This window comes from Vibrio bivalvicida (assembly GCF_001399455.2).
GTDB classification, from domain to species: Bacteria; Pseudomonadota; Gammaproteobacteria; order Enterobacterales; family Vibrionaceae; genus Vibrio; species Vibrio bivalvicida.
This window is the reverse complement of record NZ_LLEI02000015.1, coordinates 1-57,671: the sequence shown is the minus strand read 5'-3', so window position 1 is coordinate 57,671 and position 57,671 is coordinate 1. Positions and strand designations below refer to the sequence as shown.

At 42.7% G+C, this 57,671-nt stretch carries 48 protein-coding genes (1 of these 48 running past the window's edge); 31 read left to right on the top strand and 17 right to left on the bottom strand.

The annotated features are described in order from the left end of the window. Positions 1 to 967 carry the 5' portion of a formate transporter FocA gene (focA, locus tag APB76_RS02605; protein WP_049846218.1) on the bottom strand. The gene continues 482 nt to the left of window position 1, outside the view, so 967 of the gene's 1,449 nt are visible here — the first part of the coding sequence; its start codon is at positions 965 to 967; the stop codon falls past the left edge of the window. Between the two features lie 251 nt (positions 968 to 1,218). Between focA and APB76_RS02600 the strand changes: the two genes are divergently transcribed. After that, entirely contained in the window at positions 1,219 to 2,124 is a 906-nt protein-coding gene (locus APB76_RS02600) for a LysR substrate-binding domain-containing protein (protein ID WP_049846217.1), read from the top strand. 165 nt (positions 2,125 to 2,289) lie between these two features. Beyond that, a complete protein-coding gene (locus APB76_RS02595; RefSeq protein WP_049846216.1) occupies positions 2,290 to 2,775 on the top strand; it encodes a DUF1097 domain-containing protein in 486 nt (161 codons plus the stop codon). 111 nt (positions 2,776 to 2,886) lie between these two features. Here the strand turns inward: APB76_RS02595 and APB76_RS02590 are convergent, their stop codons facing one another. Then, positions 2,887 to 4,518: an ATP-dependent endonuclease gene (locus APB76_RS02590; RefSeq protein ID WP_049846215.1), complete on the bottom strand. Its 1,632-nt coding sequence runs from the start codon at positions 4,516 to 4,518 to the stop codon at positions 2,887 to 2,889. Between the two features lie 231 nt (positions 4,519 to 4,749). Here APB76_RS02590 and APB76_RS02585 point away from each other — a divergent pair, with 231 nt between their 5' ends. The 5 genes from APB76_RS02585 (at position 4,750) to pulA (ending at position 15,667) form a co-directional block, all read left to right on the top strand. Continuing rightward, the gene (locus tag APB76_RS02585; protein ID WP_054962854.1) at positions 4,750 to 6,501 is read left to right on the top strand and encodes a bifunctional metallophosphatase/5'-nucleotidase; all 1,752 of its coding nucleotides are present in this window, start codon (positions 4,750 to 4,752) and stop codon (positions 6,499 to 6,501) included. Between the two features lie 518 nt (positions 6,502 to 7,019). Beyond that, positions 7,020 to 7,979, top strand: a complete 960-nt coding sequence (locus APB76_RS02580; protein ID WP_049846213.1) for a TerC/Alx family metal homeostasis membrane protein — start codon at positions 7,020 to 7,022, stop codon at positions 7,977 to 7,979. A 286-nt stretch (positions 7,980 to 8,265) separates the two neighbouring features. After that, positions 8,266 to 8,457 carry a hypothetical protein gene (locus APB76_RS02575; protein ID WP_054962855.1) on the top strand — a complete coding sequence of 64 codons (192 nt, stop codon included), beginning with the start codon at positions 8,266 to 8,268 and terminating at the stop codon, positions 8,455 to 8,457. 131 nt (positions 8,458 to 8,588) lie between these two features. Further along, positions 8,589 to 9,290 (top strand): DUF1223 domain-containing protein, encoded by a 702-nt coding sequence (locus tag APB76_RS02570; RefSeq protein WP_054962856.1) that lies wholly within the window; start codon positions 8,589 to 8,591, stop codon positions 9,288 to 9,290. Between the two features lie 332 nt (positions 9,291 to 9,622). After that, on the top strand, positions 9,623 to 15,667 hold the full coding sequence (gene pulA, locus APB76_RS02565) for a pullulanase-type alpha-1,6-glucosidase (RefSeq protein WP_054962857.1): 6,045 nt from the start codon (positions 9,623 to 9,625) through the stop codon (positions 15,665 to 15,667). 70 nt (positions 15,668 to 15,737) lie between these two features. Here pulA and APB76_RS02560 read toward each other — a convergent pair whose 3' ends face one another. Then, complete coding sequence (locus APB76_RS02560) at positions 15,738 to 16,295, bottom strand: PhnA domain-containing protein (RefSeq protein WP_054962858.1); 558 nt, start codon at positions 16,293 to 16,295, stop codon at positions 15,738 to 15,740. Positions 16,296 to 16,548: 253 nt separating this feature from the next. On the opposite strand from APB76_RS02560, the gene APB76_RS02555 reads away from it, so the two are divergent. Then, positions 16,549 to 17,631 (top strand): site-2 protease family protein, encoded by a 1,083-nt coding sequence (locus APB76_RS02555; protein ID WP_054962859.1) that lies wholly within the window; start codon positions 16,549 to 16,551, stop codon positions 17,629 to 17,631. Positions 17,632 to 17,673: 42 nt separating this feature from the next. Here APB76_RS02555 and APB76_RS02550 read toward each other — a convergent pair whose 3' ends face one another. Then, positions 17,674 to 18,462 carry a M48 family metallopeptidase gene (locus tag APB76_RS02550; protein WP_054962860.1) on the bottom strand — a complete coding sequence of 263 codons (789 nt, stop codon included), beginning with the start codon at positions 18,460 to 18,462 and terminating at the stop codon, positions 17,674 to 17,676. Positions 18,463 to 18,566: 104 nt separating this feature from the next. Between APB76_RS02550 and APB76_RS02545 the strand changes: the two genes are divergently transcribed. The 4 genes from APB76_RS02545 to APB76_RS02530 all read left to right on the top strand — a co-directional run bounded on the left by APB76_RS02545 (position 18,567) and on the right by APB76_RS02530 (position 21,296). Then, positions 18,567 to 19,013: a hotdog fold thioesterase gene (locus APB76_RS02545; protein ID WP_054962861.1), complete on the top strand. Its 447-nt coding sequence runs from the start codon at positions 18,567 to 18,569 to the stop codon at positions 19,011 to 19,013. 2 nt (positions 19,014 to 19,015) lie between these two features. Continuing rightward, a complete protein-coding gene (locus APB76_RS02540) occupies positions 19,016 to 19,249 on the top strand; it encodes a DUF3389 family protein (RefSeq protein WP_054962862.1) in 234 nt (77 codons plus the stop codon). A 77-nt stretch (positions 19,250 to 19,326) separates the two neighbouring features. Further along, positions 19,327 to 21,045 (top strand): SgrR family transcriptional regulator, encoded by a 1,719-nt coding sequence (locus tag APB76_RS02535; protein ID WP_054962863.1) that lies wholly within the window; start codon positions 19,327 to 19,329, stop codon positions 21,043 to 21,045. Next, on the top strand, positions 21,045 to 21,296 hold the full coding sequence (locus APB76_RS02530; protein WP_054962864.1) for a hypothetical protein: 252 nt from the start codon (positions 21,045 to 21,047) through the stop codon (positions 21,294 to 21,296). The genes APB76_RS02535 and APB76_RS02530 overlap by 1 nt, the downstream gene beginning before the upstream one ends. 447 nt (positions 21,297 to 21,743) lie before the next feature. Here APB76_RS02530 and APB76_RS02525 read toward each other — a convergent pair whose 3' ends face one another. Then, positions 21,744 to 23,930 carry a TonB-dependent hemoglobin/transferrin/lactoferrin family receptor gene (locus APB76_RS02525; protein ID WP_054962865.1) on the bottom strand — a complete coding sequence of 729 codons (2,187 nt, stop codon included), beginning with the start codon at positions 23,928 to 23,930 and terminating at the stop codon, positions 21,744 to 21,746. A 252-nt stretch (positions 23,931 to 24,182) separates the two neighbouring features. Between APB76_RS02525 and APB76_RS02520 the strand changes: the two genes are divergently transcribed. After that, a complete protein-coding gene (locus tag APB76_RS02520) occupies positions 24,183 to 25,079 on the top strand; it encodes a LysR family transcriptional regulator (RefSeq protein WP_054962866.1) in 897 nt (298 codons plus the stop codon). Between the two features lie 64 nt (positions 25,080 to 25,143). Here APB76_RS02520 and APB76_RS23065 read toward each other — a convergent pair whose 3' ends face one another. The 5 genes from APB76_RS23065 to APB76_RS02495 form a co-directional block, all read right to left on the bottom strand. Then, on the bottom strand, positions 25,144 to 25,281 hold the full coding sequence (locus tag APB76_RS23065) for a hypothetical protein (protein ID WP_167350310.1): 138 nt from the start codon (positions 25,279 to 25,281) through the stop codon (positions 25,144 to 25,146). 196 nt (positions 25,282 to 25,477) lie between these two features. Beyond that, entirely contained in the window at positions 25,478 to 26,926 is a 1,449-nt protein-coding gene (gnd, locus tag APB76_RS02510) for a decarboxylating NADP(+)-dependent phosphogluconate dehydrogenase (protein ID WP_054962868.1), read from the bottom strand. 35 nt (positions 26,927 to 26,961) lie between these two features. Continuing rightward, positions 26,962 to 27,678, bottom strand: a complete 717-nt coding sequence (gene pgl, locus APB76_RS02505; RefSeq protein WP_054962869.1) for a 6-phosphogluconolactonase — start codon at positions 27,676 to 27,678, stop codon at positions 26,962 to 26,964. Beyond that, positions 27,675 to 29,177: a glucose-6-phosphate dehydrogenase gene (zwf, locus tag APB76_RS02500; RefSeq protein ID WP_054962870.1), complete on the bottom strand. Its 1,503-nt coding sequence runs from the start codon at positions 29,175 to 29,177 to the stop codon at positions 27,675 to 27,677. The genes pgl and zwf overlap by 4 nt, the downstream gene beginning before the upstream one ends. 364 nt (positions 29,178 to 29,541) lie before the next feature. Next, a complete protein-coding gene (locus APB76_RS02495) occupies positions 29,542 to 32,412 on the bottom strand; it encodes an HD domain-containing phosphohydrolase (protein WP_049846197.1) in 2,871 nt (956 codons plus the stop codon). 233 nt (positions 32,413 to 32,645) lie between these two features. Between APB76_RS02495 and APB76_RS02490 the strand changes: the two genes are divergently transcribed. The 4 genes from APB76_RS02490 (at position 32,646) to APB76_RS02475 (ending at position 35,915) form a co-directional block, all read left to right on the top strand. Beyond that, a complete protein-coding gene (locus APB76_RS02490) occupies positions 32,646 to 33,389 on the top strand; it encodes a phosphatase (protein WP_054962871.1) in 744 nt (247 codons plus the stop codon). 81 nt (positions 33,390 to 33,470) lie between these two features. After that, the gene (locus APB76_RS02485; protein ID WP_054962872.1) at positions 33,471 to 33,854 is read left to right on the top strand and encodes a cytochrome b562; all 384 of its coding nucleotides are present in this window, start codon (positions 33,471 to 33,473) and stop codon (positions 33,852 to 33,854) included. A gap of 122 nt (positions 33,855 to 33,976) precedes the next feature. Next, positions 33,977 to 34,330 (top strand): hypothetical protein, encoded by a 354-nt coding sequence (locus tag APB76_RS02480; protein ID WP_054962873.1) that lies wholly within the window; start codon positions 33,977 to 33,979, stop codon positions 34,328 to 34,330. A gap of 118 nt (positions 34,331 to 34,448) precedes the next feature. Next, positions 34,449 to 35,915, top strand: a complete 1,467-nt coding sequence (locus APB76_RS02475) for a PepSY-associated TM helix domain-containing protein (RefSeq protein ID WP_054962874.1) — start codon at positions 34,449 to 34,451, stop codon at positions 35,913 to 35,915. Between the two features lie 29 nt (positions 35,916 to 35,944). Here APB76_RS02475 and APB76_RS02470 read toward each other — a convergent pair whose 3' ends face one another. Next, positions 35,945 to 36,859 (bottom strand): LysR family transcriptional regulator, encoded by a 915-nt coding sequence (locus APB76_RS02470; protein ID WP_054962875.1) that lies wholly within the window; start codon positions 36,857 to 36,859, stop codon positions 35,945 to 35,947. Positions 36,860 to 37,084: 225 nt separating this feature from the next. Between APB76_RS02470 and APB76_RS02465 the strand changes: the two genes are divergently transcribed. The 4 genes from APB76_RS02465 (at position 37,085) to APB76_RS02450 (ending at position 41,616) form a co-directional block, all read left to right on the top strand. After that, a complete protein-coding gene (locus APB76_RS02465) occupies positions 37,085 to 38,281 on the top strand; it encodes a glycine C-acetyltransferase (protein ID WP_054962876.1) in 1,197 nt (398 codons plus the stop codon). Then, the gene (gene tdh, locus APB76_RS02460) at positions 38,281 to 39,312 is read left to right on the top strand and encodes an L-threonine 3-dehydrogenase (protein ID WP_054962877.1); all 1,032 of its coding nucleotides are present in this window, start codon (positions 38,281 to 38,283) and stop codon (positions 39,310 to 39,312) included. Before APB76_RS02465 ends, tdh begins: the two co-directional genes overlap by 1 nt. 299 nt (positions 39,313 to 39,611) lie before the next feature. Continuing rightward, positions 39,612 to 40,715: a Fic family protein gene (locus APB76_RS02455; RefSeq protein WP_054962878.1), complete on the top strand. Its 1,104-nt coding sequence runs from the start codon at positions 39,612 to 39,614 to the stop codon at positions 40,713 to 40,715. Between the two features lie 178 nt (positions 40,716 to 40,893). Beyond that, positions 40,894 to 41,616: a carbonic anhydrase gene (locus tag APB76_RS02450; protein WP_049846188.1), complete on the top strand. Its 723-nt coding sequence runs from the start codon at positions 40,894 to 40,896 to the stop codon at positions 41,614 to 41,616. Positions 41,617 to 41,649: 33 nt separating this feature from the next. On the opposite strand, the gene APB76_RS02445 is transcribed toward APB76_RS02450, so the two are convergent. Next, positions 41,650 to 42,570, bottom strand: coding sequence for a hypothetical protein (locus tag APB76_RS02445; protein WP_054962879.1), 921 nt, complete (start codon positions 42,568 to 42,570; stop codon positions 41,650 to 41,652). A gap of 121 nt (positions 42,571 to 42,691) precedes the next feature. Further along, entirely contained in the window at positions 42,692 to 43,138 is a 447-nt protein-coding gene (locus APB76_RS02440) for a hypothetical protein (protein ID WP_054962880.1), read from the bottom strand. Positions 43,139 to 43,675: 537 nt separating this feature from the next. Here APB76_RS02440 and APB76_RS02435 point away from each other — a divergent pair. The 6 genes from APB76_RS02435 to APB76_RS02410 all read left to right on the top strand — a co-directional run bounded on the left by APB76_RS02435 (position 43,676) and on the right by APB76_RS02410 (position 49,362). Further along, on the top strand, positions 43,676 to 44,884 hold the full coding sequence (locus APB76_RS02435) for a NupC/NupG family nucleoside CNT transporter (protein ID WP_054962881.1): 1,209 nt from the start codon (positions 43,676 to 43,678) through the stop codon (positions 44,882 to 44,884). Between the two features lie 195 nt (positions 44,885 to 45,079). After that, positions 45,080 to 46,309, top strand: a complete 1,230-nt coding sequence (gene pepT / locus APB76_RS02430) for a peptidase T (RefSeq protein ID WP_054962882.1) — start codon at positions 45,080 to 45,082, stop codon at positions 46,307 to 46,309. 76 nt (positions 46,310 to 46,385) lie between these two features. Beyond that, the gene (locus tag APB76_RS02425; RefSeq protein WP_049846183.1) at positions 46,386 to 46,853 is read left to right on the top strand and encodes a DM13 domain-containing protein; all 468 of its coding nucleotides are present in this window, start codon (positions 46,386 to 46,388) and stop codon (positions 46,851 to 46,853) included. Positions 46,854 to 46,993: 140 nt separating this feature from the next. Beyond that, positions 46,994 to 47,845, top strand: coding sequence for a mechanosensitive ion channel family protein (locus APB76_RS02420; RefSeq protein ID WP_049846182.1), 852 nt, complete (start codon positions 46,994 to 46,996; stop codon positions 47,843 to 47,845). A 29-nt stretch (positions 47,846 to 47,874) separates the two neighbouring features. Then, a complete protein-coding gene (locus APB76_RS02415) occupies positions 47,875 to 48,267 on the top strand; it encodes a GFA family protein (RefSeq protein WP_193395066.1) in 393 nt (130 codons plus the stop codon). Between the two features lie 261 nt (positions 48,268 to 48,528). Continuing rightward, positions 48,529 to 49,362 (top strand): EAL domain-containing protein, encoded by an 834-nt coding sequence (locus APB76_RS02410; RefSeq protein ID WP_074181685.1) that lies wholly within the window; start codon positions 48,529 to 48,531, stop codon positions 49,360 to 49,362. Between the two features lie 37 nt (positions 49,363 to 49,399). On the opposite strand, the gene arsB is transcribed toward APB76_RS02410, so the two are convergent. The 3 genes from arsB to APB76_RS02395 all read right to left on the bottom strand — a co-directional run bounded on the left by arsB (position 49,400) and on the right by APB76_RS02395 (position 53,741). Next, positions 49,400 to 50,470, bottom strand: coding sequence for an ACR3 family arsenite efflux transporter (gene arsB / locus APB76_RS02405; RefSeq protein WP_054962884.1), 1,071 nt, complete (start codon positions 50,468 to 50,470; stop codon positions 49,400 to 49,402). 87 nt (positions 50,471 to 50,557) lie between these two features. Beyond that, positions 50,558 to 50,899, bottom strand: coding sequence for an ArsR/SmtB family transcription factor (locus APB76_RS02400; RefSeq protein ID WP_054962885.1), 342 nt, complete (start codon positions 50,897 to 50,899; stop codon positions 50,558 to 50,560). A gap of 160 nt (positions 50,900 to 51,059) precedes the next feature. After that, a complete protein-coding gene (locus APB76_RS02395) occupies positions 51,060 to 53,741 on the bottom strand; it encodes a bifunctional acetate--CoA ligase family protein/GNAT family N-acetyltransferase (RefSeq protein WP_054962886.1) in 2,682 nt (893 codons plus the stop codon). 218 nt (positions 53,742 to 53,959) lie between these two features. Here APB76_RS02395 and APB76_RS02390 point away from each other — a divergent pair, with 218 nt between their 5' ends. Together APB76_RS02390 and APB76_RS02385 are read left to right on the top strand one after the other, a co-directional pair. Next, positions 53,960 to 54,535, top strand: coding sequence for an SPOR domain-containing protein (locus APB76_RS02390; RefSeq protein WP_054962887.1), 576 nt, complete (start codon positions 53,960 to 53,962; stop codon positions 54,533 to 54,535). A 155-nt stretch (positions 54,536 to 54,690) separates the two neighbouring features. Continuing rightward, entirely contained in the window at positions 54,691 to 55,683 is a 993-nt protein-coding gene (locus tag APB76_RS02385; RefSeq protein WP_054962888.1) for a D-alanine--D-alanine ligase, read from the top strand. Here the strand turns inward: APB76_RS02385 and APB76_RS02380 are convergent. Beyond that, positions 55,680 to 56,636 carry a tyrosine-type recombinase/integrase gene (locus APB76_RS02380; protein WP_054962889.1) on the bottom strand — a complete coding sequence of 319 codons (957 nt, stop codon included), beginning with the start codon at positions 56,634 to 56,636 and terminating at the stop codon, positions 55,680 to 55,682. The genes APB76_RS02385 and APB76_RS02380 overlap by 4 nt on opposite strands. 99 nt (positions 56,637 to 56,735) lie before the next feature. Between APB76_RS02380 and APB76_RS02375 the strand changes: the two genes are divergently transcribed. Both APB76_RS02375 and yciH read left to right on the top strand, forming a co-directional pair. Continuing rightward, the gene (locus APB76_RS02375) at positions 56,736 to 57,113 is read left to right on the top strand and encodes a DUF3319 domain-containing protein (protein ID WP_049846173.1); all 378 of its coding nucleotides are present in this window, start codon (positions 56,736 to 56,738) and stop codon (positions 57,111 to 57,113) included. Between the two features lie 6 nt (positions 57,114 to 57,119). Continuing rightward, positions 57,120 to 57,431 carry a stress response translation initiation inhibitor YciH gene (yciH, locus tag APB76_RS02370; RefSeq protein ID WP_054962890.1) on the top strand — a complete coding sequence of 104 codons (312 nt, stop codon included), beginning with the start codon at positions 57,120 to 57,122 and terminating at the stop codon, positions 57,429 to 57,431. Positions 57,432 to 57,671 lie beyond the last annotated feature (240 nt).

Here is a 57,671-nt window from a genome sequence, read left to right as displayed (position 1 = left end):
GTACTAGAGGTTGCTGGTTCATGATTGCTGATGCAGTAATGTTGCTGTTCATAGTGATTTCCTTAGCCGAATTAATCTGAGTTGTTGTAGTGATTGCGTGTACATTTGCCGCTTTAAGTTGTGGTCTGCGATAAATCCCCCAGTTAGCCAGTCCGACGAGTACAGAACCGCCGACGATGTTTCCTAACGTGACAGGAATAAGGTTGGCGAAGACAAATTGTTGAATGTTGAGGTCAGCATATTGAGTGGATGCGACTCCGATTTGCTGCCAGAAACTTTCTGGTGCGAAGTTGTGAATAACGATACCCAACGGCACCATAAACATGTTTGCGACGCAGTGTTCAAAACCGCTGGAGACAAACATTGCAACTGGCATGATGGTCATCGCTGCTTTTGTCATCGCATTGGCACTGCTGAAAGTGAGCCATATAGCCAAACAAACAAGTAAGTTACACAGAACGCCCAGAGCAAAAGCTTGAACAGGAGTATGGTGCAGTTTATGTTGGGCGATGTTTAATGCATTCAGCCCCCATTGACCGTGGTCCATTTGGTACAGACCTGCAGCCGACACGATGACTAGTAGCAACATGGCTCCAATAAAGTTACCAAGGTAAACTTTGCCCCAAATAGAAAGCATCTTGCTAAAGCTAATTTGTTTGTTCGCCCATGAAATGCTTGATAGGACGGAACTGGTGAATAGTTCACCGCCACAAATCACAATCAAAATTAAGCCCATGCTAAAGGCCAATCCGCCGGCTAAGCGGCTTAATCCCCATCCAGCTTCGGCACTACCCGTTGTAACAGTGATATAAAAGAGAAATGCCAAGCCAATAAACGCGCCAGCCATTATTGCTAGGCTCAAAGTCATGCCACTGCTTTTCTTTGCTTTACTGAGAGCGAATTTTTCTGCCTCAGCCATCATCTCGATGGGAGAAAAATATTGATTATTCGTTTGAGCTGATGCCATAAGCGCTCCCAAGTGCAAATTTCATAGTTAAACCTCCTTAAGATTTCAGCGACTTGATGTTCGCTGCCAAACCAGAATAGGTAAGTCACAACATCAGGTAAAATTGATAATTTTTAAAATCCTCATCAAAAATATTGATAAGGAAATTTTGATGGGTAAAATGAAACGACTTGCTTATTGGAACTACAATTAGCGAGAGATCAGAGTGTTACAGACAACAACTCAATATTGGAAACAAGGATAGGAGCGCTATGCGATATTCATTGAAACAGCTCGCAGTTTTTGATGCTGTTGCTGATACGGGAAGTGTAAGTTTGGCTGCCGATAAGCTTGCGTTAACGCAATCGGCAACCAGTATGTCGCTAGCTCAACTTGAAAAGATGCTTGGCCGTCCTCTTTTTGAACGGCAAGGCAAGCAAATGGCGCTTACTCATTGGGGAATGTGGTTACGACCAAAAGCAAAACGCTTGTTGCAGGATGCTCAGCAGATCGAAATGGGGTTTTACGAGCAACACTTATTGAGTGGGCATTTAAAGCTAGGCGCAAGCCAAACCCCAGCGGAACACTTAGTTCCAGACCTTATCAGTATTATTGATAACTCATTTCCAGAAATGCGCATTTCACTTAAAGTGAAAAGTACTGACAGCGTTTTACAGGGTGTTCTTGACTACAAATACGATATCGGGATTATCGAAGGTCGTTGCGACGACAATCGATTAAACCAAGAGGTATGGTGTCGAGATCATTTGACGGTTGTTGCAGCAGCCCATCATCCGTTTGCTCGTCACGAAACCGTAAGCCTTGCACAGCTTGAACAAGCGCGTTGGGTACTGAGAGAGCATGGTAGCGGCACAAGAATGATATTTGATAGTTCTATTCACCATCTTATTGAAGACTTAGATGTCTGGCGTGAATATGAGCATGTTCCTGTTTTGCGCAGCATGGTCGAAAATGGACAGTATCTTACCTGTTTACCTTATCTAGATGTTGAACGCTCAATAGAAAGCGGCCAACTAGTGGCACTCAATGTGCCTGAGCTTACGATGGAACGAACGCTCTCATTTGTTTGGCGCGCTGATATGGTCGAAAACCCGCTAGTAGAGTGTATTAAAAGAGAGGGGGCTAGAATGATGAAAGGTAAACCATCGGTTCTTTAGTATTTACTAAAACTGTTGAAATATCGATTGCATCACAATAACCATGATCCAACAAAGGTTTGTTACTTTAATAATGTGATCAAGGTATTACTTGAGTGTCGATATTTTACCTATTATGCAATCTTGTACTTTTGATGTGTGATGACACACTCTGGGCGAGACGCAATGACCACTCTATTCGCAATTTCTCTTACGACAGGCATTTTATCTGGTGTTTGGGGATGGATAGCCATCACCTTAGGTTTGCTTTCATGGGCAGGCTTTTTGGGATGCACTAGCTATTTCGCATCACCGAATGATGGTCTAAAGGGATTATCAGTTAGTTTGATAACCAATATGAGTGGTGTTTTTTGGGCAATGGTAATTATCCACGCATCGCAGTTTGCCTCGCTTGAAATCTTAGGTTATGTAATAACCGCAATTGTCGCTTTCTTGATGTGCATACAAGCAAAACAAACTTGGCTTGGGTACATTCCAGGGACTTTTATTGGTTCCTGCGCGACATTTGCGGCAGATGGAAATTGGAAACTAGTGATCCCTTCACTTATCCTTGGCGGAATCTTCGGTTATCTAATGAAAGCCAGTGGCTTGTGGATCCATCAAAAGTCAACTCAATCTCAGGCTAATGCAAGTTTACAGACTCGCTCTTAGCCTTTGATGCTCATCCTAGCAACAATACCGAGGTTGTTGAGGATAACCCCCGATTGATTTGTATCAGCAGTCTTTTTGATACGCGGCATCTAATGATTAGATGCCGCTTTTTTATGTATTGCCGTTAGCCATTGTCACAACGCGTTTTAATGTCCATCGAAGTAAAATAGGTATTCCTTCAATACCTTGGTTCTCACAATGTGAAACAATCGCAAGAGCAAGATCGGGCTTAGCAAACTTCTTAAGAACTCTCGTGACGACTTTTTTGGCTGGAATAGGGTGCTCTAAGGGAATTCGGAGCATATTTTTAAAAAAAGGCTCAAATCCATTGTTGTATAAATAGTGCTCGATGTCTCTATCAGGCAACTCTGTGAGCCTGTGGCGTTGTTGATCGTTATCGAGTTGCGCTTTAACTGCGGCCGCGTACTTCTTACCAGCAGCATCGCCGTCTGTCACCACATGCCAATCAATGCCAAAAGCCTTAGCCACTTTTATTAACGACTTTAAGCCTGATTGAGCAAATTCAATAATCTGTACGCCTTCGGCGGCAAGGTTATATCCACATTGATTAGCTAGTTCATTAAAAAGCCATACTTCGGTTTCGCCTTCAACAAGAAGCCAGCATCTAGCGAATAATGCCCCAGAGCGATGAAAACGGATGTGGAAACCAATACGTCTTAGTTCATCACGTCCTAACCCTTGATCGGGAATATATTTGGTAATCGTTCGGTCTGATAAGCGGACTAGGCGACGAATACTTGCGAGTGGAACCTGACCCAGCAAATCACCACTATTGGTAGTGAGGATTTTTTGCATTGGTAGCAGTTGTAGTAATCCCCATGCTCGAGCAAGGTGTGTCGGATGGAGTCGTCCCTCAGGATCTTCAATGATCAACAATGGCCGAGCACATCTTCTTAGGGTTGTAGGGCCTTTAGCCTGGAGATACGCATTAAGTAGGCCCATAAAAAGTAGTCGCGTTTGTTTGTCTTTGGTTTCTTCTACAACTTGAGAAATACTTTTTGAACCTGGAGAGGCATTGAAGAAAATCCCGTCACGTTGCTTGCGCAGATTCTTACGCGAGTTTGATTTAAATGAAAAGTAATGCTCAACCAAGGCGTTCATTGAGTTTAGGCTACTGCGCATCTCGCCTTTATTGACGTGCCCGGGGATCGCCAGTAATCTTCTGCAAGTGTTGTCGATACGTTTTTCTACCCGTGCATTGACATCTTTGGCATCTGAAACTGGTCTTTCGAACCTGCGCGAATCGCGCAATCGAATTACTGGGTGTAGGGTCATTAATTCTTGGGCCAATTTTTCAGAGTGATGTAGGTGAATGGGGTTACCGTCTAAGTCGAGAAATGTATATTCCGTCTCAATATCATATTGATCACGCGAAGCGCTGAGTCGATAAATAATTCGGTTTGTTCCCTGCGAATCTTGAACCCAAATGGGCTTTATCTTGCGGTAGCGGCCAGAGTTAATTTCATTTTTATCTGTTGATACTAGGCTTAATACGATTTGTAAGTGTTGAGACTGAGGGTGAGCGATGGAGTAATCGACGTGAAAGTCTGTAAGTTCAAAACTATATGGTATGCCTTCAGGCGGTAGGGCAACTGAAAGTGCATCGAGTAGTGAGGACTTGCCCCAAGTATTTTCACCAATAAGCGTCGTTAATTCATCAAATGCAATGGAAAGCCTTTTAATACCGCGAAAACCAGAAATTTCAATTCGCTCTAGCTTCATAGAGTCGCTCCACTATGCTTCTGTTCTTTTAAGCATAATCGAAAACTTCTGTATTGGCAGACGTTTAGCTCACAAAGAATCGGTAAAACTTGCAGTTGGTGACATCTTGAGCGATTAGGATGGATGTCACGAAAATTAGTGTATAGGGAATGTCATACATACAATAACTGTGAATTATAATTTTTCTGTCATACAGATTGCGTTAGGATAGCGTGAAAAGAGAGAGAAAACATGACAGATAAAAACAATAAAACAACTAAGCTAAGGCTAGCGCACATCAACGACACCCATTCCTATTTTGAACCTACTTCGTTACAACTCACCATCGGCGTTGAGGGTGAAGCTCTTTGCCCATATGTCAGTGCTGGTGGTTTTGCTCGTATTATGACACGAGTAAATCAGCTACGTGGGCAAGCAAAAGAAAGTGATAGGGAATTTTTGTTTCTTCATGCGGGCGATTGTTTTCAGGGGACGCTTTATTTTTCGCTATTTAAGGGCGAAGCAAATGCGACCATGCTCAACAATCTAAAAATTGATGCGATGGCGCTGGGTAATCACGAATTGGATATGGGCAATGAACCTGTTGCTGAATTTGCCAATCGAATTGATTTTCCGCTGCTTGCAGGGAACTGGGATTTAAGTGATGAGCTCAGTAATAAGCGATGTCGCTTGTCTGATAACCCAATTGTCCATAGCTTTAATAAAGAGACGCATTCGGCGAGCTGGATTATCAAAAAAGTTGGTGATGACTCGATTGCGATCTTCTCCCTAGCTCTCGATAAGATGGCAGATATTTCTAACCCTGATTGGGATACACCTTTTGTCAATTCAATAGAAACCGCCAAAAACACCGTTAAACAAATTCATAACGCGGGCATCAACAAAATCATCCTCCTAAGTCATATGGGTTATGAAGCCGACCTAGAACTTCCTAAGCATGTGAATGGGATCAGTGTGATTGTTGGGGGGCATAGTCACATATTACAGGGTGACTTTAGTGGCATCGGACTGGGAAAAGAAGACATTTATGGTATTAAAATCAATGATACGCATATTGTCCAAGCAGGTTTTCATGCGCTAACTATGGGGCATTGTGATTTAGAGTTCGAAGCCGACGGGACCTTAGTTTCATTTGAAGGGCGCAATGAACTGCTATTGGGGCGAAGATTATTTATCGACGCAAGTATGAGCGAAACTCACACTGATACCCCTTACCAAAAGGCCCGTGAATTTGTTGATAACCACCCCAATGTCGTGGTGTGTAAGAAAGACACGACGGTTCAAGGGGTGTTAAATGACAAGTACACTTGCCAAGTGCGCGAATTACAAAGAAAGATTATCGCCCGAGCAAAAAGAAAGCTGCGTCATATACGTGTTCCGGATGAACTTGGTGCGAGTGAACTTGCCCCTTTAGTTGCTGAGTCATTCACTTATACGATGAAACAATGTGGATTTAACGTTGACTTCGCTATCCATAATGCAGGTGGCGTGAGAAGTTCGATAAATCCGGGTGATGTGTCTGTTGCGGATGTTGCCGGAAAACTGTTGCCATTTGCGGTGCCGATTGGTGTCTACAAGATCAAAGGCGAGTATTTGCCACTCGTCCTAGAAGGTGCACTAGATAACGCGCTCAACAATGGCGTGGATGGTACTGGGGACGGTTCTTACCCATACACACACAACCTACGGTTTGATTACGAACCTTCAGCCGCAAAAGGCCAACGAGTTAGTCGATTAGAATTGAGAGCCCCAACGGGGGAGTGGATAAGAGTCAAACCTGAACATGTGTATCTAGGTACTTCGTCGGCCTATACCATGAAGGGGAAAGAAGGATACGAAGCTATTTTGAAAATGGAGAGTGAAGGGCTCATAACAACAAAATCAATGGCCGATTGTTTTATTAATTTACTCACAGATAAGCCTCAAACACTCAATCGTAACGTTAGCGATGTTGTTCCACAACGATGGCATAAAGGTTGCTAATTACTCCTAGGGTTCGTGCTACGAATAGATAGTACTCAAAGGAGGGTATTATGTGGAGTAAAGACTGGATAGACATTGCTGTCATTGTAAGCTGGGTCGGTGTATGGTCAGCACTTGTCTACTTTATTCCCGTTGGTGGTGTGTGACATCATAAATATGATTAAAGCACTCATATATAAACAGTGTGATTGCCAAATAACCACCACGGGAACGCAGTAAAAAGGAGCAAATAATTTGCTCCTTTTTAGTTTTAATTGTGGACTCATTTTCATTTCAAGAATAGAATTTGCCTTGTTTGGGGAGTAGTCGCCTCTAGTTTACTTATCGTCATCTCGTTAGACGTAGCTCTATCCGGTAAGTATAAATATTGCTGATAACCAGTATCAAGCCGTATTTCGACGAGACCAACGTAATCAGATGCTACACCAATGCTTATAGGCATTGGGGTAGAGTTTTTGTTTGCGGTAGGGATCGTCACACTTCAATACTTATCCGATCCCTCCGCCTCTGGAGGATTTATGACCCCAATTACTTACTTTAGCTTTGGAATACTGACACTAGTCCTTGTCGCACTCGATGTATGGCAAACCCGTGGTGGGCAAATCACGATAAAGAATGCAGCGGTTTGGAGTGTGCTTTGGTTCGCTTTAGCTTTTTTGTTTGCAGCAACCATTTACCTGTTCTGGGATTTTTATGCTCCGGGCAGTGAATATACTTCTGAGAAAGCAACAGTGTCGTTTATTACTGGTTATTTACTAGAAAAGTCCCTGAGCGTTGATAACTTGTTTGTGTTTGCGATTATCTTTCATCAATATGCGGTGCCAGAGAATCTAAGGCCTCGCGCTCTATTATGGGGGGTTCTCGGTGCGCTTGCCTTACGTGCGGTTATGATCGCAGTTGGCGCACAGTTGCTTGCTCAATACCATTGGGTACTCTACGTATTTGCATTGTTCCTTATCTGGACAGGTGTCCAGCTTGCGCGAGATAAAGGGAACGAAGAGATCAACCCACTCCCTGAACGTTTGATTCGCCGCTTTGTTCCTATAAGTCAACGCTATCATGGTAACGCATTGACAATAGTAGAGCAGGGTAAACGTATTGCAACGCCGATGTTCATTGTGATTGCAGTCATTGCATTTATGGACGTCATGTTTGCACTCGATTCAATCCCAGCAATATTTGCAGTAACAAGAGAGCCTTTCTTAGTGCTAGCAGCTAACGTGTTTGCATTGCTTGGTTTGCGCTCGCTGTACTTTGTTTTACAGGGGATGATGGATAAGTTTATCTATCTTAAACCAGCTTTGTCTTTCATTATGGTATTCATAGGAACCAAGATGGTGCTTGTCGGTTCTGAGTGGGAAATCCCAACCGTCGTTTCTCTACTAGTTCTACTAGCAACGATGACGACCGCTATTATAGCTTCTGTTATAAAGCAGAAAAATGATTCAGCGAGAACATCTGCACTTGTTGATAGATAAACTAATAAATTAAAACGATTAAGCCGCCACCTAAATAACAATTATTGTAAAATATTTGTGACGTAAGGGCGGTTTTTGGAGTACGTAAAAGATATCTATTCATTTTAATTAAGGGTGAGTGGAATAATAAGCACAATGGGTGCATATGATGAATTGTGCATTGTTAACAGGTTGTTTCATTAGGAAAACTTATCTTAAAAATTAAAAATAGTCATTTTTTGAGCAGTGAAATATTGCTTAATATTGCCTCATCGAAACGAATTATACAGTTTATAGAGAGGCAATCATGGCACAAGCAATGCACATCGGTAATATCGAAGCTCCTATCTCTATGGATAAAAAAACCTACTCGGTTTCTTTCAAAGGATTGATTGCACACCTATTAGATATTCTTTTTACTGACAACACTGAACCTCGCGCTCATTATGCGAGTGATTTGTCTGGTCATATGCAAAAAGATATCGGTCTTTATCGTTAAATTCGATTTTAGATTTCATAAAAACGCTAGCAGCTTGCTAGCGTTTTTTTTTTGCTTTTTGGAAATTTAATCGAACGACGCGCGGTCAATCTCTTCAAATAATCAAAAGTATTACTGATAAGGACTTTTAGATGACCGCTTTGATTGCTCTCTCCGTTATATCAACAGTAAGTGCCGGACAAATCTGGGTTAATGATGGCAAACCTGCTCAAGTCGTCGAGCTTTTTACTTCTGAGGGCTGTTCGAGTTGTCCACCTGCAGATAAATACATTTCCAAACTTGAACGTAGAGTCGACTTATGGGATGAAGTCATTCCCGTTGTCTACCATGTTGATTATTGGGACTATTTAGGTTGGAAAGACAAGTTTTCTAAACCTGAGTTCTCTCAACTTCAGCGCCTTTACCATGCTTATGATTTGGTTGACAGTGTCTATACACCTGGATTTGTCGTTGATGGCGAAGAGTGGCGCGGTTTTTTTAATTGGGTGAATAGAGAGTTGCCTGACAACATCCAGCCTGCAGCAAAACGTTTAACTCTGGTTAGGAAAGGGAACTCGTTTGAACTTAAATATGACGATAGTGCCGCCATGCTTGATGCGACCATTGTCTTTATCTCAAACGATCAAACAACAGTAATTCGAGCGGGGGAAAACCGAGGAAAAACGCTAGAACATGATTTTATTGCTCTTGCGCGCTCACAATCACGGTCTGATGAAGGACGTTGGCACTTCACTTATGAAGGGGAAATGAGTGAAGTGGATGCGGTTGCGGCATGGGTTACACCAGTGGGAAGCTTTGAACGGATACAAACGGTTGCGGGGACAATTGAGTAACTAGAGCTTGTTGACCTAATACTGTATAAGATCATGTTTCTCACAATTGAGGCACATTGTTGCTAACCTACAATTTATCCTTAATCTACTGCTACAAAGTGTCGTTTCACTCACCCAATGTGTCATCAAAGTGTAATGATCCGATCTAACTCAGCCTTGTCCGTGTGACTTCAAATCCAAAAATAAATCTACTCCTTTTGATCTACGCCTAGCGGGAAGTATTGATAGGATGAGGTGTTAATTCGATATCCAAATATAACGTCAAACTGAGGGTTAATGACTTTATTTTAACAAGTTTAACCTTAGAACGTGAATTGAAAATGGATATAAGAATGAACATCAAGCTAACAAAACTAAGCATTGCTATGGCATCGCTTGGGCTTCTAGCAGGTTGTAATGACCAACTAGAGGTACAAGTTATGGATGGTTACATTGAAAACGCCGAGGTTTGGCTCGACGTCAATGGTAACTATGAGAAGGATGACCATGAGCCGTCAGCAACAACGGACAAAGCCGGATATGCGGTAATCGATATCAGTGGTTTGTCTAAGCAAGATCGAAATGCTCACCTTATTGCTCACGTCAAACGTGGTGTTTCTATCGATAGCGATATCCCAGAAGTGAAAGCGACGCGAGATTATTTAATGTTCGCTCCTGCTGACCACAGTTACATTACGCCTCTCTCCACCTACGTATCGCTTCAGATGATGGACGGGAAGAGTGAAAAAAGAGCACTACGCAAGCTTCGACGTCAGCTAAAGCAACCTAAGTTGAACTTAGACTCTGATTATATTGAGCGCCAACAAGCACTTGTTGCAAGCACCGCTAAGGCGATGGCTCAAGTATTACCTAGCAACATTGAAGACCACACTTTAGACAAACTTATCGACACAGTAGAGCTCGGTGCAAAAGCCTTAGGCAAAGAAAAAAAACAAGGTAATCGCTTACTAGACGGCGTAACCCTAATGATTGACGCTAGCGGCGTTCCTGCTGTTTCCGCTGATACTGATGGCGATGGTGTTGCTGATGTAGTGGATTTGTTCCCGAACGACATTCAGGAGTCTGCGGATAGCGACCAAGATGGCATTGGTGATCATCGCGATTTAGACGACGATAATGATGGCTTTGCCGATGAAGTCGAAAGGAGTTTAGGTACCGACCCATACAACGCGAGTAGCCAACCAGACGATCTCGACGGCGATAAAATTCCCGACAGTTTAGACCCAGATATTGATGGTGATGGATGGAGCAATATCGATGAAGACCGCTTGGGTAGCAATCCATATTCTGCTCAGAGCAAACCAAGTGATTATGATGGTGATGGCATTGCAGATGTTGAAGACAAAGACATTGACGGCGACGGTGCGCCAAATAGTGCGGATGCGTTCCCTAAAGATAGATTTGAAAGCACCGATACTAACGGTGATGGGTTAGGTGACTTTGCTTCGAGCGATGATGATGGGGATGGTATCCCAGACTCGATCGATCCAAATCCTAAGAACCCAGATAACACATCAACTGAGCCAGCACCAATTTACCAAGAAGCCGTGATTTACTACAAGCGTGATGATGGCAACTACGCTGACTGGGGATTGCACTTATGGAACAACGGAAGTTGTGATTCAGTGAGCGAGGGGGCTTTAAATGGAGTTGATTGGGGTAACCCGTATAGTTGGAAAGAAGTTCACCCAGAATATGGGGCTAAATATGTTATTCCTTTAAAAGATGCACACGGTGCATGTATGAACTTCATCGTTCATAAAGGCAATGACAAAGCGTTAGGTGGTGATGACCTAAAACTTGAGTTCACTAAGGGTAATACGCTCTACACGACTCATGGCAATTCAAACATAAAATACTCGCCAAATGAACAAACTGTTGTCGAACTTTCAGGGGCTGCGGCGCATTGGTTAGATCTCAATACCTTTGCGTGGTTTGATCATTCACAGGCAAAAAGCTATCAACTTTGGTCAAGCGCCTCTGGCGCAGGAAATATTAGTAAACCACAGCAGTTTACGAAACACAGTTTGGACTTGGCCGGTGTCGTAGACAATGCAAAATTCCCTCATTTAAAAGGTCGCGTACAATTTAATCTAGCAGTGACCGCCGATGAAGCGAAAGGGTTACTCAAACAGCAATTAATTGCTGTCGCATTAGATGAACAAGGCCAACCTCTTGTAGCGACTCGCATACAGATCCCAGGTGTTATCGATACGCTTTACACAAATGGTCCAAATGACGCCGATGAAGCAAAACTAGGCAGTTGGATCCAAGGTGACACGGCAAACTTTGCGGTTTGGGCACCAACGGCTCAAGACGTCGAACTTTATCTATATGATAGCGACAAAGCGCTTGTTAAAGAGTCACCATTGAAGATGATTCTTGACCCAAGCACAGGTGTTTGGTCTTATCAAGGAAGCGCGGCATTAGAGAATATCTTCTATCGCTATCGCGTAAAAGCCTACCATCCAAAAACAGATCGTATTGAATGGATGATGAGCACTGACCCTTATTCATTATCTCTCAGCACCGATAGCTTACATTCACAATTGGTCGATTTAAGCTCAGCTCAAACTAAACCCAATGGTTGGGATTCCCACACCATCCCTGAGTTACAAAACCCAGAAGACAACATAATTTACGAACTTCACATTCGAGATTTTAGTGTCAGTGACAAGCACGGTACATCAGAGAGAAATGGTAAGTACACCGCCTTCTTAGAGGACGAGCGTGACAGTGTTAAGCAACTAAAATCGCTTAAAGAGTCGGGCTTAACAACCATTCACTTATTGCCAAGTTATGACCTAGCTTCGGTTCCTGAACAAGAGGCCAAAACGGTCAATCTCACCGATACAGTCGGTAAGCTTTGTTCTGTCAATCCTAAAGCAAAATTATGTGGTGATGGCACCAGTCATAGTACAACGATCTTATCTCTTCTAGAGCAAACCGATCCAAGTACAGGCGAAGCTCAGGCGCTACTTGCCGATATCAGACCACTAGATGGTTTTAACTGGGGCTACGACCCATTCCACTATAGCGCTCCTGAGGGTAGCTATGCGGTGTCAAAAGATGGCACTGATCGTATCCGCGAATATCGTGAAATGGTTAAAAAACTTCACGAGATGGGCTTCCGCGTGGTTCAAGATGTCGTTTACAACCATACTTACTCATCAGGTTTGTACGATAAGTCAGTGCTTGACAAAACCGTTCCAGGTTATTACCACCGATTGAACCCAATTACGGGTGCTGTTGAAAACTCGACGTGTTGTGACAACACCGCCTCAGAAAATCGCATGTTCGAAAAGCTTGTAGCAGACAGTGTCATGATGTGGGCGCAAGACTACAAGATCGATGGTTTCCGCTTTGACCTAATGGGTCACTTAATGAAGTCAAACATGCTGCATATCTACGACAAGGCGAAGCAGGTTGATCCTGATACTTGGTTCTACGGCGAAGGCTGGAACTTTGGTGAGGTCGCGAATGGTCAGCGTGGTGAGAATGCGACCCAATGGCCAATGGCAGGTACAGGGATTGGCACCTATAACGATAGACTTCGCGACGGCGTACGTGGAGGGGGGCCTTTCGATAGCGGTGATGCGCTGCTGAAGACGCCTGGATTTACCAATGCTGGCGACCGATTCGATGATGCACTCAAATCGAAGATGGATCTGATTCGCTACGGTATGACGGGCAACCTACAAAACTACCCACTTGAGACGTACAGTGGCAGTGTTGTGTATGGCAAAGACTATCAATATGGTGGTCAAGGCGCTGCGTACACCTTAGATCCACAAGAATCGATCAACTACGTATCTAAGCATGACAACCAAACCTTGTGGGACTTCAATCAGTACAAGGCGTCTGCCGATATGACATCTGAGCAGCGTGCCAGAATGCAGATCATTGGTATTTCTACGGTCATGTTAGGACAAGGCGTTCCTTTCCTTCATATGGGATCAGAATTGCTGCGTTCGAAGTCGATGGAGCGGGACAGCTACGATAGCGGTGACTGGTACAACAAGGTTGATTTCAGTAAGCAAACCAATAATTGGAATGTCGGCTTACCAAGAGCAGATAAAGATCAAGCTAACTGGAATGCGATTAAATCGGTGATTAGTAACCCAAACACGGTCGCCTCAGCAAAAGATATCGAGTGGTCAGACAGTGCGTTTAAAGCACTATTGCAAGTTCGTTCTTCAACGCCTCTTCTCAAGCTTGTTTCTGAAAAAGAGGTAGTCGATCGCGTGCGATTCCACAATACGGGAAGCAATGCCTTACCGGGGTTAATTGCTATGTCAGTCAATGATGGTATTTCTGTAGGCGCCGATCTAGATAGCAACAATGATGCGTTAATGGTCGTAATCAATGCCAATACTTCTGAGCAAACCCTCAAAGTAGCGGGGGCAAAAGATTTTGTCCTACATGATGCGTTGAGAAATTCAGATGATCCTATCGTTAAACAAGCGACGTTCGCCAACGAGAACTTTACGGTTCCTCCACTGACCGCAGCTGTATTTGTCTTGCCGCAGAGTGGAGGTCAAGGTGAAGGACTCGTTGTTGATAACAAGCCAGTCGATGTCGCGCCTTACGGCACTACTAAGCTTTACGTTCGTGGTTCAATGAACGGTTGGAGTACAGGTAGTGAAATGCAATACAAAGGCGAGGGTGTATACAGCTTCAACGGCTACTTAACACCTGGTGTGTATGAGTTCAAACTTGCTTCTGAAGATTGGAGTACGGTGAATCTAGGCTTTGGCTCATTCACACTTGCTGATGGCTCAGTCACCCTGGAAGATGCTGGAAATGGCAATATCAAAGTAACTGTCACCAAGCAGGGCGTGTATGACTTTACATTAAACGCCAAAGACAAGTCTTCGTTAAAAGTTGCGGTAAAAGATACTGAGCTAGATTACGGCTGTTACAGTGACAACAATAACGCTTGTGATCTACGAACTTATCAAGTGATGGTTGAATCTTTTGTTGATGGTGACTCGAATCATGACTACGGTGTAGGCTATGGTAATTCCCACCATAAAGGCGATCTCCAAGGAATCATCAACAGCCTAGACTATATCGCAGATCTAAACATGAACGCTATTTGGCTAACACCAGTGTTTGATTCATGTGCAGGGCAAGGTGGTGATAACAGACTTGACGCAACGGGTTACTTTGCCTGTGACTTCTTTAACGTTGATCCGAAGTTCGGTTCAAACGAAAAGTTAAAAGAGCTGATAGATTCTGCACATTCGAAAGGGCTTTATGTCTTCCTTGACGGTGTGTTTGGTCATACGCATATTAACGGTGCTAAGCCATCACCGACGGGTAAAGTGCCAAGCTTAAGAAAAGAGCCTGGATACCCAGGTCAATATGTCAACTACCCAAATGCCGATAGTGAAGCCTTCTTTACTGAAGTCGCGACCTACTGGATCAAAGAGTATGGGATAGACGGTTGGAGATTAGACCAAGCTTACCAAGTACCACTTAAGAGCTGGATAAATATCCGCACAGCGGTTGAACGAGCTTCAATGGAGAACGTTATCGCGGGTAAAAAGTGGGGAACACTGGGATACATGGTTGGTGAAGCATGGAGCAGTGCAGACGAAATAACGCGTACCGTTTATGGTAGTGACGCTGAACCCGGTCTATCATCGGCATTCAACTTCCCTTTACGTTACGGGTTAGTTCAAGCGCTTGCAGTGGAAGAGTCTGGTGCTAAGAGCAATGCACGCGCGCTCGACGCAGTTTGGAACTCACGTGTTAAATCGCCATACCATGCAATGCCCAACTTGATGATTGGTAACCACGATCTAGTACGATTCGGTGATTTGATTCAACGTGGTGGATTAGGTGACTATTTCCCCCGCCATAAAGCTGCATACAGTTTCTTGGCTGCGTACTCAGGCCCAATTACTTTCTACTACGGTGAAGAAATTGGTGATGAGGTAGAGCACTTTGCTGCTAAGGTCACGTCTGATTGTGCTAGCGTGGGTCAATGTGATGATCATGTGGCACGCTCAAGCGCTAAAGTTGAAGGTGTGACAGGAGAGAAGTTAAGTGCAGAGCAAAGCGATCTTAAAGCTTACGTTGCTAAGCTGATGAAGGTTCGTAGCGAACATCCAGCCTTATACAATGGTGAACGCAGAAACCTTTGGCTTGACGATACGCTTTACGCCGATCTTAAAGTTAATGGTGATCAGCAAGTCATCTATGCGCTGAATACAAGCGAAAACCAACGAACTCTGAATGTGGACTTGTCTCGTATTAAAGCAGCAACTACGTTTGTTGATTTAATCACTGGTGAGAATATTAACGTTCAGGCTTCAAACGGCAACGTTCCAGTGCCAGCACTAACGGGTCGTTTACTTCTTGTGAAATAGACACTCAATCAATAGTAAAAAGGCGCTCACAGTTGAGCGCCTTTCTTGATTACTTAGTCATAAAAAAGAATTACTTCTTACGGCAGTATTCCGCGATAACGTACATAGATTGACCGCCGTTTGCTTTACCAGAAACAAGCATAGGATCGTCGCCAATGCTGATGCCACGGATAACCGTGCCTTGCTTGATCACTTGGTTAGTGCCTTTCACTGGTAGGTCTTTGATAACCGTTACGTCGTCACCTTTTTTAAGTTCAACGCCGTTGCAATCGAATGGTTTGTCATCTGCAGACATGCCAGTCATTGCCCAGTTCATTTGCTCTTCTTCCATGTACATCATGTCTAGCGCGTCTTGCGCCCAGCTTTCTGTGTTCAAGCGAGTTAGCTGACGCCATGCAGTAACTTGAACCGCAGGAACTTGGCTCCACATGCTGTCGTTTAGACAACGCCAGTGGTTGATGTCTTTTGGTTCATCGATCTCACCAAGACACTTGTCACAAACCATGATTCCGTAATCTACTGTCACATGGCTGTGCGGGGGAACAGCGTATGCCGTTAATGGTGCATCAGCAGCACATAATTCACATTTTGATTGGCAGCGTTCTAGCATAGTTGCTTCAGAAGACATAATGGACTCACATTTTATAGGTGTTAATAACGCCGGCTATTATCCACTTTATCTGTCAAAAATAAAGCGTAATCCTAATCCAAATCGATAAATCGACGAATTCTTACTTTTCATGAGAAACTTGAACAACATGATTTGAACAATCAATGCCTTATGGTTAGTGACAATGTCACATTGTCAGCAATTCCTTTACCTATTTAGTCTAGATTGGCATAATCAGACTCGTTGTTATATCAATTTAGTAGGTTAGACATTGGAATTATTATCAATTGAGTTTTTAAGCAAACCACTTAGACTCGAAGGCTCTATGGCGGGTTGGCAGCAACTGTTTTGGAACAATCAACTCGTTTCTCAGCTTGATGCTAATGCCGACCGTGGTGAGAAATCCTACCATGAATTTACTTTACTTAATGGTGAGCAAGAGCTGGCATGTAAATTAGAAACTAATCTGATATGGCAACCATTTGTCTTAGAGTATGTTGCAACAGTTGATAGCCAAGTCATTGAGCAAGGAAGTCGCAATACTAAAGATATAGAAAAGCAAACACCGTTTACTAAGCCTGAGCCAGAAAGAAAGTTTAGCCTTATTGGTCTTTTATCGCTTGGGATGAAAGCACTTAAGAGCGCAAAGCTGATTAAAGTAGTGCTTGCGTCGGCAAGTTTAGCTGCGTATTCATGGTTGTTTTCTTTTCAATTTGCGCTGGCTTTGATTGCGTGTTTGGTCTTTCACGAATATGGCCATGTACGCGCGATGAAGTACTTCGGTATGAAGACAAAAGGCATCTATTTAGTACCATTTCTTGGTGGGCTTGCATTAAGCGACGAAAAGATAAATACGCGTTGGCAAGACGTAGTCATTTCAATCATGGGGCCGATGTTTGGTTTAATTCTGTCTGTCACCCTGCTAATTGCCTACTTGATCACTGGCGAGATGTTCTTCGCAGGGTTAGCGGTATTTAATGCATTTCTAAATCTATTCAACTTGCTACCGATATTGCCACTTGACGGCGGTCATGTATTGAAGAGCATCAGTTTCTCCATGAACAGTGTGGCAGGAATTGTCTTGTGTACCGCAGCTGCCGCTGGTGGCGTAGTGTTAAGCTACTCACTAGGACTTACGTTGTTTGGTTTCCTGCTTATCATGGGCATGCTGGAAATCGTGATTGAGTGGAGGGGAAGGCATCATAGTCACTTACTTCCGCTGGATAGATACGGTCAAGCTGTCGCTGCAGTTTGGTACATTGGGCTTGTTGCTTCATTGATTGGAATTATTTGGTTCTTTGCTTCAACTGGAGACCAATTGTTGAGCTTGCCACTGCTTATATTAGGTACATAAAGTAAAGAGAAAAGGGAGCAATGTAGCTCCCTTTTTAAATGTTTAAATACAGTTCGGACGTTGTACATTGTTATCGGGCAACGTCTGTATTTTAGCGGATAGGTCCTGAATGCGAGTTCCATGAGAAGGGTGCGTTGAGAGCAGTTCTGGCGGTTGAGCGCCGCCAGATGCCTTAGCCATGTTTTTCCATAGATCGACACTCTGGTTAGGATCAAAGCCAGACTTCGCCATCAATTCTAACCCAACAATATCCGCTTCAGATTCTTGAGTCCTACCGTAGGGCATTAAAACACCATATTGTACGCCTAATCCAAGCGCTGCCATGGTTGCTCCTCGATACTGTGCGTATTCGGAAGAACCGAGTGCTATATTGGTCAGTTGAAGTCCAGCATTAGCAATTTGAGACTGAGATAGTCGCTCATTGCTATGATCGGCAAGTACATGTGCGATCTCATGACCAATAACGGTGGCTAGCTGGTCTTGAGTGACCGCTACTTTAAGTAAGCCGGTATAGACACCAATTTTGCCGCCTGGTAACGCGAACGCATTGACTTGATCACTATCAAACACGACGACTTCCCAGCGATCAAATCCTGGTTGTTTCGGGACATGTTTAGTAATCGTATCTGTTACGCACTGAACATAAGCATTTGTTTTGGCGTCAGAGCTGATCTTGAGCTCCTTCTTCATTTGCTCGAACGATTGGGCACCTAAACTACTCATATCTGAATCTGAAAAAAGAAGCAACTGGTTACGACCTGTCGGGGAAGAAGTACACGCTGTCATTGCCATTGCGGCAGTGAGAGTGACCAATTTAAACCACGTCTGCATTGAATTCTCCGTTTCAATCGCAATATTAAACTTACTATTTAGCTATACACATCATAGCATTAGCGTACAATTCTTGGTAATCACATTCAGTAGTGGAATGCATAATGACAATCTGGAAAAAATCGATCAGTCTTGAAGCCCTTAATAAGACGTCAGAAAATACTTTGATAGATCACCTAAACATTATTTATACCGAGGTAGGTGATGATTTCATAGCGGCCACTATGCCTGTTTGTTCGTTTACTCACCAACCTCTTGGTATGTTGCACGGTGGTGCGTCTGTTGTCTTGGCCGAAACCCTCGGTTCAGTCGCTGCTAATTTTTGTGTTGCAAAAGGAAGTTACTGCGTGGGCCTCGATATTAATGCCAACCATGTACGTTCAATGAGAAGTGGCACCGTTATTGGTACAGCCAAGCCAATTCATCTAGGGGTATCCACTCAAGTGTGGCAAATCAACATTACTGATGAGCGCGAACGCTTGGTGTGTACGAGTCGGTTGACCATCGCCGTTAAACATAAAAAATCAGCGTCGTCAGACAAAGGACTATAACGATGATGATTCCTTTTAAAAGCGGAAAAATCATTGTGACTAACCACGAAGTGGTGGTAAAGCTTTCAGGTGAGCACATGGTGACGCTACAAGCGCAAACCGATGCTATCACTTTGATAGGTAGAGGGGCTAATGTTATTGCCGCCAACGGCAGCGAAACCAAGTGGTCGATAAAATTGGACAATGAACAACAAATCCAACAGATTGCTGAGCAAATCGGCAGCCAAGTCCAATAATCGTGTTTTTGTCTTGATTCGAGAATATTAAATGAGGAAACTTAGAGCTAGGTTAACTAGAATGAGATTTCCTCTTTATGAGCAGCCCAAGACTTAGAGTTCAGTTCGAAACCTTGTTTGAGCATTACAAGGGGCAAGATTGCGGTGTCCAGCTTGAAGATATCACCGAGATACTGTTTTGTACCCGTCGTAACGCTCGAATTGTCCTGAACAAAATGGAAGAAGAAGGGTGGTTGGAATGGCACCCAGCTCCCGGTCGAGGAAAGTTATCTCAGTTAATCTTTAAACGTAGCCGCGCTGATGTCAGCGAAAACCTAGCGCGCCGATACCTTGAAGAAGGGAAAATTGGCCAAGCGCTAAAAGTTTTAGATCAAGATACGGCAAAACTTGCTCAAGTGGTTGAAAGCTATCTTGGTATTGTTCATCAAGAAGGCCAGCAAGTTGTCAGGCTGCCATATTACCGACCACTTTCTACGTTAAATCCTACGTTACCGATTCGACGCTCTGAACTGCATATTGTTCAGCAGATTTTCAGTGGTTTAACTTACATCGATGACAGTGAACAACTTCAACCTGATCTGGCCCATTCATGGGAAATGCTCACCCCTCGACATTGGCGTTTTTACATTCGTCCGAGTGTTAGGTTTCACAATGGAGACTTGCTGACATCTCAAGCGGTAGTTGATAACTTATTGACACTTAGACAGAAGAAGCTGTTTTCACATATCGCAGACGTGAGTTCTCCGAGTCACTTAATCGTCGATGTGAAACTTTCACGCGATGATTATCAATTGGCGCTATTGCTTTCTGAATCTTGCGCGAAAATTATGTTGCCGCAGGAGAATAGAGCAGAGGATTATGATCTGTTCCCTGTTGGTACAGGACCTTACCGAGTCATTCAAAATGACAATAAACGCCTCGTCTTACAAGCCTTTGACGGTTACTTTGGTTTTAGGCCCTTGTTAGATCGAATTGAAGTGTGGGTGATTGATGACCTACATTCGTCGATGATTTTCCCGAGCTTATCTAAACCCCTTAAGCCTGAAGTGGCCAACTATGCCGATAGCGTAGACCTCGATCCGGGTTGCACCTATTTACTACTCAACCGGAAAAATGGACTAGCAGCGGCCAATGATTGGGCGAATTACTTCACCCAGAAGTTGGGCACATTAAATTTATTCCAGCATCTACCTCAAGAGAAAATCGTCGAACTAGGAGTACTTCCTGCACATGGGTTAAAGCCGGGTTGGTATCACCATACAAGGCATGGTTATACGTCACCACCTTCCTATCGCTCTGTCACTATTGCTTACCACGGTCAGCACCCAATGTTCCCAACGTTGGTCAAATGTATTGAAAGCTTGCTTAAGGAGGATGGATTGAGCGTTAACTTTATTAACTATGACTTGACCGTTGAAGATACTTCAGAAGTGGACATTTGGGTTAAACCGATGGGAATCACCACCAACAGGGATGATTCGCTAGCAGGGTGGCTACTCAATAATAGTGATATTGAGGCACTTAGCCGCGAAGAGGATTTTGAACATTGGACTAAAGTCGTACAAGAGTGGCAAGCAACACAAAATGCTAGTTTCCCTGCACAAGAGCTTGGAAAGTCTCTAGTAGAAAAGATGCAACTCATTCCCATGTTTCACTGTTGGTTAGGAGTGAGTAAAGATCATTGTGGTTCGCTACAAAATGCGAAATGTAATGCGCTTGGATGGTTTGATTTCAGCAAAGTTTGGGTCAAACCTGAAATTGCTGAGGCAACAAACTCGCATCAAGAGGAAGGGTAGTGGCGAAACCTAATAAGAAACAACCGTCTAAAACGGTCGAGATTTACTGCGCAAAATGTAAAACCCAGTTATTTAAGTACCGAAAAGGGGGCAAAGGGGCTCTTGTGAAATGTTTTAAGGAAAGAATTGTTTCTGATTACACCGAACAGCCCTGTATTTGCCCTCAATGTGGTGGCGAGTTTGCCCGAGAGACTTTGATTAGAGGCACTCCTGCTTACAAAATAATCGGTGGCAAAGTTACTATGAAATAGCTTCGCATTAGAACAATTCTCTAAACCATTTTATAAACTAATTGATTAGTAAGATTGTAGAAAATAGACATCACGACGCAATATTTGATCTCAATCGATATAAAACGTAAAAATCTCGTTAAGGGGTATCATAGTTTTTTAATGGTGTTAGAATAGCCGCAGTTTCTTTTCGGTTTTTCCAACTTTACTTTAGGGGTTTGTAATGGAGCTAGGTCTTATCATCACTTTCATCGTTGCAGCAGCTGTAATGGTTAAGAAAGAGATGGCAGCAGCTAAATAATCGGTCTATTCATACCATTTTTTCTATACTTTTTGATGAATATACCCAAGAAAGCTCCTAGTTTAGGGGCTTTTTTATTACCTCTAACTTACTGATAGTTATAATTTAAGTAGGTAATTAACTAAAAAAGCCAGCTTGATAGCTGGCTTTTGTTTTAAAGTTCTAAATTAGAATTGGTAATCTAGGCTCACACCCCAGTTTCGACCCGGTTGAGAGTAGCGGTCTTTGTATGATGCCGTTTTTGCTGATGAATCAACAGTGAAGTCATCGTATTGCCAGTATTTTTTATCAAACGCGTTAAATAGACCCGCGCGTAGCGTTAAGTCATTGATTGGTTGGTAGTAAGCTGTAACATCAACAACGCCGTAACCAGCTGAGTCCTCGTATTTGTAGTTCTCAGTCGGCCAGTCAGTTTTGCTTGCTACCATCTTAATTGTCGCTAAACCACCAAACTTGTGTTCATAGTTATCATAGCCAAGACCAACAACAGAGGTTAAAGGAGCAACTGAAGTTAGTTTTTCATTCTTCTTGGTGTCTTCTCCTTCAGCGTATGCAATAGAGAATGTTGTGTAAGTTCCTTCTGGTGCACCAAACAATTTGTCAATCAGTAGAGTGTTGCTAAATTCAACCCCTTTGATCTCAACTTCATCAAGGTTAACGAGCGTAAAGTGCTCTTTTCCAGGAGTTTTTTCCGGTAGAGACTGTGTAGAGATGAAATCTTTGTAGTCATTATAGAAACCTACAAGTTCAAACTTGCCGAACTCATTCTTGCCACGAAGGCCAAGTTCGTAAGATGTACTTTTCTCTGCTTTTAAGCGAGAGTTAGGTGTGAAATCAGAGCCTTTATCATATTCGTAATAAAGCTGCTCGATTGTTGGAGCTTTAAATCCTTGTCCAATCTGCGCAAATGTACTCAGTTTTTCGTTTAAGTGATAAACAGCACCAATTTTTCCTGTGAATGCATCATCTTTATTGGCTTTATGCACAGTTTCGAAACCACTATCAGTAGATGGAGTTGCCTCGAACGCATCGTAGCGTAAGCCCAGATTAACAACTAGCTTTTCATCTAGTAAGAAAATGTTGTCTTGGGCAAATAATCCCCACTGATTCATCTTCGCGTCTGGAACGTTTGTTGCTCCAGGCTTTGATGTACCATTGTCGTGGAAGTGGTCAACGTTATTCAGTGAAAAGTCGGTGTCAACGTAGTTGAGTCCATATGTAATTTCGTGAGCAGAATTTTCTAAACCAACAAGTTTGTCAAACTGAGCATCAAACTGAATCGTTTCATCTTCTGCATAACGACTGCGCGTACGCTTACCGTTGTATCCGATCATACCCATATGGTCAGTTACAACTGCATAGTTATCATTTGTGCTTTCTGTTGTCTGAAAGTTTAGATTTAAAGCCATGGTGTCAAAAGCAACGTTTTCAGCTAAAAGCTCATAGTTCACGCCGATTTTTTCTCGCTTCGTCTCGTCATTAGAACGCGAATCCGCGTAGGTAACTATGTCTCCCATCATTGGGTGGCTAGATGTATAGTTGCCACTTAGCTTATTCTCGTCAAAAGTCTGATTGTTACGTTCGTAAATCAGTCCAATTCGATTGCGTTCGTTTATCTGATAGTAAACTTTAGCAAGGATATTGTTCATGTCCATATCAGCAGGATTTGCTACTCCTCGATTTTCACCTTCAACATCTAAGCCATCACCGTAGGTTTCTGTTTCATTACCTTGAGCGTAAGTGCCAATTAAAATAGTTTCAATGTCACCTCGGCGCATAGCCCAAGTTAAAGTGTTTTTGAACTGACTATCTTTCGAAAAATACGAAGACTTAATACCAAAACGTGATTCGTCACCATCTGTCACTAAAAAGTCTTCGGGATCCTTGGTCTTTAATACAACTACACCACCTAAAGCATTAGAACCATAAAGAGTAGAGGAAGCCCCTTTATTAATTTCAATCGCTTGAAGTGTATCTATTTCGACAGTGTTAGGGTAAATCGCTTGGGTGCCACCACCAGAGTTGTAAGGAGTAACTTGCTGTACGCCATCGACAACGACTTTAACCCTATCTCCATCCATACCTCGGATGTTGAAACCTGAAATACCAAAACGTCCTTCTGTAGTCGCCTCAACACCAGGTGTGTTTAACAACACATCCTTTAAATCACTAGAGAGCGAATCATCGATATACTCATTCGAAAAAGTATCAATAGAAGCTGAAACATCTTCTTTGTTCTGTTCAGTACGAGTCGCTGAAACAACAACTTCGTCGAAGAGGGCATATTCTTCGGCATGAGCAGTTGACGCAAGGGCCAAAACAATTGAAGCTGACAGGAAAGTTTTCTTATACATTTTATAATTACCTTTGATCCATATAGGTTTTCTTTTAACGGGCAGAATTCTATTGGATCTAAATGATAATTACTATTGTTTGCATTATCGAAAATGGAAGACTTATTGCTCTATCAGTATGTTATATCGAATAAAAGTGATAAATAACAGGTAGTTAAACAATCTATTCACATTTGTAAAGGTTCAAACTTCCATTGGTAAATGTGATTCGTATCACGTTATTGGTGGTGGTTATTAATAGGGAAGATAATATTGCACAGTCCAATAACACTTGAAGCTCTTCATATACTCGATGCAATTGATAGACGTGGCAGCTTCGCTGCCGCAGCTAATGAACTCGATAGGGCCCCCTCATCCCTTAGTTATCAAATACAAAAGCTAGAACAAGATCTCGATATTATGATCTTTGATCGTTCCGGCCATAAAGCGAGCTTTACTGAGGCAGGGAAGCTGATTCTTGAACGTGGACGAGACATACTGGTCGCGACAGACAAACTTGTAAATGATGCGAGTGTCCTCGCTAATGGGTGGGAACTGGATATTACTCTCGCCTTTGACGGTATTATCCCTGTCGCCAATTTCTTCAACCTTGTTAATGATTTAAGTAATGTCAGCTCAACAAGAATTAAACTCCAAGAGGAAATACTCGCAGGCTGCTGGGAAGCGTTAAGCTCAGGGCGAGCAGATTTATTAGTTTGTCCAAGAATGGAAACGCTACCTCAAGATGTTAAAGCAGAGGTCATTGGAGAGATGGAGATGATCTGGGTTGCAGCGACCGATCACTATGTACATAAACGGAGTGGAGTTTTTGACGAGCAGGCGAGAGAAAAATATCGTGTTATTGCGATAGCAGATACAGCCCGTGAGCAACCTGCAATAAGTGTCAATATCACTCAGCGGCAGCCAAGACTAACCGTTACTAACTTTTCTGCAAAAGTAGAAGCTTTGCGCACGGGGTTGGGTATCGGTACTTTACCAAAAGAACTCGCAACCCAGTTGATTGCAAGTGGCGACTTAAAGCAAATTGCGGATACTCAATCTCAACCCATTGAGATCATCTTAGCTTGGAAGCGTAATAAAATTGGTGAAGCTAAATCTTGGTGTATTCAATACTTAATCAAACATTTTAAAGCGTCGTCTAAGATTTAAAATGTTTAGTTCAATAAAACAAAAGGGAGCTTATCGCTCCCTTTTATTTTTGAAACCTAGCCGTTTACAAGCCACCTTGTTGCTGTGCTTGCTTTACTAAAGCCTGACGTTGAGTTTCCTGTTCGTTTTCCACTTTATGTTCCTTATTGATCTCACGCTCCTCTTGCTGTGGAACGAAAACAAAGTACTTATTAATAGTCATCGAAAGAACCTCTAGTTTAGAGTTGTAACCATCCAGGTTAGACAATTCACCTAATCACCATCGTTTGATGGAGACTCCATGTTGTAGGTTTCAAAAAATAGAAGATGCTAACTAAGTTAACATCCTCCATAACAGCTTAATTATAGAAGTAGACTCAGGTATTAATAAACCCCAGTCTCATCCTTTCAGCTAATTCTTACACGTCGTAGGTAGTAGAAGCCGTGTCGCCGCCTGTACCTGTCCAGTTAGTGTGGAAGAATTCACCACGTGGACGATCTGTACGTTCGTAAGTGTGCGCACCGAAGTAGTCACGCTGAGCTTGAAGCAGGTTAGCTGGTAGACGAGCTGTTGTGTAACCGTCTAGGAAAGATAGCGCTGAAATCGTACATGGCATTGGGATGCCTGACTCTAGAGATTTCGCTGCTACTTTACGCCATGCAGCTAGGCTGCCTTGCAGGATGTTTTTGAAGTACTCGTCAGAACCAAGGAACGAGATGTCTGGGTTTGCTTCGTACGCATCACGAATGTTACCTAGGAATGCCGAGCGGATGATACAACCACCACGCCACATTAGTGCGACGTTACCGTAGTTTAGGTCCCAGCCGTTCTCGTTTGAAGCTTCACGCATTAGCATGAAACCTTGAGCGTAAGAGATGATCTTAGATGCTAGTAGCGCTTGACGAAGCGCATCAACCCACTCTTGCTTGTCACCTTCAACTGGTGTGATTGTCTTACCGAATAGAGATTCAGCTTCAACACGTTGGTCTTTTAGTGCAGATAGGCAACGAGAGAATACCGACTCAGAGATAAGCGTTAGTGGAATACCTAGGTCTAGTGCGTTGATACCAGTCCATTTACCAGTACCTTTTTGGCCTGCTGTATCTAGGATCTTCTCAACTAGAGGTTCACCGTTTTCATCTTTGTAGCCAAGGATGTCAGCAGTGATTTCTACAAGGTAACTGTCTAGCTCAGTCTTGTTCCAATCAGCGAATACGGCTTGCATTTCGTCAGCAGACAAACCAAGACCGTCTTTCATGAACTGGTAAGCTTCAGTGATAAGCTGCATGTCACCGTATTCGATGCCGTTGTGTACCATCTTAACGAAATGACCAGCACCGTCGTTACCAACCCAATCACAACAAGGCTCACCAGCGTCAGTTTTTGCAGAGATACCTTGGAAGATAGGCTTAACCGCTTCCCAAGCTTCAGCTGCGCCACCTGGCATGATCGAAGGACCAAAACGTGCACCTTCTTCACCACCAGATACACCAGTACCGATGAAGTGGATACCTTTCTCACGGCAGTGTGCAACGCGGCGGTTTGTGTCAGGATAGTTAGTGTTACCACCATCAATGATGATGTCACCTTCATCTAGAAGTGGGATTAGGTTGTCAATAAACGTATCAACAACTGCGCCAGCACGTACCATGAGCATTACTTTACGTGGCGCTTCTAGCTTCTCAACTAACTCTTCTAGAGAGTATGCGCCAACGATGTTAGTGCCTTTCGCAGGGCCTTCAAGGAATTCGTCTACTTTCGCAGCAGTACGGTTGTGAGCAACAACTTTGAAGCCGTTGTCGTTCATGTTTAGGATAAGGTTTTGACCCATTACCGCTAGGCCAATTACACCGATATCACCTTTCATTATTTCTCTCCAATTTTCCTATTTGGACGCTCGCACTAAGCGATTTTTGCTGCTGCGTCTGAATCTAAGTACCATTCCGTTACACCAGTCCTAGACTGGATTTTTGCTGCTGGGTAAGGCAGCTCATTTGCCGGAGTGGTATGAATTTCGTTCACGATATCGACTTTACCTGCACCAAGTACAAGGTAGCTGATACGTTTTGCTGCTTCTAATACCTTAGCGGTTTTAGATACACGAATTTGACCTGATTCAGGATGAGAAGCCAACACAGATAAGTTCTCATCTTGATAATCTGTTTGGCCTGGGAATAGCGAAGCCGTGTGACCGTCTGCGCCAACACCAAGAAGTATCCAATCGAAGATAGGTGTGCCATTTTTAGTCGGGATGACTTGATCCATCTCTTTTGCAAAGCGCTCGGCTTCAACCTTTGGCTCATCTTCACCACGAATACGGTGAATGTTCTCTGCTGGCAGGTTTACTTGGCTGAACAGTAGTGCATTCGCTTCACCGTAGTTGCTTTCAGCATCATCAGGTGCCACACAGCGCTCGTCACCCCACCAGAAGTGTAGGTTGTTCCACTGAATGCCTTCAGCATAAGGTGCCTGCGCTAAAAGTTTAAACAGCATCTTTGGTGTACTGCCGCCAGACAGTGAAATGTGTACAGGGCGGTCAAGCTCACTGAGCGCATTCATATCATTAGCTAGGCTTTCTACAACTTGGTCAGCTGTTTGAAAAATCTTGTGATTAATCATAATTCGCAGTAATCCGTATCTGTTAAGTTTTTACATGGGAATCGCCATGCACGGTCGTTACGTTGTAACAAATCGTCAGACTCTTTTGGTCCCCACGTACCACAAGCGTATCCAAATAGGGCTTGTGGATCTTGTTTGAAGTCTAAAATTGGTTGAACGTATTTCCAACACGCTTCAACGGCATCGCTACGAGCAAACAAAGTCGCATCGCCGTTTAGTGCATCAAGAAGTAGGCGTTCATACGCTGTCAGCATTTGCGTTTCTTGTAGAGACGCGTAGTGGAAGTTCATTTTTACTTCTTTTGCCACAAATCCTGCGCCAGGTTCTTTTAGGCCAAAGCTCATCTGAATCCCTTCGTCTGGCTGAATGCGGATAATTAGTTTGTTTTCCGGAGCATTCTGGCCAAATACTGGGTGAGGTGTTTGCTTAAAGTGGATGACCACTTCAGTGACACGTGTCGGTAGGCGTTTACCTGTGCGTACGTAGAAAGGCACGCCATTCCAACGCCAGTTGTTGATGTAAGCTTTCAATCCAACATAAGTTTCAGTACGCGAATCTTCAGCGACTCCCGGCTCGTCACGGTAACTTGGTAGAAACTCACCACGTACGTCAGACTCGGTATATTGACCAAGCACGAGGTTATTGCGTAGGTCGTCTTCTCCAAGTGGTTTCAAACATTGCAGTACTTTAACCACTTCGTCGCGCATTGAGTCTGCATTGATCTGCGCTGGCGGTTCCATACCAACCATAGCTAACACTTGCAGTAGGTGGTTTTGGAACATGTCACGAACCGCGCCTGAGCCGTCGTAATATCCGCCACGTTCTTCAACACCCAAGAATTCAGCACCAGTGATTTCTACATAATCAATAAAGTTGCGGTTCCAAAGAGGTTCGAACATCGCATTAGAGAAGCGGAATACAAGAAGGTTTTGTACCGTCTCTTTACCCAAATAGTGGTCAATGCGATAGATTTGATGCTCTTGGAAATGCTCATGAATCTCTTTATCTAGCTTTTGAGCAGATTCAAGGTCATAACCAAATGGCTTTTCAATAATCAGGCGTTTCCAACCATCTTCTTCGCTGTTTAGTCCATGAGCGGCAAGGCTTGCTGGAATAACGCTGTACAAACTAGGAGGAGTCGCGAGATAGAATAGAGTGTTTCGTTGATCAAACCCGTATTGCTCAGAAAGTTGATCAAGACGCGTCGAAAGCTTGCTGTAGTCAGCGGTGTCAGATGTATTAATTGCCTGATAATGCAAATGATTAATGAAAGCATCGAGAGTTGCTGGTTCAGTCTTCTCCATTTCCTGTAGTGAACGTTTCAACTTTTCGCGATAGGAGTCATCACTGTATTCAGTTCGGCTTACGCCTAAGATAGCGAAGTTTTTTGGTAACTGTTTATTTGAGTAAAGGTGATACAAAGCAGGAATCAACTTGCGGTAGGTCAAGTCACCCGAAGCACCAAAAATAACGATGCTGCTGTTTTCTGGTATTACCATCATCTTTCCCTTAGAAACGAGGTAGTTAGCAAGTGCCTAAGCTGTTAGCACTATAGTTTGCCAACGGTATCAACGACACCTCAAATTATAAAATAGGTCTTGCCTATTGTATTGATAGGCAAAGCCAAAAATTCATGCCATTTGTTATTTAGATTGCAACTGTTTTTACTAAAAATTCAGTGCGATTGTTGCAGACGGCAGCGTATTGTCTATGAGTATTTGACATACATCAACCTTTGAGAGAGCAATCGATTAAATAATGACTCATTATTGCGTTAACTCATTGAAATCGTTGTGATGGCGTTGAGTCTTCCGTATATTTAAAAATAGAGTAAATAAACTAATTTCGATATAACTGGTAGGATCAGAATAGAGATTTAAGGAAGGACCTTACTCGTCTTATATGTGCGTCTCGATCAATCGGACTAATTTGCGATGCATCTAAAAATTGTTTGGCGTATTTTTGGTCAATTTCTTGTTCCAAAAATATCAAATAGAGTTTGGGATCAATATGACCTGTCGTTGCCATGTCCGTCATGATATCAATTGAATCTGATAACGATTTTGCCTTTTTATAGGGCCTATCACTCGATGTAAGGGCCTCAAACACATCCGCGATAGCCATGACCCGTGCAGGAAGAGAAAGCTGTTCTTCAAACAATCCTTTCGGGTAGCCTCGACCATCGATACGTTCATGATGCCCCCCGGCAATTTCTGGGACATTTTTCAGGTGTTCTGGGTAGGGCAACCGTTTAAGCATCATGATGGTTTGAATAATGTGATCGTTAATGATGAACCTCTCTTCATCAGTCAATGTCCCACGCTCAATAGACAGGTTGTATAGTTCTCCACGATTGTATTTTAAATTGCCAGGAGTCAATACGAACTCTTCTTGCCAGAAGTCTTGTGGTCTACCTGAAGCATCCCACTGAATTTGATGGACAGTTTTATCTAAAAGTAAGTTTTCTTCTACAGGCAGTTTTTCACTGGTTGAAGAACGCTCTTTCTCAATCCATGAAACGCCAACTTGATCATCTAACGTACGAGTCCATTTATACTGGCTAATTCGATTAAGCCGCTCTAAGTCCTCTTTGCTCATTGATTCGCCTCCAATGTTACACTTACCCACAAATGTAAAATCTTCATCAAGTTGCTCGTGCCTTGCATTGAGAGTTTGTTGGAGGCTTTTTTCGTCTTGACCTTGGTTCAATCCTTTCCAGTAGTCTATCTCTGCTTGTGATTTTAGCAGTTCAAATCGCATTCTTACTTCGTGGATACGATCATAAATCGTCTCAAGTTTCGTTGCTTTATCAATCACATACTCTGGGGTTGTGACCTTTCCGCAATCATGTAACCACGCAGCTAGATGGAGTTCTTCCCATTGTTCTTTAGACATGCTAAACAGTGGGAAATGTACCTCATCTTCGGCAGCGGCTTTGATTATCATTTTGGTCAGTTCAGGAACACGTTGACAATGGCTACCTGTATAGGGCGACTTGGTGTCTATAGCAGAGGCAATAAGCTCGACAAAAGCGTTGAGCATCTCTTTTTGTTGTTCAATGCGATCTATGTTCTCTTTGGCTATTTCTGCAAAACTTAGTAACTCTTTGAGAAAAGCATGCTTATCAGCTTGCTCTTGAGTAATAACGCGCTCGTAGCCAAGTAACAAGATTCCCACTAACTGGTTTTCGCGATTGTGAAGTGGGAAGAAGTAAATATCTGAGTTATAGAGAGAATCTTTGAAGTTTGCAATAGCGGTGTCGTCGCGGTTGAGGTGGACGATCTCTCCATTCATTAATTCGGTTGCGACCCATGCAGTAGACGCGATCAAGTCATTGATATTGATTTTAAATGGAATAATAGCGTGGTTGGCGGCAGCAGAATAACAACTTTCTTTTTCGTCTTTGATGTAAAGCACGATGGTTTCTGCTCTAGTTACCAAAAAACTCTGGTGAGCGATGGTCTTTGCTAATACAGAAAAATCGGAGTTGCTTGCAGTATCTCTTAAAAGTCGTAACAGATCGTAGAGAGTGTGTTCCATCAACTCTATAGATTCTGTCAAATTGGCTACTTCTTTGATGACACTTTTTGAGTAACGTGTTTTTTTAAAATCAAAGCGAGCAATGTTGTCTGTTTGACGCATTAGTGCATGAAGGGGGTTGGCGAGTTTCTGCGAAACCAACCAAACAATGATAAAACTCATAAATAGCATTGCCAAGGCGACGTGAATTTGCTTATCGCGCATCGATAACAAGGAAGCAAGCAAGTCATTTTGCGGGGTTGCTTCTGCGAGTAGTAAGCGCGTTTGTTTGTTTAAAGCGACTGGTGTTAGCGTTACCGACCATTTTTGATTATTCGCTTCAACGGTTTCGTAAATTATTTGACTAGAGATCCTATTGAGCACGCCTTGAAAAACAGAGCTCCTTAAAGAATCTAAGTTCAAGTCTTCTTGAGCGTTATGGGCGACGTTGTGGTGGGCCAACACTCGAAATTGGCTATCAAATAGAACAAGTTTCGTATTCTCTGAATACCCCATTTGGCCAATCTGTTCTGAAAGTGATGTTAAGGTAAAATCTGCTCCGACGACCTTTGTCCCATCGGGTGATTTGCGTGACAATGTCACGCCGTTGGTTTTAAGAAAGTAAAAAAAATATGGCTCAGTCAGCCTGATTTCTCCATCTTTGTCTGCATTGATATACCAAGGCCTAGTTCTTGGATCAAATTCGTTATCCATTGTTTTTCTGTGGCCCAAACTTCGGTAGGCTCCGTCGAGAAAATAGAACTCATTATGGCCAGAAACTCGAGTTGTATTTATCATCAATGCTGCCTTACTCGGTGCATCAAAACGCTCACGGTCTGCATTAGTTCTTAGTGCTCTTAGCAAAGTAAAATCACCCGCTTCATTGGCGTAGTAAAGAGCAACTACTCCCGGATTACGTTGGAAAATAGTTTGCAGCGATGTCAAAAATCGAATGTGCTTTATTGGAGACTTATGATCGTCGATCGCGCGACTCATCGACATAAAATCGAGAGTGGTAAGTATAGGACCCGCTTTTACTTGAAACGTTGACTCTAGCTTTCGACTGTTTTCGCGGCTTAACTCTTTTGCGCTACCGGTTAACAACTCCTGAGCATGGCGATAACTAATTCCGATCAGTACTGAACCTACTAATGTAGTCAGCACAAGAAATAGTGTAGTGATATGGATGCTTAAGGAGTATCGACGTTTTCTCATATCTCAACCAATGAAATAGCCCTTACTAAGTATTGAACAATCTCAGAATCCTGCAAAAAAACTTATTAATAATAGTGGTATGGCTGTTACTACAGTGACAATTGAAACACATCCTGATCTGTTGCTGCTTTAAGTCTCAGATAGGGGAGTACTACTTATGTATAGTGGAATTTCGAGCAACAAACTTGATTGGCTGATAACATAAGGCCATCGCACTCAATCCACGTTGAATTATGAATTTAGTTGTTGACACTCATACCCATACCTACGCAAGCGGTCATGCGTACAGTACTTTGATCGAAAACGCTCGTTTGGCAAAAGCCAGTGGCCTAGAAATGTTTTGCACCACAGACCATGCGGAGTCAATGCCTGGTGCACCTCATTACTGGTTTTTTTCAAACCAGCGTGTACTTCCTAGGTTCATTGAAGGTGTTGCAGTAGTCCGAGGTGTTGAAGCTAATATTCTTAATACAGCTGGAGATATTGATGTCCATCCGACCTCGTACAAAAGCTTGGATTGGGTTATTGCTAGTTTCCACGAACCTGTGTTTCGACCAAGTGATACCGACTCTCACACACTTGCGCTAATCAATGTGATTAAAGGTGGTAATGTTGATGCACTTGGTCACCTTGGTAACCCAAACTTTGATTTCGATTATGAGCAAGTATTGGTATCTGCTAAAGAACACAACGTTGCTATAGAACTCAACAACACAACATTAAAAGGGAATAGTCGAGTAGGGAGTGTTGAGCGTTGTGAAGAAATTGCAAGATTGGGTAAAGAGATCGGTGTTTTCTTTACCACTGGCAGTGACGCACACTTTTGCCAAGACGTTGGAAACTTAACCAAGGTTTCTGAGCTATTAGTCAAAGTTGGCGTCAGGCCAGACAAAGTGATTACTCATAGTGTGAAGCAGTTTTTATCCTTCTTAGCACTAAGAGAGCATACCCCAATAACTGAATACCAATATTTATAAGTTGAAACATATTTCACTTCTAGTGTACTGAACAATTTCAGTACACTCTCCATTCCTCTTCTAAAAAAAAGAATATAGACAATGAGAAAGTTAATCCCTGTTCTAGCCCTAGTCATGTCTGCTCAAACATTCGCAAGTGATTTTGATCTGAAAGCTACCATGAAGCAAATGAAAGTTGAGTTTAAAAATGCTGCTGAAGCGACAGAAGTGAGTGGCATGAAGTCTGCTGTAAGCAACCTATCTGAACTTGTAGAACGATCAAAACGTGGTGATTACCCACCAGAAAAGTTTGATATCTATTTTGAAGGATTCAGTAAGCTTTCCGTTGCACTCGACTCTGTTGAAGAAAAGCTAGAGTCTGGTGACATCAAAGGAGCCAAGGCCGAGCTGAAAAATGTCGATAATCTACGCGTTGAATACCACGATAAACGCAACCCAAGCATTTGGAGCAAATTGTTCGGTTAATACATCCGCAATAATCGCTTGTATAAACTTAATACCATGATCTTTGTTAGGTTTTTTAATGTAATTTACTGAGGTTGTTAGCAAAAGGTTATATATTTACCCTCAATTAATTGAGGGTAACTATGATACGGACATCAAACTTCAAGCGAACTATGCTCATCGCAAGTGCCCTAAGTTGGGTGCTTGTGACTCTGATGCCTGTAATCAATGCTCATGGTGCCAGTGCTGGCGTTTGGGCGACACTTTGTACTATCAATGGCTTTGAGTTAGTCCAAGTCGAAGAGGGAAAGGTTGAAACTCAGCATAGTAAGCCTTGTCCATTTAGTCACTTCTCAACTTTTCATCAGGATACGCTTCCAACACCTACACATCCAAGAAGATCGACGATAGCGAACATTGAGTCGTATGCTTTTTTGGCTCTAAGTGAACGATTTCAGCTCGCTATCCCCCGAGCGCCACCTGCATTACCTTTCTAAAACTTCATATAAATCAAATAACAAAGGCTAGATAAGCCACTTAGTAAAGTAAAGCTCAGCACTAACGACTCGACTATGTTTCGAGATTTCTGCTGCGCGCTCAAAAAAGGAAATTGTAATGTTGGGTAGTCAATCTCAGACTCAACCTAAGGGCTCACTACGTCCATCTCAAAGTGACGGCTCAAACAAGGTTAAAGCAAAAGCACGTTATTTTCTCACATGGCGTTGGCACTTTTATGCAGGTCTTTTCGTTATCCCATTTATGCTCATGTTAAGTCTTACTGGGCTTGTGATGCTATTTGATGACGAAATTGAACAAGCAAGATACAGTGAAATCATCACAGTTGCTCCGCAGGCGCAAACTCTACCACCTTCTATTCAACTGCATTCGGTCAAGGAAAAGTATCCCGACTCACAAATCACCCAGTTTGTAGCGTCTGAATCAAGTACAAAAGCGAATAGATTTAATGTCAGACATGAAGATGGTAAGTCCGTCTTAGTGACGGTCAATCCTTACTCCGGCGAAGTTCTAGGCGAAATCGATCGCAGTGACAGTTGGTATCAACTTGCTAATGATATCCATGGAACATTGCTGATTGGTAAATCGGGAGATTACTTGATTGAAGTGTCTGCGAGTTTAGGCATTCTGCTGTTGGTCAGCGGCATTTATCTTTGGTTACCAAAAGATAACGCAACTAAGGCTGGTTTTCTCAAAGTACGTATGCGTAGTGGGTCGCGTGTTCTAATGCGAGATCTCCACGCCAACTTAGGGGGAACACTTTCGATCGTTTTACTGCTATTTCTGCTTTCCGGTCTTGCATGGGCAGGGGTATGGGGCGCCAAAATGGTCCAAGGTTGGAATACATTCCCTACCTATTACACGTGGGGGGAGAAACCGGAATCTTCTTTAATTCACGCAGACTTAAACCACGGTAGCGAGGAAGAAATGCCTTGGAACTTAGAACTGACTGCAGTGCCTGAATCGCAAGGGCATCATGGGGGGCACCACGAGCATCATTCTGCTCAACCTTTCGATACATCGCAGAGCGTAGGAATCGATGACATCATAAGTAAAGCGACATCACTCGGCTTCAGCCAATTTAAAGTCTACTTACCCCAATCTGAGACTGGCGTTTATACTGTATCTGCTAACTCAATGGCGGGAGATGTTACTGACCCAAGAAAAGATAGGACCACTCACTTTGACCAATACACTGGAGAAGTGCTCGTTGATGTTACTTGGGATGACTACAATGTTGTCGCCAAGCTGATGGCTGCTGGGGTTTCACTTCACCAAGGTGATTTAAGCATTGTAAATAAGCTGCTGAATGTCTTTTTCTGTTTAGCGTTTATCGTTATTTCAGTTACCGGGGCTGTGATGTGGTGGGTACGTCGCCCGTCTAATCAGAATAAGTTGGGTGTACCAGCCCGTTTCGAACAAGACGGTATTTGGAAGGTTGGCGCCGCAACCATAATATTGGTGAGTGTTCTTTTCCCTTTGGCTGGTGTGACCATCATTAGCGTATTAATCCTAGATACGTTGCTCGTTAAAAGAAGTCCAAAATTGAAAGCCTATTTGTCATAAACAACAAGCCCCAAAATCGGGGCTTGTTTTTATTTTGCGCTCAGTTGTTGTGTCATGTAATCAATAAATCCACGCAATCGCGCTGGCATGTATTTGTTTTGTGGGTATTGCATGGCGATTGCGCCATGGTAGTTACTTTTTATCGTCCAATCAGCGAGTACAGGAATCACTTCGTTGTTTTCAATTGCCTGTGAGACAACAAAGTCATGAAAAATGCCAATACCTAGCGCATTTTTAACGCCCGTCAATCGCATCTGTGAATGGTTGACCGCGTAACGACCTGAGACTCCCACTGAGTGATACTCGTCTTCTTTAAAGAAATCCCATATATGATCGCTGTCTGTTTCTGCGAGATAGAGGCAATCGTGTTCAGACAGTTCCGTTGGGTGTTTAGGCATACCACGTTTGGCAATGTAGTCGGGGCTGGCACAAAGGACTAAGTTGGTTTTGCTGACTTCTTTAAGTACCAAGTTCTCGTCAGGTTTATCCGTCAGTTTAAACGCGACATCAATACCATCACGGATTAGATCGATTTCACCATCTGCTGCGCGCAATTTTAGCTGTATTTCAGGGTACTTTTGCAAAAAAGGCATCACATGGGGCTGTAATACGGAGTTTAAAAATGCTTCTGGCGCTGCAACTGTTAGCGCTCCAGACATATCTTGATGGTCTGTCGTTGAGAGTTCTACTGCTCGCTTTGCTGCATCAACCATCACTAAAGCCTGGTCATATACCTGTTGACCGGAGTGGGTGATAATCAGCTTACGCGTAGTACGCTCAAACAGTTTTACCGAAAGGGATGCCTCTAGTCGCGTAACCAATTTGCTTAGTGCAGAAGGGGTCACATCGAGAATCTTAGCTGCAGCTGTAAAACTGCCTTCATCAACGATAAGAATAAAACTCGCTAAATCGGGAAGTAGGGCAATCAGCCTAGTGTTCTTCATTTCTGTCGCTTCAAATAACCATTTACCGCTATTTTAACGCTTATAAATGTGACCGTCATCATTAAAAGGCTCTATTTGTGCCTTGGGTTCAATAATGTTTTTCCAACTAACGGGATAATGAAAAACACGTGCTTGAATTACACTTACTACATCAGATTTTGGCTCTAGCAATCAGCTAGAACCCCACAATAAGCAATGCGCATAATAACTAGGAAGGAATTTGAAATGTCTTCTGCATTCTACGAACAGATTCAAAAGCAAATTGAAGAAGTAAAGGCTGAAGGTCTTTACAAGTCAGAGCGTGTGATTACGTCTCAGCAGCAAGCGGCTGTTAAGATCTCTACTGGTGAAGAAGTGCTTAACTTCTGTGCAAACAACTACCTTGGTCTAGCTAACCACCCAGAGCTAATTGAAGCGGGTAAGCAGGGCATGGACGTACATGGTTTCGGTATGGCTTCTGTTCGCTTTATCTGTGGTACTCAAGACATCCATAAAGAACTAGAACAAAAACTGTCAAAGTTCCTAGGTAAAGAAGATACGATTCTTTACACCTCTTGTTTCGATGCGAACGCTGGCCTATTTGAAACTATTCTAGGCAAAGAAGATGCAATCATCTCTGACGCGTTAAATCACGCTTCAATCATTGATGGTGTTCGTTTGTGTAAGGCGATGCGTTTCCGCTACTCAAACAACAATATGGAAGAGCTAGAGCAACAACTTATCGCTGCGAAAGAAGCCGGTGCTCGTCATATTCTTATCGTCACTGATGGTGTGTTCTCTATGGATGGTGTGGTAGCGAACCTACCCGCTATCTGTGACCTAGCTGAAAAGTACGGCGCATTGACTATGGTTGATGATTCTCACGCTGTTGGTTTCATGGGTAAGACAGGTGCTGGTACACACGAATACCATGACGTTGTGGATCGCATCGACATTATTACGGGTACGCTAGGTAAAGCTATGGGTGGGGCGTCAGGTGGTTACACATCTGGTAAAGCGGAGGTCATCGAATGGCTACGCCAGCGCTCGCGTCCGTATTTGTTCTCGAACTCTGTTGCGCCTGCAATTGTTAATGCATCTATCCGTGTGCTAGATCTTCTAGAACAAAGCGGTGACCTTCGTGACCAACTATGGGAAAACGCAGCACATTTCCGTACGCGTATGGAAGCAGCAGGCTTCACTATGGGTGGTGCAGACCACGCAATCATTCCTATCATGCTTGGCGACGCTAAAGTAGCGGCCGAGTTTGCAGAGCGTGCTCTTGAAAAAGGTATTTACGTTATTGGGTTCTCGTTCCCAGTCGTACCAAAAGGTCAAGCTCGTATCCGTACACAAATGTCAGCAGCACACTCACGTGAGCAGCTTGATCGCGCTATCGATGCATTTATCGAAGTAGGTCGTGACATGGAGATCATTAAGTAATGAAAATCAAAGCACTATCAAAACTTAAGCCTGAAGAAGGCATCTGGATGACAGAAGTGGACAAGCCAGAGCTTGGTCACAATGATCTTCTTATCCGTATTAAGAAAACTGCGATTTGTGGTACTGACGTACACATCTATAACTGGGATGAGTGGTCGCAAAATACGATTCCTGTGCCTATGGTTGTCGGCCATGAATACGTGGGTGAAGTGGTAGGTATTGGCCAAGAAGTCCGTGGCTTTGAAATTGGCGACCGCGTATCGGGTGAAGGTCATATTACCTGTGGTCACTGTCGTAACTGTCGCGGTGGTCGTACACACTTATGTCGTAACACAGTCGGTGTCGGTGTTAACCGAGAGGGTGCTTTCGCTGAATATCTTGTTATTCCTGCATTTAACGCGTTTAAGATCCCAGAAGGTATCTCTGACGATTTAGCCTCTATCTTCGACCCGTTTGGTAACGCTGTTCATACGGCACTGTCTTTTGATCTTGTTGGTGAAGACGTACTAATAACAGGCGCAGGTCCTATCGGTATCATGGCTGCGGCAGTCGCTAAACACGTAGGTGCTCGTCACGTTGTCATTACTGACGTTAACGAATACCGCTTAGAGCTAGCTCGTAAGATGGGTGTGACTCGCGCTGTAAACGTTGCTGAGCAAAAGCTGGAAAACGTTATGGAAGAGCTTGGCATGACAGAAGGCTTTGATGTCGGCCTTGAAATGTCTGGCGTACCTTCTGCGTTTAACTCGATGCTTAAAACAATGAATCACGGTGGCCGTATTGCACTACTAGGTATTCCACCATCAGATATGGGCATCGATTGGAACCAAGTGATCTTTAAAGGTTTGGTGATCAAAGGCATCTATGGTCGTGAAATGTTTGAGACGTGGTACAAGATGGCTTCATTGATCCAGTCAGGCCTAGATCTAACGCCAATAATCACACATCACTACAAGATTGATGATTTTCAACAAGGCTTTGACGCTATGCGTAGCGGTAAGTCAGGAAAGGTTATCCTAGATTGGGAGTAGGGCAATACTAGGTTAATTGAGGCTTGTTACTATCTAACTACTTACTGGTTATCTGGATAGGTGAATAGTAAAAATAGCCCTGATTTGCACTTAGAAAGCCCCAGAATTGAATGACGCCTCGAGTTAAATCGAGGCGTCTTTTTTATATCCAGCCAAAATGTATTGTAGATTTAACTGTTTCTAGTTAACGGGTGATTCGAATAATCCCCTTAATCACATCACGACATGATTTGATTAAATACCTTAATCACATCATAATATGAGTAGAATAAGGTAATTTTTCAAATCAAGGTATTGTTATGTGGATATGGGAGCAAACGAATTGGCCTCACTTTTTCTGGGATGAAGCGGTCGTAGATCCGTTGCTTAGGAAGACACGATTAAACCAAGGTGTCTTACTGGGCAGGATGACTAGCCAGCCTCAAGATCAGAACCAAAGTATGCTCGATACCTTGTTAGCGAACATAGTCCATTCTAGTGCTATAGAGGGTGAAAAACTGAATGCATTTTCAGTTCGTTCTTCGCTCGCGAATAAACTCGGTTTGACAGAAGAGCGTCCTTTCCCAACGACGGAACAAACAGATGGGCTTGCCGAGATTATGCTTGATGCCGTCGATAATCTTGATGCACCTCTTACCTTAGAAAGAATCCTACATTGGCACGATAGGCTTTTCCCTGAAGGCTACACGCTGTTCAATCCAGTTGTTGGCGGTCAGCTTAGAGGGACAGCGCCTATGCAGGTAGTGTCCGGGCGAATCGATAGGCCAATTGTTCACTTTGAAGCGCCGGGGAGAGAGAGGCTTGATAACGATCTTGACCAGTTCGTCGCATGGTTTAATCATTCAAAGCAAGACATGAAATTGGATCCATTGCTTCGAGCTGCCATCACACACCTGTGGTTTGTTACTCTGCATCCACTCGATGATGGCAACGGGCGAATCACTCGTTTGCTAACGGATTTGGCTTTAGCTCAAGCGGATCAGCAATCAGTTCGTTTTTATGCGATGTCAGTAGGCATACTTGCAAATCGCAAAAGCTACTATGAAATATTAGAAAAAACACAGAAGGGTGATGTCGATATTACCGACTGGGTAGTATGGTTTCTTGACGTCCTAAATGAAACGTTTGATGAAGTCTTAAAAGAGATTCAACAAACGGTGTTGAAAACCAATTTCTGGCGAGATGTAGATCAGACTCAATTGACGTCAGAGCAAGCAAAAGTTCTAAATCGAATGCTTGATGGTGATTTTGTTGATGGTATTAATACCTCTCAATATCACAAAGTGGCGAAAGTCAGTAAACCAACAGCGACTCGACACTTGACTGCATTGGTAGAGCAGGGATGTTTAGTAAAATCAGGTGCCGGACGAAGCACTCGATATGTTTTGGCCAAGCAAAGCTAAAAACAGCGTCAACTCTCACAACAATCTGTTGATAATCATATAGATTTCAATTCCTTTGCACCTGATTCCAACTATTGTAGGTAATCATAGTTTTCTATCTGTTCATTGCATTTCTCACCAACGTATTATGGTTGTGAACGTTAGGGTCTGTAGACCCTATTGAACTATAGGAATAAAAATGAACAAAACACTATTATCAATTGGCTTAGCAACAGCGTTAGTCGGTACTGCTCATTCTGCACAATGGAGCTATGAGGGAGATACCGGACCACAGTACTGGGGAGAATTTGGTGCAGAGTGCCAATCAGGAAAGAATCAAAGCCCAATAGACGTTAAAGATGAAGTTAAGGCAAGCATCGCAGAGTTAAATCTTGATTATTCTGGAAAGGTCACTGCGCTGACCAACAACGGACATACGCTACAAGGAGTGGTTGAAGGAGATAATACTTTCACTGTTGATGGTAAGGAGTTTAACCTCGTTCAGTTTCACTTTCATACACCATCAGAAAACCTAATCAAGAGTCAAAGTTTCCCGCTCGAAGCTCATTTCGTAAACGCGGATAGCAATGGCAACCTAGCAGTACTGGCTGTTATGTATAACACGTCTCCGACTAGCAATAGTGAAATTACCACTCTATTAGAGACGTTACCAAAGTCAGGTCAAACTGTTTCGTTGAGTCATTTTATTGATGTAGCGGATATGATCCCGGATACCGAGTATTACTATCGCTTTAACGGCTCGCTAACAACGCCGCCATGCTCAGAAGGCGTGCGCTGGTTCGTTTTGAAACAAGCACAGACACTTAGTCAGGAGCAAACTCAACTATTTAAACAAGCGATGGGGAAAAACAATCGACCTATTCAAGCACAAAACGCACGTGTAGTACTAGAAAACGAATAGCAAAAGCTTATAGCGCCAGCAATTATTCTGGCGCTAAATATTATTGAACAGGATTTCTAATCTAAACGTCATTTTTGCTTCACCTTCTCTTTGTGTATCTTCTTCACGGTTCCAGTTGTACTCAGGGATCAACTCGTAAAACAGCCAAGTTCGCCATACATTCTGTCGATAAGTCACGGAGGCGTGAGTGTTCGTAACGTAATGAAAAGGTCGGTTAGTTCCCGTGGTACTTAATTGATAACTAAGTGCCTGATGGTCAGAAACATGCTGATAGAGTGTAAGCCCTGTACCCACTTCCCAGCCTTTGATATCGCTTTCCCACTGAGCGTAATTGCTCCAGCGAAGCAAAAAGTCGCGGTTGATTGAATAATCTAAGTCAATATTGGTAGATTCACCCGTTACGCTTTTCTTCTGATACAACTTCTGAGTAACGCGCAGCAACCATTCATCATTGATAGAGTATGTATAGCGAAAACGTCCTTCGATACCGGGTCTTGCATTGACCTTAACGTTGAAACTATAGCGTTCTTTACTTAGCCAATCGTATCTAAGACCAAGAGTATTTTCGGCATCTTCGCTAGTTTGCGGAAACAAGTCGAATAAATCATCTTCTTCATCCGACTCGAAAACCACCTTAAGTCGTTTGGTTACCTTAGGTAAATGAAAGCGCGCTTTGAATCGAGTCTTAAACTTGTAGCCTTCACCCTCCACATAAGAGAAATCATTTCTCCAACGAACAGTACTGCCAGCACGAGCGTCTTGGTCTACACGCTCATCAACGAAAAAACTATCAAACCAAATCGCAGGCTCGCAAAGCTTGGTATTTACATAGTTAAAAGCGGAATCGAGGATTTGAGCACTATCTGGCTGACTATGGCAATCGGAGTAATCTACTTTGCCGTCCGCGTACGTTGCAGTAGATAAGAAGGTAGAGATTAGAATTAGGTAGCGCAATTCATTAATACATTCTGAGGTTTAAAGTTTGAGTATGTCTAAAACACATTTAAATGGTCAATGTTTTAACGTATTCAAGTGATAATTTTACAACGCCAACCGTAAACGGTTGACGATTTGTTTAGGAACCTTGTGCTATCTGCGAGTATTGGCGTAGCAGATCGGTCAGTGTAGTGACCCATTCAAGAGCATTCTTTGGTGCCTGCTTGACTATAATTTCTACGTGGTTGCAATGTGTCTCAAGAGGTATCGCACGTTCAAGATGGAAAGAAACAGAGTAGAAATGCCACAATAATAGGCGCTGCATACGTATGATATTTTGTTGTTTACTTTCTGACTCTTCAAATAAAGCAGGGAGTTCACTAAGCGCAATGGCATTCATACGCAACATCGCATCAAACTGTGCTTCTTGAAGCTTATCTTCGTCTTCTGTCTCATCTAAATCAAAAGTAAAAAGCTCTGTCATTGACTCTTCTGGTACTAAACGGTGAACCATTCTCAAGCTTAGTTCTTCTAACTCTTCTCGTGGCATTTGAGATAAGCAGTGATAAGTGTAATCGCGTTGCATCCGGTAACTCTGACAATTTATGAATGGCGAGTATTCTAACCATTTCTTTAGAATTTTCTACTTGGCTTCGGAAACAAAAAAGCCCCGCGCTACAGCGGGGCCAAACTTCGTTGTGTTTGCAATTTTAGCCATTGACGTTGTTAGAGAATCTATGTCGCTACCAAAAAGTACGTTAAGAATTCTCATTTAAAACTAGGTCTTTTCCCCTTAAGTGCAAACCTAATTATTGTATTTGTAATATATATTAACTAAATATGTGATCTTGGTTCAATGATTCATAGCAACAAGATGCCTATTCAATAAAGTGGCCAACTGAAACTATTTGGTGTGAAACTCATTATTCATCCAACATTCTGTCTATTGATTGAGCAGTTGAACGTTTGCGTAAAAATATGTGATGAATATCTCATATATGGCGCTATACTTTGCGCCCGGTTGAGAGTTACAGCTCTACCAATACAAGCCGTCACAGGGAATGGTGAATGACCCCACGGACCGGACCAGCTACCTATTCAATGCTTGTAGAGGTAATCTTTAATGAATGTTTTGTTTGGCTTAATCGGTGTAATCGCACTACTTTTGTGTGCGGTTCTACTTTCGGAAAGTCGTAGTTCAATTAACTGGAAAACAGTGTCGCGTGCGCTGTTGCTTCAAGTGGGCTTTGCCGCTTTAGTGCTTTACTTACCTTGGGGACAATCCGCGTTAACTAGCCTAAGTAGTGGTGTTTCTAGCTTACTAGGTTTTGCCGACGAAGGTATTGGCTTCTTATTTGGTGATCTAGCGAACACTGGTTTTATCTTTGCGGTTCGCGTTCTTCCTATCATCATTTTCTTCAGTGCTCTTATCTCTGCACTTTACTATCTTGGGATCATGCAAAAAGTCATCGAGTTTATTGGTGGTGGTATCCAAAAATTCTTAGGTACAAGCAAAGCTGAATCACTTGTCGCCACTGGTAATATTTTCCTTTCTCAAGGCGAGTCCCCACTTCTTGTTCGTCCTTTCCTTTCTAAAATGACTCGTTCGGAACTGTTCGCTGTTATGGCGGGCGGTATGGCGTCGGTCGCTGGTAGTGTGTTAGGTGGTTACGCAGGTTTAGGTGTTGAACTTAAATATCTGATTGCGGCAAGCTTTATGGCGGCACCTGGTAGTTTAATGATGGCAAAAATCATTGTTCCAGAGCGTGAAACGCCAATCGATCAATCAGACATTGCAATGGACAAAGCGCAAGAAAGCAATGTTATTGATGCCCTCGCAAGCGGTGCAATGAACGGCATGAAAGTCGCTGTTGCAGTGGGTACTATGTTGATTGCCTTTGTCAGCGTGATCGCAATGGTAAATACTGGACTAGAAAGCCTAGGTGAAGTGGCTGGTTTTGGGGGTGTGACACTGCAAGCTCTATTTGGCTACCTGTTCTCTCCATTAGCTTGGTTAATTGGTGTACCTTCGAACGAAATGCTTATGGCAGGCTCTTACATTGGTCAGAAAATTGTAATGAACGAATTTGTTGCATTCATTGACTTTGTTGAGCATAAAGCCATGCTATCAGAACACTCTCAAGTTATAGTTACTTTTGCTCTGTGTGGATTTGCCAACATTGGTTCAATCGCAATTCAACTTGGCTCAATCGGTGTTATTGCCCCAGAGCGCCGTTCTGAGGTAGCTAACTTAGGCATTAAAGCAGTGCTTGCTGGAACACTTGCTAATCTAATGAGTGCTTGTTTAGCGGGTATCTTTATCCTACTGTAAAAAGTACACTTTCTTTGATTAAACCGAATAGGAAACTATTCGGTTTTTTTATATCCAAAATCTAAAAAACTTAATTTTATGCGATGCATTGCAGTGATCGCTTAAAACCTGATTTACAGCAAAATCTCCGAAAATAGAAAGCGTAGGATGATTTGAGTTCGCACTTTCACAATCAAAATAATAAGAGATTTCGTTATGAATGAATTAGTTCAACGTTTTTTGCGCTATGTAGTCTTTGATACTCAATCAAATCCTGTAAACCCTGCAAGCCCAAGTAGTGAAGGGCAGATTACTTTTGCACATTTTCTTAAGCAAGAGTTGATTGAACTTGGTTTGTCGGATGTTTCTTTAGACCACAATGGTTACCTTATGGCTAGGCTGCCAAGCAATGTCGATTATCCGGTGCCAGCTATTGGCTTTATTGCTCATATGGATACAGCACCTGACGCATCCGGTGAAAATGTAAAACCACAAATAATTGATGACTACAAAGGTGGTGATATTGCACTTGGTAAAGGGGATGAAGTCCTTTCTCCGATACAATATCCTGACCTTCATATGTTACACGGTCATAACCTTATCACCACTGATGGAACCACGCTTCTTGGTGCAGATAACAAAGCGGGAATTGCAGAGATTCTTTCTGCTGTTGCAGAGTTAATCGATCACCCCAATATTCCACACGGAGACATCTGTATTGGCTTTACTCCAGACGAAGAGATAGGTAGAGGTGCTGATCTATTCAATGTTGAAAAATTTGGTGCGGAGTGGGCCTATACCATTGATGGTGGCCCAGTCGGTGAGTTGGAGTTTGAAAACTTTAATGCCACCAGCGCAGACGTCGTTTTCCATGGTGTGAACGTACATCCTGGAACTGCGAAAAACAAAATGGTCAATTCTATGAACATTGCAGCTCAGTTCCAAGTAATGATGCCTGCCGAAGAGACACCTGAGGCGACAGAAGGCTATGAAGGGTTTTATCACTTGAAGTCAGCGGAAATGTCGGTGGCAAGAAGCGAACTCGGCTATATCATTCGAGACTTTGATCGTAAAGGACAAGAAAAACGCAAACAGTTTATGATCGATAAAGTCGCAGAGTTAAATGAAAAACTCAAACACGGCCGTGTTGAACTCAAAATGTCAGATAGTTATTTCAATATGAAAGAACAAGTTGAACCTTATCCTCATGTAATCGAACTAGCAAAACAGGCAATGATTGCTTGTGATGTTGAGCCGAAAATCAAACCTATTCGTGGTGGTACAGATGGCGCAAGACTCTCTTTTATGGGGTTACCTTGCCCAAACATCTTTACCGGTGGCTACAACTTCCACGGAATTCATGAGTTTATTTCAATCGAAGGAATGGAGCAGGCAGTGAAGGTCATCGTGACTCTTGCAGAGAAAACGGCGCTCAAATACAAATAAACGTACTACCTACACCTGATATTTCAAAGAAAATCATATACATTTATTAGAATTGATTTTTATAGTGGATATCTGGATGAAAAAACTCCTCTTACTCGTCACGCACTCTTCGTGTATAGGATTGGGCTTCGCTCTTGGAATTTATGCGTTGCCCATCCTTATTCAACCGACATCACCAAGCATGAATGAGGTACAAACCGTTACCAATAACGCTATTTATAACGCTTCATTTCAAAAGGATCGTAAAGACAGTGACTTTCTCCATTGGGGAGAAGGATCTGTCTCCATTAGTGCCGAAAAAGTAGCGTTTATTGGAAAGCTCGCACCTGGTCCTGATTACAAACTCTACTTTTCTCCATCATTCATTGAAACAGAAGCCGACTTTAACGCACAAAAAGAACTAATGGTTCGTGTAGGTGAAGTCAAGAGCTTTGATAGATTTACCGTAACCTTACCGCAGGGTTTTCCGATTAATGATTACAATACCGTTATTGTCTGGTGTGAAACCTTTGGCGAATTTATTACATCGGCTAGATATAGATAGCTGAGAGGAAACACGATATTCAACTCATCTTGCGACCAATACAGTAGAAATATTCTGCCGCGTGTGGGAAGTTAGACGACTAGTTTTTGAATCAACAAGTTAAGGGGCGTTTGCCCCTTTTTAGCAAATAGGAGCAGGGCGTGGAGAAAGTACAAGCCGTAGTCGATTTTCTTCTAACTCACAAACTCGTTTTTACAGCACTGATCATTGTTTTGATTTCTTTAATTCGTCGAATCATCCTTTCTATGATTCGTGGTGACGTCGACTTCGTTTCTGAAGAGCAGCGAAATTGGATGTCTCGGACCAAAAATGGCACATTTATCATGACTGTGCTTGTGCTCTTTGTTCTGTGGCAATCAGAAATAAATGAGTTTGCGCTCTCTGTTACAGCCATCGCCGTTGCGATTGTCGTGGCGTCTAAAGAGATTATCCTCTGTTTCACCGGATCTATTCAGCGTGCGAGTTCTCGCTCTTTTCGTATTGGTGATTGGATAGAAGTAGGGAAGATATGTGGCGAAGTTATCGAACACAACATGATGGCAACCGTCATCCAAGAAATCGATTTGCACCACGGGCAATACCACTACACGGGGAAGACAGCCACATTACCTAATAGCATGTTCTTTACCTACCCAGTAAAAAATCTCAACTTCATGAAGCGCTACGTATATCATGATTTCTCTGTTGTTGTCCCTGAGTTCGTTAATCTCTACCCAATCATACCTGAAATGCTTGAAAGAATTGAAAGTCATACTGGCTACTTTTATGACGTCGCAACACGCTATAACGCGGTTATTGAAAAGCATGCCGGGGTAGATTTGCCCGGAGCTGAGCCTCACATTCATATTACTAGCGGAAGCACTGGGGAACAGGTCGTCCACTTTATGCTGTTTTGTCCAACCGATAAAGCAACACACTTAGAGCAAGAGATTCGCGCCGACTTTATGCAGCTATACAGCGAGCGTTTTCCTATTACTAAAGAAACCGAGTAAGCACAGTAATCCACAAAGAGGGAATTATGATTAAAAAGGTAGGGAACACCATCATACAACACATACACAAAGGAAGTTGCCACTGTGGCACCGTTAAATTCGAGCTAAATTTACCGAATGGAATTGAGAAGCCCCGGCGTTGCGACTGTTCAATATGTAGAAGGAAAGGAGCAATTGTAGCCTCAGTTAAACTTGATGGCATTCGTATACTTGAGGGTGAAGATCAGCTTAAGCTTTATCAGTTTAACACTCATACCGCAAAGCACTTTTTCTGTTCTAATTGTGGAATATACACACATCACCAAAGACGATCGTCACCGGATGAGTACGGGTTCAATGTCGGCTGTTTAAAGGGAGTAAACCCTTTTGATTTGGGAGACGTTGTCACTAATGATGGTGTTAATCACCCAGCTGACCGCTAGAAAATCATGGTGGCTTAACCCATTAGTCACCAAGCTTATTGATAAGCAATTGTTATCGTGACATTCAAATGTTTAATTAGAACTTACCCTATAATCCGAGTATGGTGCGTTCAGTTGCCCGTATGAGCTTAGTGGTCTATGACTATCAGTTTGAACACAGCAAACGAATAAAGCCACTTCATTAAGGAATACCTGTGTCATTGGCAACACATCGCTTTATTGAGCACTACTGTAACTTAAACCATTTGGCTTAATTCCTTAATGAACAAACACACGCATTGCAATCTTACGTCGACATTCAAACTTAGCCGAGCTATTAACACTCTGTCTCGAGTAAGTGATGACGAAACACTCGCACATCACCATATTCAAACATTGCAACGAACAGGCAAATTCATTTTGTTTTCTCAACCGCTTGTAAATGTTGCATCTCGGAGCATTGTTTCCATGGAGGTATTGCTTAGGCATAGAGCAAATAGCGGAAAGATTACGCCACCAACGTTTCTAACTAGTTTTGCAAAGCTCGGCTTAATACCAGTGCTTGATATGTGGGTTATAAATCACGCTTTAGCGCAGATATCGACGCAACGAGTGAGATGTGGATTTAAACTCTCGATCAATGTATCTCCCCAAACTTTCTTAATTGAAGGCTTTGCGAGTTCCGTTTTGGATATGATTGAGCGCAGTGGTCTGGGTTATCACCAGATAGAACTTGAAGTAACAGAGGATGTCTTGATACAAGATGAGAGTCAAATTCGAGAGGTCTTCAATCAGTTAAAAAGCGCTGGAATTAGTATTGCCCTTGATGATTTCGGGACTGGATACTCGACGATCGGAAACCTTATCAGCTATCAATACGATAAGGTCAAGATTGACCGCTCACTAGTATCAAACATAACAAACAAAAATGGTCGTGAAATACTGCGTTTGACCACCGATTTAGTCAAACTGTCAAGCGCTGAGATTGTCGTAGAGGGGATAGAAACGAGCGAAGAGTTGGAATTTGTCTCAAGCTTAGGTATTGAATCAGTTCAAGGCTACTACTTCTACAAGCCTATGCCATTTGACGAAGCATTCGCGTTACTTTCAACTTGAGCAAGGCTGACGCTAATGCCAGCCTTGTTTCTTTAGTTTAAGCGTAATACTTCTTCTTCATTCTTAGCGCAACATTTACGAGTGCTATCAAGACTGGCACTTCAATCAAAGGACCAATAACACCAGCGAAAGCTTGGTCAGAGTTTAATCCAAACACCGCAATGCTAACGGCTATAGCAAGTTCAAAATTATTTCCTGTTGCAGTAAATGCAATTGACGCGTTCTTGTCGTAATCGATGCCCATTTTTTTACCAACAAAGAAGCTAACAAAAAACATTAGGACAAAGTAGATACATAAAGGGATAGCGACTCGAACAACATCCATTGGCAATTCAAATATCATTTCGCCTTTTAGGCTAAACATTAAAATGATGGTTGCGAGTAAAGCCACTAAAGTTATTGGCGAAATACGCGGAAGAAACCGCTCGTTGTACCACTGTTCGCCTTTTAGCGCAGTTAACCACTTACGGCTAAGAAAACCTGCTAAGAAAGGAATACCCAAGTAAATCAAAACGCTCTCAGCAATATCCAGCATAGAGATGTCGACATTAAACCCTTGGTAACCAAATATAGGTGGAAGTACAGTAATAAACAGCCATGCCATAAAGCTATACGTAACAATCTGAAATGCGCTATTTAAAGCTACCAAAGCTGCGCCATATTCTTTGTTGCCACCTCCGATATCATTCCAAACAAGTACCATAGCAATACATCTAGCAAGCCCGATAAGAATGATACCAACCATATATCCAGGTTTGTCTGCCAAAAATACCAATGCCAAAACAAACATTAAGACAGGGCCAACAATCCAGTTCATTATCAAAGACAGCTTGATTGCTTTTTTGTCTCTACTGACCTTGCCTAGTAAACCATAGTTAACTTTGGCTAATGGGGGGTACATCATTAAGATCAATCCGATTGCGAGTGGAATATTGGTACTACCAACTGACATAGATTCATTCCACTGAGCAACTTGAGGAAAAGTCACGCCAATTGCGATACCAACGGCCATAGCAACAAAGATCCAAACGGTAAGATAACGATCCAAAAAGCTCATATTTGTGGCTGCTGAAGTAGTTCTACCTTCAGTTGCTAATTGTTGATTCATTGCAACATCTCCATTCGTTAATCGTCGAATGACGATTGGAAGGGGTTAAAAATTGGGAAGATAATGAATGATCTTCCCGTAATTAGTTTAACTAAATATAGAATTAAATTGACTTGAAAACTCATCAATTTCTGTCTTGTTAACGCGATAACACACTTTAGGTGGTATTGATTCAGCGGTAATAAATCCCGCTTGTTTCAAAACTCTCAAATGCTCTGATACGGTTGACTGTGCGAGCCCTAGTTCAGAAACCAAGTCACTGTTCAGGCAGCCGTCAAGTTTTTCCAAGTTCAAAAGAATCTTGACGATTCGAACGCGGGCAGGGTGAGACAAAGCTTTTGCTTGGGCAGCGAACCTTATCTCTAGCTCAAGTTCACGCTCTGAGGAATCAAAAGCTTGTGCGTTTGTACTACTGCACTGTTTATTCATTCTATGGATACTCAATAGTTAATCGTCGAATTACGATTGATATTACAAGCACTTTTTCATTCGCGCAACCTAAATAAAACCGAATAACCAATTTGATGAACGAGTTAAATAAAATGCCGCTCTATGATCGAGCAGCACATGTTTAGAGCCAGTAATCCACTCAATTCAAAGTGAGAATCATATCGGCTGTACCTTCTTCGAACTGAACATCTAAAGTGAAGCCGAGGCTCTGAGCCAGCATCAGCATCCCACGGTTCGTCGGCATTGTCATACCAGACATCTGTTTAGTTCCTTTATGCTGACAGTATTCAATGATTTTGTTCATCAACACTTTGCCCAGACCATTGCCCTTTAAGTCAGAACGAATCAAAATTGCGAACTCGGCATCGGTATTATCTGGGTTAATAAGTGCGCGCGACACACCAATAATAGGGCTACCTACACGGGTTTGACTTACAGCAACAAACGCCATTTCGCGGTCGTAATCGATTTGTGTCAGATTAGCTAATGCCTCATGATTGAATTCACCCACATCTGAAAAAAATCGCTTATATAGATCTTCTTTTGATACATTATGAATAAAATCAGCATGATGAGGTTCATCTTCCGGTAGGATTGGCCTAAGCAGTACTTCTTCTCCATCCTTCAGGGTGATGATTTGTTCGTACTCAACAGGATAGGGGCGGATAGCCAAACGTTGTTGTGCGTCCCCTTCATATTTCTTCAGAATTAGGTCTGCATCTAAAATGGTGAATTCAGAACCATTTGCGAGTACTGGGTGTATATCCAGCTCATGAACTTGCGGACAATCAACCACCATTTGCGAGATACGAACCAAAAGCTCTGACAAGCCGTGAATGTCCATTGGTTCGGGTAGTTTCTGCGGACGAATCTTTCCACTTTTGATTGCACGAACGATTAGATACCTAGCAAGCGCCATATTGAGTGGGGGCAGAGCTGAAGCAGCATCGATAGATTCATCCCATTCAGAGCCACCTTGACCAATAAGAATCACAGGGCCAAAGGTTTCATCAGTTTTTACTTTGATCCGAATTTCCTCACCTCCGGCCAGCTTCGCCATACCTTGCACCAACAGGCCATGAATATTAGCGGACGGGTAAGAGAGATTCGTGCGATCCAAAATCGCTTCAGACGCACTAGCAACTTCACTACTATTACGTAAATTAAGCATCACCCCTTGAACATCTGACTTATGCGCAATATCTGGCGAGCGCAATTTAACAGCGACCGGATAACCAATTTGTTCAGCAACATGGACCGCCTCACTAGAGTCAGACGCAATCCAAGTTGGCAAAACACGAAAGTCAAAATGACGCAAAAATGTACCAATTTGATGGGTATCCAATGATACTGTATCTTTATCCAGTAACTTAGTATCTATCCACTTTTTGGCTTCGTTGAGTTCTACAATGTGTACTGGTTCAGCCGTGGTAGGTGTTTCCATTAGCTGTTTCTGGTTTCGCCTGTACTCCACCAGGTGCATAAAGGCGACTACTGCGCTCTCAGGAGTACGATAGGTCGGTATTCCTGCTTGTGTAAAAATATCCCGCGCTGGTTTTGCCGTTAGTTCTCCTGACCAGTTAGTTAGAAAGTTGAAACGCCTATGTCTAGGATGTGATTTTATCGCTTCGACTATCGCTTTAGCCGTTTGCTCTGAGTGCGCTACTGCTGAAGGGCTATGCATGATGAGAATTGCATCAGCGCAATCAGCGTCCATGACCGTATTTAACGTTTCTATGTAACGTTTATCATCGGCATCGCCAACCATATCAATTGGATTGTTTTGGCTCCAACTCGCAGGGAGGATGTTACTCAGTTTCTCAATGATTTCTTCAGAAAGATCAGCGAGCTTACCACCGCGTTGCAATAGGGTATCAACGGCCATGATCGCTGGGCCACCACCATTTGTGATAATCGCAAGCTTTTCCCCTCGCAGTGGAACCGAGTGGGTGAGTGTCTCTACCGCAGCGAATAGCTCGTGCGAATTGTTTACCCGGAGCATACCTGTACGACGAATTGCTGAGTCGTAAATAATATCTAGTGTGTCATCTCCCCCCGTGTGCGCTCGCGCTGCGATTCTGCCCGCTAAGGTCCTACCGCCTTTTAACACCAATATTCGGCGATTCCGAGACGCAGCGCGTGCGGCAGACATAAATCGCCTAGCATCTTTAATCGTATCCACGTAGAGCAAGATTGCTTCGGTGTGAGAATCTGTACATAAGTGATCAAGAAGATCGGCAAAATCAATATCAAGAGCATTACCCAAAGATACAAACGCAGAAAAGCCTATATTTTTGTCGTTTGCCCAATCCAAGATAGTGGTACACATGGCAGCAGATTGTGAGATGAAAGCGATCTTACCCTTGATTGCTGTCACAGGTGAGAATGACGCATTAAAATTCACCCACGGCAATACAAGCCCTAAACTGTTGGGGCCTAAAATTCTGATGCCATTATTACGAGCGATCGACAAGCAAGCCACTTGAATACTTTCACCTTCCTCATTTGCAAAATGCATATCCGCTGATAGGACGATGACCGCTTTCACTCCCTTATCTGCCAGTTGTTGAAACAGCTTTTGGTTGTACTTTGCGTGAGTACATAAAATGGCGACATCGGGCACTATGGGTAGCTGTTCTATTGACGAGTAAGCTAGAACCCCACAAACAGACGAGTATTTTGGTGTGACCGGCATGATCGCGCCTTCAAAACCGCCATGGAGTAAGTTTTTCATAACGATATTGCCAGCACGCATCGGTTTGATTGATGCTCCAATAACTGCAACAGATTGGGGTTTCAATAGGTGGGTAAGGTGGCTCATGGCTAGGCTCCTGAAGGGGCGACACGTATAATCGTAACCAACAAAGAACGTTAATACTTGGTATTTTTGATGTTGTTTTAATCAGATCACTGAGGTACAGGTGAAGTTTGTGCCATGTGTCACAGAGTATTGATATATAATTAAAATGTTGGGTTGATTCTAAGTCTATCTAACGGCATGATTTACAGTAATTACTAGTTAAGGCATTTGAATAATTCATGAAAAAAATAGCGATTGTTGGCTTATCAGTGGTGCTTTCTGCATGTGTTTCGAGCGATTATGTGACGGACGTAAGCTCAGAAAGCTATCGTGAGGATTACAAAACAGCAAAGGTTGAACAACCTGTTGTGGCGCAGCAAGGAATGACTGAAGGCATCTCTGAAGATAACGTTGCTAAAGTTGTAAATACTGCATCGCCTCAACAGAGTAAAACGGTGAAGATGCAAGCTAAGGCAAAGCCAGCGGTTGCGATTATTCCACCAACCGCCAAACAGCAAGCTATGAACCCACGGTACGGTTTCACGATTCAGGTTGTCGCAGTCGGCTCACAAACTAAAGTCGATCACTTTGCGCGCAAACTACCACGAAAAGACAACCAGCCAATTTGGGGAAACTACAAAATTGTCAATGGTACTAAGTGGTATACGGTTCTTTATGGCGATTATGCAACACGTACAGATGCAAAAGCGGCAATTCCTGAATTGCCTACTGAGTTCCAATCGCTAAAACCATTTGTGAAGAGCATCGATGATATTAAGAACTCACAATATCCAACTCTGAACAAACTCAACTAATACAGGTTAAAGGGGCATTCGCCCCCTTTTTTATCGTCTATATTTTCTTCGCTCAGATGACAAAACGGATTTTTGTCTGGTAAAACCGTGTAAGTCATACTGGTTTTTATTATCATGGTCTGAGATTCTCCTGTTGTCTCACGGAAAGATATTTAATGACAAATACGACTATTCTTCTTCTTTGCGGCGGTGGTTCTTCTGAACACGAAGTCTCACTGGTTTCCGCCGATTTCCTACAGTCTCAATTAGAATCAACGAAAGGTTTTAACGTTGTTCGTATCGAAATGAAAACGGATGGTTGGTTTACTAATGAAGGTGAACTTACTTATTTAGATACTAACGCTGGCACTATTAACACTGATTCTGGATCAACAAAATTAGACTTTGTTGTCCCTTGCATCCACGGTTTTCCAGGTGAGACTGGTGACATTCAATCAATGCTAGAGCTTTCAGGAATTCCTTATTTGGGTTGCGGCCCAGAAGCGAGCACCAATAGCTTCAATAAGATAACATCCAAGCTTTGGTATGATGCGCTAGGTATTCCTAACACGCCTTACATTTTCCTTTCAGAAAACAACCAAGAAGCATACAAACGAAGCGAAGTCGCGTTTAAAGAGTGGGGCTCTGTGTTCGTCAAAGCAGCTAGGCAGGGTTCATCTGTAGGATGTTACAAGGTAACGGAAATCTCCCAACTTCAAAAGGCACTTAATGATGCATTCGGCTATTCAGATCAAGTATTAGTCGAGCAAGCAGTGAAACCGAGAGAGCTTGAAGTCGCAGCGTATGAGTACGAAGGTGAACTTCACATATCAAAGCCAGGTGAAATCATCGCACCGGAAGATGCTTTCTATAGCTACGAAGAAAAGTACAGTACTTCAAGCCATTCGGTCACTAAGGTGGAGGCATCAAACCTTAACCAAGAGCAGCTTGAATTGATTCGTCAGAGCTCCGAAAAAGTATTCACTCAAATGCGTTTACGTCACCTGTCTCGCATTGACTTCTTCTTAACTCCGGATGGAAAGATTTACCTTAACGAAGTCAATACGTTCCCGGGAATGACTCCGATTTCAATGTTCCCGAAAATGCTAGAGCATAACGGACATTCATTTGCGGGTTTCTTGGCAGATTGTGTGAAGAGTTCTCTCTAGTCCCAAGGTTTAAAGCTTTTGTAAACCATACGCTCTAGTGCTGCTTGCGATTGATTGCCAACGTATTGATAAGGCATAGCAGCACTCTTCCATCGCCCGAAACGCTGAATATCTTTTACCTTCATGCCTTGTGAAGCAAGCTCATTTGCGGCTCCAACTCGTAGCGACTGCCCAGAAAACTTAACATCAAGTTTTAGTTTGTCGCTGGCCGAACGCAAAATCCGATATACTGATGAGTCGTCTAGCGTTTCATTACTTAAGTTTCCGTGCTTATCTATAGAATTAAAAATTGCACCATTATGGCTACCACGTACATTTATCCAGCGAGTCAAAATTTCGGAGGCGTCCTCTGAAAGGGGGTACTCTTCATTTTCTATCCAAACTTTAAAGACAGATTTATCAAGACAAACACTATCAATACTTAAATCCCTCAATTCAGAGCGTTTAAGCATACATTCGAACATCAGGTGATATATCGCAAGGTTTCTAATATCGCGGAGGTGTTTTGAAGAACCGAGTAGGTTTGTCAGCTCCGTAAGATGCTGTCTATTAAAAGGAGTGGTTGATTTTGCATCTGCTTTCTTGTCAATCCGAAGAGAAGCTAGCAAGTTCCTAACAGAAACATTGGAAGTAGGGTCAGGCATTCCTAGAGTCTTATGAATCAAATAAATGGTCACACCGTAACGTTTAGTGGTTGAATATTTCCTTTGCTTAGACTCTTTTTCTAAGAACAAACGTACAGCGGTAGAAGCTGCGGGCAGAGATTGTACACCTCTATTTGCACAAAAATCGTTAAACAGATTCCAATCTTTGCGCATAGCTAAAAGAGAGTTGCGGGCGTATTCACCATTCATTAATTCATCTAACTCTTCGATAGTTATATTGTTTAATAACTTATTAACGAATTGTATTCTCTCATCTTCACATGTGACGACGCGAACATTTTTCCGCATTTTAACGCACCATAACCACTAAATGTATGATAAATATACTTGATAATGAGAGATTTACAATTATTATTAAACTATCTGAATACAAAGATAATAATGATTATGGCTGCTGCGACTTATAGAGGTTTTACCCTCAAATCTGCTGGGAATTCGACAGAAATATGGCAAGTACAAATCAAGCAACACGTGTTGTCAGGAAGTATGGCAGCCGTAAAGAAGAGCATTGATTGGTTTTGTGATACCGCAACAATTATCGATCCTAAAGAATTCAATTCTCTGGCGAATACAAAGAAAGCTGAAGGGCAACCCGCCCAAGAGAATTTCCACGGCTACACCATCAAAAATGACACAGGTGACGCAAACAGTTGGTACTGCTTCTTTAACGGTAGGCTAATCAAAGGCGGAAAGCTTGCTATTCAGAAGCACATAGAGGCATACTTAGTCGCTAAGCAAAAAGCTGAACAGCAACAAAAGAAGTAGAACTGTATGACTCTTGTATATAGCACTGACGTAGGTCGCATCAAACCCGAAGAAGACAAACCTCAACGTGAAAAAGGCGACGGTATCGTTCGTATCCAACGCCAAACGAAAGGACGCAAAGGTAAAGGCGTTTCTATCGTAACCGGTCTTGATTTAGACGATGCACCGCTAAAACTATTAGCAGCAGAACTTAAAAAAGTTTGTGGCTGCGGTGGTTCAGTAAAAGATGGCACAATTGAAATTCAAGGTGACGCACGTGATAAAATCAAAGCGCACTTAGAAAAGAAAGGCCACACAGTAAAACTTGCAGGCGGCTAAACCTATAAGTAGTGAGTTAATCTTTGATTATCGAACTGATTATTAGGTATTTTATGGTAAATCCAGTTATGGTTAATGCGAAAGTATCAACTAACGCTTAAACCGCAAAAATGGAAAGGACACCGGGCTGTCCTTTCTAAATAAGGTATCTAATTTAACATAACGTACATAATACGCACCAATTATGTAGGCGCAATTTAGTAATGTCCGGTTTGAGCAATTTTAAAATGTCCTCTTATG

Coding starts and splice junctions, on each gene's coding strand:
- APB76_RS02600 (WP_049846217.1), top strand. CDS start 1,219: ATGCGATATTCATTGAAACAGCTCGCAGTTTTTGATGCTGTTGCTGAT.
- APB76_RS02595 (WP_049846216.1), top strand. CDS start 2,290: ATGACCACTCTATTCGCAATTTCTCTTACGACAGGCATTTTATCTGGT.
- APB76_RS02590 (WP_049846215.1), bottom strand. CDS start 4,518: ATGAAGCTAGAGCGAATTGAAATTTCTGGTTTTCGCGGTATTAAAAGG.
- APB76_RS02585 (WP_054962854.1), top strand. CDS start 4,750: ATGACAGATAAAAACAATAAAACAACTAAGCTAAGGCTAGCGCACATC.
- APB76_RS02580 (WP_049846213.1), top strand. CDS start 7,020: ATGACCCCAATTACTTACTTTAGCTTTGGAATACTGACACTAGTCCTT.
- APB76_RS02575 (WP_054962855.1), top strand. CDS start 8,266: ATGGCACAAGCAATGCACATCGGTAATATCGAAGCTCCTATCTCTATG.
- APB76_RS02570 (WP_054962856.1), top strand. CDS start 8,589: ATGACCGCTTTGATTGCTCTCTCCGTTATATCAACAGTAAGTGCCGGA.
- pulA (WP_054962857.1), top strand. CDS start 9,623: ATGAACATCAAGCTAACAAAACTAAGCATTGCTATGGCATCGCTTGGG.
- APB76_RS02560 (WP_054962858.1), bottom strand. CDS start 16,295: ATGTCTTCTGAAGCAACTATGCTAGAACGCTGCCAATCAAAATGTGAA.
- APB76_RS02550 (WP_054962860.1), bottom strand. CDS start 18,462: ATGCAGACGTGGTTTAAATTGGTCACTCTCACTGCCGCAATGGCAATG.
- APB76_RS02545 (WP_054962861.1), top strand. CDS start 18,567: ATGACAATCTGGAAAAAATCGATCAGTCTTGAAGCCCTTAATAAGACG.
- APB76_RS02540 (WP_054962862.1), top strand. CDS start 19,016: ATGATGATTCCTTTTAAAAGCGGAAAAATCATTGTGACTAACCACGAA.
- APB76_RS02535 (WP_054962863.1), top strand. CDS start 19,327: ATGAGCAGCCCAAGACTTAGAGTTCAGTTCGAAACCTTGTTTGAGCAT.
- APB76_RS02525 (WP_054962865.1), bottom strand. CDS start 23,930: ATGTATAAGAAAACTTTCCTGTCAGCTTCAATTGTTTTGGCCCTTGCG.
- APB76_RS23065 (WP_167350310.1), bottom strand. CDS start 25,281: ATGACTATTAATAAGTACTTTGTTTTCGTTCCACAGCAAGAGGAGCGT.
- gnd (WP_054962868.1), bottom strand. CDS start 26,926: ATGAAAGGTGATATCGGTGTAATTGGCCTAGCGGTAATGGGTCAAAAC.
- pgl (WP_054962869.1), bottom strand. CDS start 27,678: ATGATTAATCACAAGATTTTTCAAACAGCTGACCAAGTTGTAGAAAGC.
- zwf (WP_054962870.1), bottom strand. CDS start 29,177: ATGGTAATACCAGAAAACAGCAGCATCGTTATTTTTGGTGCTTCGGGT.
- APB76_RS02495 (WP_049846197.1), bottom strand. CDS start 32,412: ATGAGAAAACGTCGATACTCCTTAAGCATCCATATCACTACACTATTT.
- APB76_RS02490 (WP_054962871.1), top strand. CDS start 32,646: ATGAATTTAGTTGTTGACACTCATACCCATACCTACGCAAGCGGTCAT.
- APB76_RS02485 (WP_054962872.1), top strand. CDS start 33,471: ATGAGAAAGTTAATCCCTGTTCTAGCCCTAGTCATGTCTGCTCAAACA.
- APB76_RS02480 (WP_054962873.1), top strand. CDS start 33,977: ATGATACGGACATCAAACTTCAAGCGAACTATGCTCATCGCAAGTGCC.
- APB76_RS02475 (WP_054962874.1), top strand. CDS start 34,449: ATGTTGGGTAGTCAATCTCAGACTCAACCTAAGGGCTCACTACGTCCA.
- APB76_RS02470 (WP_054962875.1), bottom strand. CDS start 36,859: ATGAAGAACACTAGGCTGATTGCCCTACTTCCCGATTTAGCGAGTTTT.
- APB76_RS02465 (WP_054962876.1), top strand. CDS start 37,085: ATGTCTTCTGCATTCTACGAACAGATTCAAAAGCAAATTGAAGAAGTA.
- tdh (WP_054962877.1), top strand. CDS start 38,281: ATGAAAATCAAAGCACTATCAAAACTTAAGCCTGAAGAAGGCATCTGG.
- APB76_RS02455 (WP_054962878.1), top strand. CDS start 39,612: ATGTGGATATGGGAGCAAACGAATTGGCCTCACTTTTTCTGGGATGAA.
- APB76_RS02450 (WP_049846188.1), top strand. CDS start 40,894: ATGAACAAAACACTATTATCAATTGGCTTAGCAACAGCGTTAGTCGGT.
- APB76_RS02440 (WP_054962880.1), bottom strand. CDS start 43,138: ATGCAACGCGATTACACTTATCACTGCTTATCTCAAATGCCACGAGAA.
- APB76_RS02435 (WP_054962881.1), top strand. CDS start 43,676: ATGAATGTTTTGTTTGGCTTAATCGGTGTAATCGCACTACTTTTGTGT.
- pepT (WP_054962882.1), top strand. CDS start 45,080: ATGAATGAATTAGTTCAACGTTTTTTGCGCTATGTAGTCTTTGATACT.
- APB76_RS02425 (WP_049846183.1), top strand. CDS start 46,386: ATGAAAAAACTCCTCTTACTCGTCACGCACTCTTCGTGTATAGGATTG.
- APB76_RS02410 (WP_074181685.1), top strand. CDS start 48,529: ATGAACAAACACACGCATTGCAATCTTACGTCGACATTCAAACTTAGC.
- arsB (WP_054962884.1), bottom strand. CDS start 50,470: ATGAATCAACAATTAGCAACTGAAGGTAGAACTACTTCAGCAGCCACA.
- APB76_RS02400 (WP_054962885.1), bottom strand. CDS start 50,899: ATGAATAAACAGTGCAGTAGTACAAACGCACAAGCTTTTGATTCCTCA.
- APB76_RS02395 (WP_054962886.1), bottom strand. CDS start 53,741: ATGAGCCACCTTACCCACCTATTGAAACCCCAATCTGTTGCAGTTATT.
- APB76_RS02390 (WP_054962887.1), top strand. CDS start 53,960: ATGAAAAAAATAGCGATTGTTGGCTTATCAGTGGTGCTTTCTGCATGT.
- APB76_RS02385 (WP_054962888.1), top strand. CDS start 54,691: ATGACAAATACGACTATTCTTCTTCTTTGCGGCGGTGGTTCTTCTGAA.
- APB76_RS02380 (WP_054962889.1), bottom strand. CDS start 56,636: ATGCGGAAAAATGTTCGCGTCGTCACATGTGAAGATGAGAGAATACAA.
- APB76_RS02375 (WP_049846173.1), top strand. CDS start 56,736: ATGGCTGCTGCGACTTATAGAGGTTTTACCCTCAAATCTGCTGGGAAT.
- yciH (WP_054962890.1), top strand. CDS start 57,120: ATGACTCTTGTATATAGCACTGACGTAGGTCGCATCAAACCCGAAGAA.